Annotated in this window: 50 protein-coding genes and 2 pseudogenes (1 of these 52 only partly in view); 34 read left to right on the top strand and 18 right to left on the bottom strand. The window is 62.1% G+C overall.

Annotated features, from left to right (window positions below; translation table 11 throughout):
* Positions 1-360, bottom strand: partial view of a hypothetical protein gene (locus FQ755_RS05010; protein WP_144151525.1) — the 5' portion only. 111 nt of this gene lie to the left of the window's left edge; the window shows 360 of its 471 coding nt (coding positions 1-360); it begins with the start codon at positions 358-360; the stop codon falls past the left edge of the window.
* 423 nt (positions 361-783) lie between these two features.
* On the opposite strand from FQ755_RS05010, the gene FQ755_RS38615 reads away from it, so the two are divergent.
* The 6 genes from FQ755_RS38615 (at position 784) to FQ755_RS04980 (ending at position 6,636) form a co-directional block, all read left to right on the top strand.
* On the top strand, positions 784-1,014 hold the full coding sequence (locus FQ755_RS38615) for a prepilin-type N-terminal cleavage/methylation domain-containing protein (protein ID WP_144151523.1): 231 nt from the start codon (positions 784-786) through the stop codon (positions 1,012-1,014).
* A gap of 159 nt (positions 1,015-1,173) precedes the next feature.
* The gene (locus tag FQ755_RS05000) at positions 1,174-2,190 is read left to right on the top strand and encodes an ABC transporter substrate-binding protein (protein WP_144151562.1); all 1,017 of its coding nucleotides are present in this window, start codon (positions 1,174-1,176) and stop codon (positions 2,188-2,190) included.
* A 67-nt stretch (positions 2,191-2,257) separates the two neighbouring features.
* Entirely contained in the window at positions 2,258-3,760 is a 1,503-nt protein-coding gene (locus FQ755_RS04995; protein ID WP_144151521.1) for a sugar ABC transporter ATP-binding protein, read from the top strand.
* The gene (locus FQ755_RS04990; protein WP_144151519.1) at positions 3,757-4,725 is read left to right on the top strand and encodes an ABC transporter permease; all 969 of its coding nucleotides are present in this window, start codon (positions 3,757-3,759) and stop codon (positions 4,723-4,725) included. The genes FQ755_RS04995 and FQ755_RS04990 overlap by 4 nt, the downstream gene beginning before the upstream one ends.
* Positions 4,722-5,720, top strand: coding sequence for an ABC transporter permease (locus tag FQ755_RS04985; protein ID WP_144151517.1), 999 nt, complete (start codon positions 4,722-4,724; stop codon positions 5,718-5,720). Before FQ755_RS04990 ends, FQ755_RS04985 begins: the two co-directional genes overlap by 4 nt.
* Before the next feature lie 10 nt (positions 5,721-5,730).
* Entirely contained in the window at positions 5,731-6,636 is a 906-nt protein-coding gene (locus FQ755_RS04980) for an SMP-30/gluconolactonase/LRE family protein (protein ID WP_144151515.1), read from the top strand.
* Here the strand turns inward: FQ755_RS04980 and FQ755_RS04975 are convergent.
* Complete coding sequence (locus FQ755_RS04975; protein WP_144151513.1) at positions 6,606-7,595, bottom strand: LysR substrate-binding domain-containing protein; 990 nt, start codon at positions 7,593-7,595, stop codon at positions 6,606-6,608. The two genes, FQ755_RS04980 and FQ755_RS04975, sit on opposite strands and share 31 nt — an antisense overlap.
* 194 nt (positions 7,596-7,789) lie before the next feature.
* Here FQ755_RS04975 and FQ755_RS04970 point away from each other — a divergent pair, with 194 nt between their 5' ends.
* Positions 7,790-9,364, top strand: a complete 1,575-nt coding sequence (locus FQ755_RS04970) for a UxaA family hydrolase (protein WP_144151510.1) — start codon at positions 7,790-7,792, stop codon at positions 9,362-9,364.
* A gap of 172 nt (positions 9,365-9,536) precedes the next feature.
* Here the strand turns inward: FQ755_RS04970 and FQ755_RS04965 are convergent, their stop codons facing one another.
* Entirely contained in the window at positions 9,537-9,761 is a 225-nt protein-coding gene (locus FQ755_RS04965) for a hypothetical protein (RefSeq protein WP_144151508.1), read from the bottom strand.
* On the opposite strand from FQ755_RS04965, the gene FQ755_RS04960 reads away from it, so the two are divergent.
* The 3 genes from FQ755_RS04960 to FQ755_RS04950 all read left to right on the top strand — a co-directional run bounded on the left by FQ755_RS04960 (position 9,750) and on the right by FQ755_RS04950 (position 12,413).
* Positions 9,750-10,946: an amino acid aminotransferase gene (locus FQ755_RS04960; RefSeq protein ID WP_144151506.1), complete on the top strand. Its 1,197-nt coding sequence runs from the start codon at positions 9,750-9,752 to the stop codon at positions 10,944-10,946. The two genes, FQ755_RS04965 and FQ755_RS04960, sit on opposite strands and share 12 nt — an antisense overlap.
* 42 nt (positions 10,947-10,988) lie before the next feature.
* The gene (locus FQ755_RS04955; protein WP_144151504.1) at positions 10,989-11,963 is read left to right on the top strand and encodes a 2-dehydropantoate 2-reductase; all 975 of its coding nucleotides are present in this window, start codon (positions 10,989-10,991) and stop codon (positions 11,961-11,963) included.
* Positions 11,964-12,074: 111 nt separating this feature from the next.
* Complete coding sequence (locus tag FQ755_RS04950) at positions 12,075-12,413, top strand: DUF4148 domain-containing protein (RefSeq protein ID WP_144151502.1); 339 nt, start codon at positions 12,075-12,077, stop codon at positions 12,411-12,413.
* Positions 12,414-12,449: 36 nt separating this feature from the next.
* Here FQ755_RS04950 and tatB read toward each other — a convergent pair whose 3' ends face one another.
* Positions 12,450-13,049: a Sec-independent protein translocase protein TatB gene (tatB, locus tag FQ755_RS04945; protein WP_144151500.1), complete on the bottom strand. Its 600-nt coding sequence runs from the start codon at positions 13,047-13,049 to the stop codon at positions 12,450-12,452.
* 47 nt (positions 13,050-13,096) lie between these two features.
* Positions 13,097-13,282 carry a Sec-independent protein translocase subunit TatA gene (gene tatA, locus FQ755_RS04940; protein WP_144151498.1) on the bottom strand — a complete coding sequence of 62 codons (186 nt, stop codon included), beginning with the start codon at positions 13,280-13,282 and terminating at the stop codon, positions 13,097-13,099.
* 321 nt (positions 13,283-13,603) lie between these two features.
* Between tatA and FQ755_RS04935 the strand changes: the two genes are divergently transcribed.
* Positions 13,604-14,860, top strand: a complete 1,257-nt coding sequence (locus FQ755_RS04935; protein WP_144151496.1) for a cupin domain-containing protein — start codon at positions 13,604-13,606, stop codon at positions 14,858-14,860.
* A gap of 166 nt (positions 14,861-15,026) precedes the next feature.
* Complete coding sequence (locus tag FQ755_RS04930) at positions 15,027-16,331, top strand: Nramp family divalent metal transporter (protein ID WP_144151494.1); 1,305 nt, start codon at positions 15,027-15,029, stop codon at positions 16,329-16,331.
* Here FQ755_RS04930 and FQ755_RS04925 read toward each other — a convergent pair.
* Positions 16,218-17,357, bottom strand: coding sequence for a LysR substrate-binding domain-containing protein (locus FQ755_RS04925; RefSeq protein ID WP_144151492.1), 1,140 nt, complete (start codon positions 17,355-17,357; stop codon positions 16,218-16,220). The two genes, FQ755_RS04930 and FQ755_RS04925, sit on opposite strands and share 114 nt — an antisense overlap.
* Before the next feature lie 303 nt (positions 17,358-17,660).
* Here FQ755_RS04925 and FQ755_RS04920 point away from each other — a divergent pair, with 303 nt between their 5' ends.
* The 3 genes from FQ755_RS04920 to FQ755_RS04910 are packed head-to-tail and all read left to right on the top strand — an operon-like array spanning position 17,661 to position 22,319.
* The gene (locus FQ755_RS04920; protein ID WP_186308417.1) at positions 17,661-18,455 is read left to right on the top strand and encodes a substrate-binding periplasmic protein; all 795 of its coding nucleotides are present in this window, start codon (positions 17,661-17,663) and stop codon (positions 18,453-18,455) included.
* Positions 18,452-21,208 carry an EAL domain-containing protein gene (locus FQ755_RS04915; RefSeq protein ID WP_144151488.1) on the top strand — a complete coding sequence of 919 codons (2,757 nt, stop codon included), beginning with the start codon at positions 18,452-18,454 and terminating at the stop codon, positions 21,206-21,208. The genes FQ755_RS04920 and FQ755_RS04915 overlap by 4 nt, the downstream gene beginning before the upstream one ends.
* Before the next feature lie 40 nt (positions 21,209-21,248).
* The gene (locus tag FQ755_RS04910; RefSeq protein ID WP_144151486.1) at positions 21,249-22,319 is read left to right on the top strand and encodes an SDR family oxidoreductase; all 1,071 of its coding nucleotides are present in this window, start codon (positions 21,249-21,251) and stop codon (positions 22,317-22,319) included.
* 111 nt (positions 22,320-22,430) lie between these two features.
* Here the strand turns inward: FQ755_RS04910 and tssE are convergent, their stop codons facing one another.
* The 6 genes from tssE to tssK form a co-directional block, all read right to left on the bottom strand.
* Positions 22,431-22,853, bottom strand: coding sequence for a type VI secretion system baseplate subunit TssE (tssE, locus tag FQ755_RS04905; RefSeq protein ID WP_144151484.1), 423 nt, complete (start codon positions 22,851-22,853; stop codon positions 22,431-22,433).
* 28 nt (positions 22,854-22,881) lie between these two features.
* Positions 22,882-25,617 carry a type VI secretion system ATPase TssH gene (tssH, locus tag FQ755_RS04900; RefSeq protein WP_144151482.1) on the bottom strand — a complete coding sequence of 912 codons (2,736 nt, stop codon included), beginning with the start codon at positions 25,615-25,617 and terminating at the stop codon, positions 22,882-22,884.
* 148 nt (positions 25,618-25,765) lie between these two features.
* Complete coding sequence (locus FQ755_RS04895) at positions 25,766-26,251, bottom strand: Hcp family type VI secretion system effector (protein ID WP_144151480.1); 486 nt, start codon at positions 26,249-26,251, stop codon at positions 25,766-25,768.
* Positions 26,252-26,368: 117 nt separating this feature from the next.
* Entirely contained in the window at positions 26,369-28,072 is a 1,704-nt protein-coding gene (locus FQ755_RS04890) for an OmpA family protein (RefSeq protein ID WP_260858307.1), read from the bottom strand.
* On the bottom strand, positions 28,072-28,779 hold the full coding sequence (locus FQ755_RS04885) for a DotU family type IV/VI secretion system protein (protein WP_144151478.1): 708 nt from the start codon (positions 28,777-28,779) through the stop codon (positions 28,072-28,074). The genes FQ755_RS04890 and FQ755_RS04885 overlap by 1 nt, the downstream gene beginning before the upstream one ends.
* A 32-nt stretch (positions 28,780-28,811) precedes the next feature.
* A complete protein-coding gene (tssK, locus tag FQ755_RS04880) occupies positions 28,812-30,161 on the bottom strand; it encodes a type VI secretion system baseplate subunit TssK (protein WP_144151476.1) in 1,350 nt (449 codons plus the stop codon).
* Between the two features lie 572 nt (positions 30,162-30,733).
* Here tssK and tssB point away from each other — a divergent pair.
* The 5 genes and pseudogenes from tssB to tssJ all read left to right on the top strand — a co-directional run bounded on the left by tssB (position 30,734) and on the right by tssJ (position 35,214).
* Complete coding sequence (gene tssB, locus FQ755_RS04875) at positions 30,734-31,246, top strand: type VI secretion system contractile sheath small subunit (protein WP_144151474.1); 513 nt, start codon at positions 30,734-30,736, stop codon at positions 31,244-31,246.
* Between the two features lie 274 nt (positions 31,247-31,520).
* Positions 31,521-31,907 (top strand): annotated as a pseudogene (locus tag FQ755_RS38610) (DUF2345 domain-containing protein); the annotation flags it as partial.
* A gap of 8 nt (positions 31,908-31,915) precedes the next feature.
* Positions 31,916-33,547: a type VI secretion system baseplate subunit TssF gene (locus FQ755_RS37960; protein ID WP_260858306.1), complete on the top strand. Its 1,632-nt coding sequence runs from the start codon at positions 31,916-31,918 to the stop codon at positions 33,545-33,547.
* The gene (gene tssG, locus FQ755_RS04860; protein WP_144151470.1) at positions 33,511-34,659 is read left to right on the top strand and encodes a type VI secretion system baseplate subunit TssG; all 1,149 of its coding nucleotides are present in this window, start codon (positions 33,511-33,513) and stop codon (positions 34,657-34,659) included. Before FQ755_RS37960 ends, tssG begins: the two co-directional genes overlap by 37 nt.
* Positions 34,660-34,674: 15 nt before the next feature.
* Positions 34,675-35,214, top strand: coding sequence for a type VI secretion system lipoprotein TssJ (gene tssJ / locus FQ755_RS04855; protein WP_144151468.1), 540 nt, complete (start codon positions 34,675-34,677; stop codon positions 35,212-35,214).
* A 14-nt stretch (positions 35,215-35,228) separates the two neighbouring features.
* Here the strand turns inward: tssJ and ftrA are convergent, their stop codons facing one another.
* Complete coding sequence (ftrA, locus tag FQ755_RS04850; protein WP_144151467.1) at positions 35,229-36,254, bottom strand: transcriptional regulator FtrA; 1,026 nt, start codon at positions 36,252-36,254, stop codon at positions 35,229-35,231.
* 126 nt (positions 36,255-36,380) lie between these two features.
* Between ftrA and FQ755_RS04845 the strand changes: the two genes are divergently transcribed.
* Both FQ755_RS04845 and FQ755_RS04840 read left to right on the top strand, forming a co-directional pair.
* A complete protein-coding gene (locus tag FQ755_RS04845) occupies positions 36,381-36,794 on the top strand; it encodes a rhodanese-like domain-containing protein (protein WP_144151465.1) in 414 nt (137 codons plus the stop codon).
* A 193-nt stretch (positions 36,795-36,987) separates the two neighbouring features.
* On the top strand, positions 36,988-38,991 hold the full coding sequence (locus tag FQ755_RS04840) for an SMP-30/gluconolactonase/LRE family protein (protein WP_144151463.1): 2,004 nt from the start codon (positions 36,988-36,990) through the stop codon (positions 38,989-38,991).
* A gap of 69 nt (positions 38,992-39,060) precedes the next feature.
* Here the strand turns inward: FQ755_RS04840 and FQ755_RS04835 are convergent, their stop codons facing one another.
* Together FQ755_RS04835 and argG are read right to left on the bottom strand one after the other, a co-directional pair.
* Entirely contained in the window at positions 39,061-40,362 is a 1,302-nt protein-coding gene (locus FQ755_RS04835; protein ID WP_260858305.1) for a mechanosensitive ion channel family protein, read from the bottom strand.
* Between the two features lie 444 nt (positions 40,363-40,806).
* On the bottom strand, positions 40,807-42,141 hold the full coding sequence (argG, locus tag FQ755_RS04830) for an argininosuccinate synthase (protein WP_144151459.1): 1,335 nt from the start codon (positions 42,139-42,141) through the stop codon (positions 40,807-40,809).
* 363 nt (positions 42,142-42,504) lie between these two features.
* Between argG and FQ755_RS04825 the strand changes: the two genes are divergently transcribed.
* From FQ755_RS04825 to FQ755_RS04810, 4 genes are read left to right on the top strand one after another with little or no spacing between them, the layout of a single operon-like run.
* Positions 42,505-43,413, top strand: coding sequence for a TauD/TfdA dioxygenase family protein (locus FQ755_RS04825; RefSeq protein ID WP_409937125.1), 909 nt, complete (start codon positions 42,505-42,507; stop codon positions 43,411-43,413).
* Between the two features lie 47 nt (positions 43,414-43,460).
* On the top strand, positions 43,461-44,513 hold the full coding sequence (locus FQ755_RS04820) for an ABC transporter substrate-binding protein (RefSeq protein ID WP_144151457.1): 1,053 nt from the start codon (positions 43,461-43,463) through the stop codon (positions 44,511-44,513).
* Positions 44,514-44,572: 59 nt separating this feature from the next.
* Positions 44,573-45,424, top strand: a complete 852-nt coding sequence (locus FQ755_RS04815) for an ABC transporter ATP-binding protein (protein WP_144151455.1) — start codon at positions 44,573-44,575, stop codon at positions 45,422-45,424.
* The gene (locus FQ755_RS04810; protein ID WP_144151453.1) at positions 45,421-46,296 is read left to right on the top strand and encodes an ABC transporter permease; all 876 of its coding nucleotides are present in this window, start codon (positions 45,421-45,423) and stop codon (positions 46,294-46,296) included. Before FQ755_RS04815 ends, FQ755_RS04810 begins: the two co-directional genes overlap by 4 nt.
* Before the next feature lie 76 nt (positions 46,297-46,372).
* Here FQ755_RS04810 and FQ755_RS04805 read toward each other — a convergent pair whose 3' ends face one another.
* The 3 genes and pseudogenes from FQ755_RS04805 to FQ755_RS04795 all read right to left on the bottom strand — a co-directional run.
* The gene (locus FQ755_RS04805; RefSeq protein WP_144151451.1) at positions 46,373-47,554 is read right to left on the bottom strand and encodes a porin; all 1,182 of its coding nucleotides are present in this window, start codon (positions 47,552-47,554) and stop codon (positions 46,373-46,375) included.
* A 463-nt stretch (positions 47,555-48,017) separates the two neighbouring features.
* Positions 48,018-49,583 carry an adenosyl-hopene transferase HpnH gene (hpnH, locus tag FQ755_RS04800; protein ID WP_222105710.1) on the bottom strand — a complete coding sequence of 522 codons (1,566 nt, stop codon included), beginning with the start codon at positions 49,581-49,583 and terminating at the stop codon, positions 48,018-48,020.
* Positions 49,584-49,898: 315 nt separating this feature from the next.
* A pseudogene (locus FQ755_RS04795) lies at positions 49,899-50,075 on the bottom strand (IclR family transcriptional regulator); the annotation flags it as partial.
* On the opposite strand from FQ755_RS04795, the gene FQ755_RS37160 reads away from it, so the two are divergent.
* From FQ755_RS37160 to FQ755_RS04760, 8 genes are all read left to right on the top strand, one after another.
* A complete protein-coding gene (locus FQ755_RS37160) occupies positions 50,059-50,280 on the top strand; it encodes a hypothetical protein (RefSeq protein ID WP_186308419.1) in 222 nt (73 codons plus the stop codon). The pseudogene FQ755_RS04795 and the gene FQ755_RS37160 sit on opposite strands and share 17 nt — an antisense overlap.
* 41 nt (positions 50,281-50,321) lie before the next feature.
* The gene (locus FQ755_RS04790) at positions 50,322-50,654 is read left to right on the top strand and encodes an L-rhamnose mutarotase (RefSeq protein ID WP_144151448.1); all 333 of its coding nucleotides are present in this window, start codon (positions 50,322-50,324) and stop codon (positions 50,652-50,654) included.
* Positions 50,655-50,887: 233 nt separating this feature from the next.
* The gene (locus FQ755_RS04785) at positions 50,888-51,397 is read left to right on the top strand and encodes a lysozyme inhibitor LprI family protein (RefSeq protein ID WP_144151446.1); all 510 of its coding nucleotides are present in this window, start codon (positions 50,888-50,890) and stop codon (positions 51,395-51,397) included.
* A gap of 70 nt (positions 51,398-51,467) precedes the next feature.
* Positions 51,468-51,689, top strand: a complete 222-nt coding sequence (locus tag FQ755_RS04780) for a hypothetical protein (RefSeq protein WP_144151444.1) — start codon at positions 51,468-51,470, stop codon at positions 51,687-51,689.
* 276 nt (positions 51,690-51,965) lie between these two features.
* A complete protein-coding gene (locus FQ755_RS04775) occupies positions 51,966-53,126 on the top strand; it encodes a peptidyl-alpha-hydroxyglycine alpha-amidating lyase family protein (RefSeq protein WP_144151442.1) in 1,161 nt (386 codons plus the stop codon).
* Between the two features lie 134 nt (positions 53,127-53,260).
* On the top strand, positions 53,261-54,667 hold the full coding sequence (gene tcuA / locus FQ755_RS04770; protein WP_144151440.1) for an FAD-dependent tricarballylate dehydrogenase TcuA: 1,407 nt from the start codon (positions 53,261-53,263) through the stop codon (positions 54,665-54,667).
* A complete protein-coding gene (gene tcuB, locus FQ755_RS04765) occupies positions 54,654-55,847 on the top strand; it encodes a tricarballylate utilization 4Fe-4S protein TcuB (RefSeq protein ID WP_144151437.1) in 1,194 nt (397 codons plus the stop codon). The genes tcuA and tcuB overlap by 14 nt, the downstream gene beginning before the upstream one ends.
* Before the next feature lie 68 nt (positions 55,848-55,915).
* The gene (locus FQ755_RS04760) at positions 55,916-57,235 is read left to right on the top strand and encodes an MFS transporter (RefSeq protein WP_144151435.1); all 1,320 of its coding nucleotides are present in this window, start codon (positions 55,916-55,918) and stop codon (positions 57,233-57,235) included.
* Positions 57,236-57,435 lie beyond the last annotated feature (200 nt).

The following is a 57,435-nucleotide window of genomic DNA, read 5'->3' as shown; positions in this document are numbered from 1 at the left end:
CTTGTAAAAGGTTTCAAAACGATAGGCATCCTTTCCAAAATAGAAGGGGATAAATGCCTTGCCCGTCGAGTAACTGTGAGAATCGTTAGGCATACCGATCAAGTCCTGAACTTCCTTTTGCCCCATACCAATACGAATTTTCGCAAATTTGCTGTTCTTGGCAGGCACGCCGATAATTTCCCCGTCGATCTGGCCGGCACGGACCTTCTGGATGGGGCGGCCGTCGGCGGTTGAAGCCGACTGCTGGGTGTTTGCTGCCGTAGACGTGGAACCTTGCGGTTGGGATGAAGACTGCTGCAACGCCGAGCAGCCACACAGCGCGGCTGCAAGACCAATAGCGGCGATAATTTTCGTATTCATGAAGTTCCCGATTTTTATTATTGCAGTGTTTTGAAATATATTTTCTTGCCCAGTTTCGCGAGGTGCCGGTTGAGCGAGCGTCTGGATCGTGTTCGACCGTAGTCCGCCGGTGATTGATGCATAACCGGCGCATTACCAGCCCAGAAATAATATCGGATTAAAAAACGAAAACTTTAGGTCTGCGCCTGACTTTCTTTCGTCCGCCCGTGTCCGTGAAAGCCACGGCCGGCGGGATGCTCGCCGGGCGATCCCCCTGTTATCGGACGGCATGACAGACGCAGTGCTGATCCGTACCCGCGCGAGGCATTCTAAAATTTATTCGATTTGAGTTAATTGCGTATCCATTTCGCATAAATTGGGTCGTTCAATTCGGGCTGCCGTTTTTCCCGTCATGGGCTTGCCTCAAGCGTAGGGGTTCGATCAATGCGCCTTCGACAGCCCGTTACACCCCGTCGTACTAACGACACCAAAGGCTTCACCCTGATCGAAGTGCTGATCGCGCCGGCGATCATCGCCGTCGCGCTCGGTGCGGCGCCGGTGGCGGTCGGCGCGCTCGCCACCCGTACCGGTGACGCGCGGCGCATGAAGCAGGCCCGCCGCCCAGTATATCGACCGGCCCATCTCCGTTCAGGGTTTACGTTGCCGGACCGATAACCGCCCGGAATCGCTTGCGCGCAATACGCGATTGGATAAGGTGGCTCGGCGTACTAGACTTTCCGGGAGCGGACGGCGTCCGCGGGGTTCGCTTGCCCCGAGTACGCCAGATCTGACTCATTCAAAATACCAAAACGGAGACATCACGTGAGATCGAAAGTGGCCTGCGGCATTCTTGCCGCCGTGGTTGGCATTGGCTTTGGCGGCGGCGCCGCAGCCCAGGTAGCGACCGGCGACACCTCGTCGACCAAACTCGCGCTCTCCAACAATTACGCGGGCAATAGCTGGCGTCAGGCGATGCTCAAGAGCTGGTCGAATGTCGCCGACACCGCCGTCAAGAACAAGGTAGTGGCCGCCGCGCCCACCTTCACCACCGCGGAGAATCAGGCCACCGAGCAGGTTCAGCAGATGCAGAATCTGATCTTGCAGGGCTTCAAAGGCATCGCGGTGGATGCCGTCTCGCCGACCGCGCTCAACGGCGTCATCAAACAGGCCTGTGGCGCAGGGGTGACGGTGGTGTCGTTCGACGGCATCGCGTCCGAGCCCTGCGCGTATCGCATCACGGTCGATTTCCGCCAGCTCGGTTCGATGCAGGTCGATTATCTGGCGAAGCGTCTGAACGGCACCGGCAATCTGCTGGAGATCCGTGGCCTCGCGGGAGTATCCGTGGACGACGAAATTCATCAGGGCATCGTCGATGAGCTCAAGAAGTATCCGGGGCTCAAGGTCGTCGGCTCGGTGCATGGCGACTGGACCCAGACGGTGGCGCAAAAGCAGGTGGCCGGCATTCTGCCGACGCTGCCGAAAATCGACGGTGTGGTGGACCAGGGCGGCGATGGCTTTGGCGCCGCCAAGGCGTTCGCCGAGGCCGGCCGTCCGACGCCGATCATCATCCTCGGCAACCGTCAGGAAGAGCTGGCGTGGTGGGCCGATCAGCGCAAGAAAGGCAGCTACGAGACCCTCTCCGTGACGATTCCGCCCGGCTGCTCGACGTTCGCCTTCTGGGTGACGCAACAACTGCTGGCCGGCAAGAAGCTGCCGCACGACATCCAGATGCCGTTGCTCCAGGTGAAGGCGGATGAACTCGATACGGTGCTCGCCAAAACGCCGCCGGGCCAGCTCGCCAACAAGGAATACACGCGCGACGAAGTGCTCAAGGTAGTCGACTCGAAGTAAGGCGCTCGGTCTGCAGCATTGCGCAATCGCTTCGCCGCGGATCGCTGCGCGCACAACGAAGGGCTCTATGACGGTTGCATTCAATGAATCATCCGGCAGTGCGCCGGACGAGGTGTTGATCGGTCTTGCCGGCATCGGCAAGACGTTCGGTCAGGTCAAGGCGCTGAGCGGCATCGACTTTGCATTTCGCAAGGGCGAGTGTGTCGGTGTCGCGGGTCACAACGGCGCGGGCAAGTCGACCCTGATGGCGGTGCTGGCGGGCGTGTATGCGCCCGACCAGGGCACGCTCTCGGTGGCGGGCCAGCCGCTCAGCCATTACGACGCCAACGTCGCGCGCGAAGCGGGCGTGCGTTGCGTGTTTCAGGAGTTGTCGCTGTGCGCGAACCTGTCGGTCGCGGAGAACATGTGCATCCTGCATCCGCAACTCAAGGGACGCGGCTGGCGCAGAAAAGCGACCACGTTGATGATCAAGCAGCTCGATGCGATTTTCCCTGGCCACGGCCTGAAGGGACATGAACTCGTCGCGGACCTGACGCTCACGCAACGTCAGATGGTTGAAATCGCGCGCGCGTTCACGGTGGTCGTGGCGCCGGTGAAACTCGTGATTCTCGACGAGCCGACCTCCAGCCTCGACGCCCATACGGCCGGGCAGTTGCTGACGTTCATCCGCGCGGCGGCGGCCCGTGGCATTACCTGCATCCTGATCAGCCACATGCTGGGCGAGATCGAACGGGTGGCTAACCGCGTGCTGGTGATGCGCGACGGCATGGCCGCTGCTGTGTTGCCGCGTGACGCGTTGACTCAGGATGCAATCGTGCGCGCGATGGGACAGCACGTCGAAGTCGAGCGTCAATCGCACCAGGCCGGCCGGGCGCGGGGCAACGGCCACGCAGCGGATTTTACGTGGCAGGTTGGGCCGGCTGCCGCGAAACGCTCCACGATTGAGGCGACACGCGGCGAAATCGTCTGCTTTGCAGGCCTTGCCGGCCAGGGGCAGACCGAGGCATTGCTCGCCATCTATCGCGATGCCGTGAAACGCGGAGCGGCGACACGCGTGGCGTTCGTCGCTGGAGATCGCGCCGACGACGGCGTGTTCCCGCTCTGGTCCGTCAGCGAGAATCTCGCGATCCGCTCGCTCTATGGCGCAGCGAACGGTCTGCGCAAGCGCGGCCTGGTCGATGCCGAAGGCGTGCGCAAGCTGGTGCAGGACTGGCGCGCGAAGATCGGAATTCGCGGCGCCGCGACGCGTGCGGGCATCCTGTCGCTGTCGGGCGGCAATCAGCAAAAGGTGCTGTTTGCACGCGCGCTCGCCTCGGATGCCAACCTGATCCTGATGGACGATCCGACTCGCGGCGTCGATATCGGCACCAAGCGCGACATCTACGAGCTCGTGCGCGGCGAGGCGTCGAACGGCCGCACGTTCATCTGGTACACCACGGAAAACGACGAGCTCGCCTGGTGCGACCGCGCCTATGTGTTCCGTTCGGGCCGCGTCACGCGCATGCTGCACGCCGACGAATGCACTGAAGAGGCGCTGCTCGCCGCCAGTTTCGAGGAGCAAGCCGCATGACGCCTTCCGTCGCGACAGGACTCAAGGTCCACAACGCGCGCAATGTCCGCGTTCTCAGGGCGTCGCTGCCGGTGTTTTCGCTGGTGGTCATTCTGGTGCCCATCTTCATTCTGCAGCCGGCAACTTTCAGTTACTTTGGTTTGGGACTCCTGCTTAATCTCGCCGTGCCGATTGTGTTCGCCACGCTCGCGCAACTGGCCGTGATTACCGTGAACGATCTCGATCTGTCGATCGGCGCCTTCGTCAGCCTGACCGCCTGTATTGGCGCCACCTTGTGCGTGCGCGAACCGTGGCTCGGCGTGGTGGCGCTGGTCGGTTGCGTGCTGGCGTATGCGGCGATCGGCGCGCTGATCGAATTCCGGCAGATTCCTTCGATAGTGGTCACGCTCGGCCTGTCGTTCGTCTGGACCGGACTCGCCGTACTGCTGTTGCCGTCGCCGGGCGGCAGCAGCCCGACATGGCTCGGCAGCCTGATGACGTTTCAGACGCCGCTCATCGCCGCGCCAATTGTCTGGTCGATTGTGATTGCGGTGCTCGGGCATCTGTTGCTGATGCGTTCGTCGGCGGGCGTGCGGGTGAGGGCGGTGGGCGGCAACCCGCGGGCCATGAGCCGCTTCGGCTGGTCGATGGTGAAGAGCCGCGCGATCCTGTATGGCGTGGCGGGCATCTTTGGCGTGTGCTCGGGTCTGTCGTTGCTCGGCCTCACTACCTCGGCCGACCCCAACCTCGCATTGCGCTATACGTTGCTGTCGATTGCATCGGTGATCCTCGGCGGCGGCGAGTTTATCGGTGGACGGGTCTCCGTGTGGGGCGCCGTGCTCGGCGCCATTACGCTTACCGTGGCCGCATCGTTTCTCGCCTTTCTGAACGTGTCGCCCGACTGGCAAGTGGGCATGCAAGGCGCGATCCTGATTGCGGTGCTGTCTCTGCGGGTACTGTTGCAGCGTAGCGGAGGACGTCAATGAACCGGCCGTCCGAACTTCGCTCTGCCACTACGTCAGCTAGCGACGCACGGCCCACGCTCGGCGCGCGCCTCAGAACGTTGCGTGCGCCGTGGGCGTGGTCGTTCGTCGGGGCGATCGGCGTGGCCATTGTTATCGCGCTGGTGTTTGGGCTGTCGATTGCCGGCAATGTCGTGCTGACCGCGCTCGTATTCGGCGTATTCATGGTACTGGTCGGTCTCGGACAGATGCTCGTCATCACCTCGGGGCCGGGCAATATCGATCTTTCGGTGCCGTCCGTCATCGCGCTGGCCGGCATGATCGGCGTTCACGTGATGGACGCCTATGGGATTTTCAGCGGGTTTGTCGTGGCTATTGCGGCGGGTGCGGTTGCAGGTCTCGCCAACTATCTGCTGATTCGCGTGCTGCGCATTCCACCGATTATCGCGACCTTGTCGTCGAGTTTCATCATCCAGTCGGTCGCGATCACCCAGAGCCGCGGCATGAATGCACCGCCCGTCGCGCTCGAAACCTTTGCCAACGGACACTTGCTGGGCGTGCCGCATCTCGCGGTGATCGCGCTGGTTTTGTCGGTGGCGATTGCGGTGTTGCTGCATCTGACGGTATTCGGGCGCGGGCTGTCCGCGGTCGGTCAGAATCCGCGTGCGGCGTGGCTATCGGGCGTGGGGGTGGAGGCGACGCGCTGCAAGGTGTACATGCTGTGCGGCAGTATCGCCGCGCTGACCGGCGTACTGCTCGCGGCCGTGTCAGGCGGGGCGACGCTGGATATGGGTGTTGAATACATGCTGATCTCGATTGCGGTGGTGGTGATCGGCGGCACCCAGGTGACCGGCGGCCGCGCGACGGTCGTCGGCGTGTGGGGCGCGTCGATGTTCCTGTTTCTCACCAATGCCGTGCTCAATGCATTGGGTGCGGGCGCCGGCGTGCGCTCGATTGCTTATGGACTGCTGATTATTGTCGTCGTGGTGGCGGCGGGCGGCCGGTCGGCGCGTTATTAGGAAGGCGACAATGGATCCAAAGGACTTTGAAGTTCACGACACACGCTTTCGTGCCTTGCTGCAGCCCAACGCGGCACTCGAAAAGCTATACGGTGCCTGTTTATGGGCGGAAGGGCCGGTGTATTTTCCCGCCGGCGACTACCTCGTGTGGAGCGACATTCCGAATAGCCGCATGCTGCGCTGGGTGCCCGGCATGGGCGTGGGCACATTTCGCGCGAATTCGAATTTCTCCAACGGCAACACGCGTGACCGCGAAGGGCGGCTGGTTAGCTGCGAGCACGGCTCGCGCCGCGTGACGCGTACCGAACATGACGGCAGCATCACGGTGCTGGCTTCCGCGTATCAAGGCAAGCGGCTCAATTCGCCCAACGACGTGATCGTCAAGGCCGATGGCTCGGTCTGGTTCACGGACCCCGACTACGGCATTCTCAGCGACTACGAAGGCGGCCGCGCCGACAGCGAAATCGGCCGCTGCAATGTGTACCGCATCACGCCGGGCAGCGGCGAAGTGGTGCTGGCGGCGGATGACTTCGTCAAACCCAATGGACTGGCTTTTTCGCCGGACGAAAGCCACATCTATATCGCCGATTCGGCGGCTTCGCATATCGAGGGCGCGCCGCATCATATCCGCGTGTTCGATGTGGTGGACGGCAAGCTGCGCAATGGCCGCGTGTTCGTCGATATTCAGCAAGGCGTGCCCGACGGCATGCGCGTGGACGAATTCGGCAACGTCTGGACCAGCGCGCTCGACGGCGTGCATTGTTATGCGCCGGACGGCACGCTGCTTGGCAAGATCCTGTTGCCGGAAGTGGTGGCCAACCTGACCTTCGGCGGCTTGCAGCGCAATCGCCTGTTCATTGCCGCGAATACCTCGCTCTATTCGCTCTATGTGGCCGTGCGCGGCGCGGCGACGTGAAGCGGCGCATGATCGCCAAGCCGCTCGGCGCAGGCGCGCAGGATCGCAATGAACTCCTGGGCCGGCTGCGACGGCGTTTCATTCTTGCGCGTGACGATGCCGTAATTCGACATGGTGCGCCGGATCGGCACGGCGAGCCGCCCAAGCACACCGTTCTGGACATACTTCTCGACGGCGGCGCGCGGCTGGAGCGAGATCATGTCGGTGGCCTGCAGCAGTTCGAGCGTGGCAAAAATCGAAGGCGTCTCGACCATGCCGACTGGCGCAAGCAGGCCGGCGGCAGCGAAGGTTTCGTCGAACAGATGGCGGATCGCGGTGGCGGGCGGGTAGAGAATCCACGGCCAGGAGCCGAGATCGGCGATCTCGAGCGACGCCTGTTCGAGCAATGGATGATGCCGTCCGACCACCGCCCACACCGGCTCCGCCGAGAGATCCTCGACATTGAAGAGGGTTTCCTGACGCGCTTCCGTGAGACGGCCGATCATCACGTCGAGCTTTTTCTCTTCGAGCCAGAGCGCCAACTGGTCGCTGCTCTGGTCGCTCAGCCTGACGATGAGCCGCGGCCGCTGCTGCTGGATTTCCTTGATTGCGGCGGTGACGAGCTGCGCGGTGGATCCGGTAATGGCGCCGATCGCGAGGTGGCCGTAGCCGCCGTTTTTTTGCGCGGAGAATTCGCCGAGGAATTTGCCCAGATCGGCCACGGCCGCGCTGGCATAGCGTAAAGAGAGCACGCCGAGATCGGTCGGCCGCATTTCGCGCGGCAGACGCTCGAACAGCGGCGCGCCGAACATGCTTTCGATGTCGCTCAGTATCTTCGTCGCGGCGGGCTGGGTCATGTGCATCTGCTCGGCGGCAATCCGCAGATTGCGCGTGCGTCCGAGGATGTCGAGCAACTGCAGATGCTTGAAGCGCAGTCGGCTCAGCACATTCGGAGGGGGCGAGGCGGGCAGTCTGGACATAGGGTTTGCACCAAGTAGCTCATAACCGTTTGGAATCGATTGTACTGAAGGCGCGATTGGATGTTTAAACGTGGCGGCCCTAGAGTGGCGTGTCGCCGCGCGGACAGCGCGCTGCCGCTGGCGTTGTCGTTGTCGTTGCGGCTGCGTTTGCCGCGCTCTGTGGCGCAGGCGGCAGCACTATTGGAGAGAGCATCATGACGTTCGAAGCTGAAAAGACCGCGGCCGGATCCGCTGACAACACGGCAAGTGCCGAGCCGGTCGTGCGCCTGCATCCGCTGGATGACGTGGTGATCGCGCGGCATCAGCTTGTCGCAGGGGTACAGATTGGCGGCGGCGTGGTGGTACGGGGTCTGGTTCCCGCCGGTCATAAGGTCGCGGTGCGCGCCGTCGAATCGGCTGCTCCGGTGCGCCGCTATGGACAGATCATCGGCTTTGCCAGCCGGCCGATCGAGGTGGGCGAGCATGTCCACACGCATAATCTGTCGATGGGGCATTTCGACCGCGACTACGCCTATGGCGAGGATGCCAGGCCGCCTAGCCCGGGCAGCAAGACGGCGCGTTTCATGGGCATCGTGCGCGCGGACGGACGTGTCGCGACCCGCAATTACATCGGAATCCTGACTTCTGTGAATTGTTCGGCTACAGCCGCGCGGGCCATTGCCGACTATTTTCGCCGCGACATCCATCCCGAAGCGCTCGCCGCCTTTCCTAACGTAGACGGCGTGGTCGCCCTGACGCATGGCCAGGGCTGCGCGGTCGACGCCGAAGGCGAAGCTCTCGGCCTGATTCGCCGCACGCTCGGCGGTTATGCCCGGCATCCGAATTTCGCGGCCGTGCTGATCGTCGGGCTGGGTTGCGAGACCAACCAGATCGACGGCCTGTTGCGCAGCGAAAGCCTGACGCCGGGCGCGGCGCTCAAGACCATGACGATCCAGGCGACCGGCGGCACGGCGCGCACGGTGGCGGCCGGCATCGAAGCCGTCAAGGCGATGCTCGTCGAAGCGAACAAGGTGCAGCGCGAACCGGTGGACGCCAGCCATCTGGTGATCGGCCTGCAATGCGGCGGCTCGGACGGCTATTCGGGTATCACGGCGAATCCGGCGCTGGGCGCGGCGGTCGATCGTCTGGTGGCGCACGGCGGCACGGCGATCCTCTCCGAGACGCCGGAAGTGTACGGCGCCGAGCATCTGCTGACGCGCCGCGCCGTTTCGAAGGAAGTGGGCGAGAAACTCGTCGAGCGCATCCACTGGTGGGAAGATTACTGCGCGCGCATGAACGCCGATCTGAACAACAATCCCTCGGCGGGAAACAAGGCAGGAGGACTAACGACCATTCTGGAGAAGTCGTTGGGTGCGGTAGCGAAGGGTGGCACCACTAACCTCGTGGAGGTGTATCGCTATGCCGAACCGGTTCACGCGCATGGCCTCGTTTTCATGGACACGCCGGGTTACGATCCCGTCTCGGCAACCGGGCAGGTGGCGGGCGGCGCCAATCTCATCTGCTTCACGACGGGGCGCGGCTCCGCTTATGGCTGCGCGCCTTCGCCGTCACTGAAACTGGGCACCAACACCGCGTTGTGGCGGCGCCAGGAAGAGGACATCGACCTGAATTGCGGCACGATTCTCGACGGCGAGAAGAGCATCGACGAGTTGGGTCAGGAGATCTTCGAACTGATGCTCGCCACGGCGTCCGGCTCGATGTCGAAGAGCGAGCTTCATGGCTATGGGCAGAACGAATTCGTGCCGTGGCAGATCGGCGCGATCACGTAAGTAACAACCGGCGTATCACATCGCTATGCCGGACTGGACTCTTTCGCTTCGTATGGAGCGGCGGCGCGCTCGCGATAGATGAACAGCAACAGCACGACGCGTTCGTAGCCCGCTTGCAGCACGCCGGGCTGGTACAGGCCGGCAAAGCCGCCCGCGCCGAGGACCGTTCCGTCTACGTCGACGCCGCCGCGACGCCATAACTGATCTCTCCCGACGCCGCCGACAGCCAGTGCTGCACGTTCGCGGCATCGCGCGGATTCTCGGGCAGCGCGCCTTTCCTTTTGCCGGAACTGCCGCAGTCGCCGCACGGTCGGCGCGGTATCGGCGACAATAGCGCGGGTTTGAGAACGGCGACTGGCTCGCCGACCACGTACAGGAGATTCTGATGTTCGAGCATGTCCCCGCCTATCCGGGCGATCCGATTCTGAGTCTGAATGAAGACTTCCAGCTTGATCCGCGCGCGAACAAGGTCAATCTGAGCATTGGCATTTATTTCGATGCCGACGGCAAGCTGCCGATGATGGACGCGGTGCGCAAAGCGGAGGCCGCGTTACTGGAGATGCGCGCGCCGCGTCCGTACCTGCCCATGGCGGGTCTCGCCGACTATCGCGATGCTGCGCAGGCGCTGATATTCGGCGCGGGCTCCGAGGTCCGCAAGGCGAATCGTGTGGCGACCTTACAAACGGTGGGCGGCTCGGGCGCGCTGAAGGTGGGCGCGGACTTTCTGAAGCGCTATTTCCCCGCATCGCAGGTGTGGATCAGCGACCCGAGCTGGGAAAATCACCGGGTCGTGTTCGAGGGCGCGGGCCATACCGTCAACACCTATCCGTACTACGACGAGCAAACCGGCGGTCTGCGTTTCGACGAAATGCTGGCCGCAATCGATCGTTTGCCGGCCAAAAGCGTGGTGTTGCTGCACGCGTGTTGCCACAATCCGACGGGCGTCGATCTGAGCCTCGCGCAATGGGCCGCGTTGGCGCCGGTATTGCAGCGCCGCGAGTTGATCGCGTTCGTGGATATGGCCTATCAGGGCTTTGGCGCAGGGCTCACTGAAGATGCGGCCTGCGTCGGTTTGCTGGCCGAAGCCGGCGTTGCGTTGATCGTCGCCAGTTCGTTCTCGAAGAATTTCTCGCTCTATGGCGAGCGCTGCGGCACGCTGAGCGTCGTGTGTGTTTCCGCCGATGAAGCGGGGCGCGTGCAGGGCCAACTGATGTCGGTGATCCGCGCCAACTACAGCAATCCGCCCACGCATGGCGCGAAACTGGTGGCAGGCGTGCTGCGCGACCCCACATTGCAGCGGCAGTGGGAGGCTGAATTGAGCGTCATGCGTGAACGCATTCTTTCGATGCGTCACGCGATGCACGCGGGCCTGGCCGGCCGGGTCGACGAGGTGTTGAGAGCGCGCTATCTCGCCCAGCACGGCATGTTCACGTACACGGGTCTCACGGAACGTCAGGTGGAAACGCTGCGTAACGATCACGGCGTCTATCTGCTGCGCTCGGGGCGCATGTGCGTCGCCGGACTGAATGAGCACAATGTTTCGTATGTGGTGTCGGCGATCGCGGAAGTGGCCGGTGCGTGAGCGGCAACCCGGCGTGTGGACACCCGTTATAAGGATTCAGGCATGAAGATCTGCATTTATGGAGCCGGCGCCATCGGCGGCTGGATGGGCGTGAGGCTCGCGCAAACGGGCCACGAGATCAGCGTGGTCGCACGCGGTGCGACGCTCGCGGCGTTGCGCGAACATGGTCTGCAACTCGTGGAAAACGGCAAGACGGCTGCGGTACAGGTCGCCGCGAGCGAGAGCAGTGCGGACCTCGGGCCGCAGGATATCGTGATCGTCGCGGTGAAAGCGCCGGCCATGGCCGCGGTGGCGGCCGGCATCGCGCCGTTGCTGACGAAGGACACCGTCGTCGTCACGGCGATGAACGGCGTGCCGTGGTGGTTCTGCGATGGCCTGGGCGCCGCTTTCGCAGGCAAGCGCCTGACCTCGGTGGATCCGGACGGCGCAATTGCCGCGGCGATTCCGAGCGCGCAGACGATCGGCTGCGTGGTTCACGCGAGCTGCCTGCAGGATGCGCCGGGGGTGATCCGCCATCATCTCGGCAATGGACTCATCCTGGGCGAAGCCTGCGGGCAGCCCAGCGAGCGCCTGCAGACGCTGGTGGCGATGCTCGTGGCAGCCGGCTTCAACGCGTCCGCTTCACAGCAGATTCAGCGCGACGTCTGGTACAAGCTGTGGGGCAACATGACGATGAACCCGATCAGCGCCATCACGGGCGCCACCACCGACAAGATTCTCGGCGACGATCTGGTGCGCGGCTTCGTGACGAGCGCGATGCTCGAGGCCAAGGAGATCGGCGCGAAATTCGGCATTCCTATCGATCAGGCGCCGAGCGACCGGCATCAGGTGACACTCAAACTCGGCGCGATGAAAACCTCCATGCTGCAGGACGTGCTGGCGCGCAAGAGCGTGGAGCTAGACGCGCTGGTGGGCGCCGTGCGCGAACTGGGCCAGATCACCGAAGTGCCGACGCCGTTCATCGACGCGCTACTGGGTTTGAGCCGCCTGCATGCGCGCACCCTGGGTCTGTACTGATTCGATACGGCTACGCGAAAAGGGGCGAAGCGTCACCAATTCGGATACATTGTCGGTTCCCACGCTGTGCCTTCCTTGGGAATCAACGAAGCATTCGTATGGAGATAAATAATGACCTTTTCACCTTCCAGGAAAGTCGCTGTTTTGCTGGCTTCGGCGGCGCTCGTCGTCGGCTCAGTCGGCTCCGTCGGTTCAGCGTTCGCGCAAAGTGGCGGGGGCGGTTCGGCCAGCGGCGATGACGCCAATGCGGGCACCGCGGCGCCCGCTCCGGCCTCGTCAACCAAGGCTCAACGCAAGGCCGCCCGCAAGCAGGCGCGGGCGAAAAAGAATGCCGAACTGAAGAAGCTGGAAGATGCGGGTTATCACCCATCGCAGAACGACCCCAACTATCCGCAGGATCTGCAGAGCGCGGAGAAGAAGGCGGGAATCGGTCAGGGCGCGAGTCAGTAAATAGCCTGCAACCCGCTGCGCCTCGCCTTTAATATCTCAGGCGAGGCGGCCAAAATCCCGCCCGAGCGCCTTGCTCGCCGCGGTTGAAACAACCCGGCTGCGCTTGATCGCGCCACGCCGGCTAACCGCCGAGGCGCCGCGCCATTTCGGTCGCGCACGCTGCGCGGCGGACGCCGAACAGGCGAACGACACCCCCTCGTCCCGCATCTGCGCGGGAATGGATGCCACAGTCGCTGGCGCAAGCTGCGCATGTGCGGGACGAACCTTGAACAGGTCTGCTTGCAGATCGCCCGCGCCTTCATGAATGGAGGGCAGGTAGGCAGCAGGCAGTGCTTCCTGAAGCGTGGCCGCCGCCGCATCGACACCTGCCTTTAGCTCGCCCGCATGCTGGTTGACGGTACGCTCGACGGTGCTCTGCACGTCGGCGGCCGCCAGTTCGATACTGCTTTTCAGCTTGCGCAGTTCATCCATCTGGATCTGCAGGTCGACTTCCGACTGCACGCTGCTGAGGTAGCGTTGCGCACGTCCCAGCAGTGTGCCGGCCGTGCGGGCGACGCGCGGCAATCGTTCGGGGCCGAGCACGACCAGCGCGACCACGCCGATCACGGCCAGTTTGGAAACGTCGAAATCAAGCATGGCTGCTGGGTCTCCGGGTTGATGTGCTATCGCTCGGACGCACGGCGTTATTGTGGTTCGACGGCCTTCGAGCTGCTCTGCGCGGCCACCGGTTCCGCGTCCTGCATGCCTTCCTTGAATCCCTTGATCGCGCCGCCGAGATCCGAACCGAGGTTGCGGATTTTCTTCGTGCCGAAGACCAGCGAAACGATCGCCAGAACGATCAGCCAATGCGTAATGCTGAGGCTACCCATGATCACACTCCTTACTGATGGTTTGAACTCGCCCGATAACCTGACTCAGGGCGTGCGCAGATCGTAACGGCATTCGCGCCGTCGATGTATCAGAGCTGTTGATGGTTAGGCAAAGAAATCCTGATTGTTCATTTGCCGGTCACGTTCCTAATATTTGCGGCACGGAGAGGACGCTGTCCTGCTGCTGCAGTGAGCCATCCACCTTGAGCGGCGGCTCACTGCAGCAAAGGAAACAGCCGGTCCTCCCTATAGCCCGCGTCGCACAGGCGTCGACCCTGACTTGCGGGAATTGATCTAAAGAAATGCTTAGGAGAAGAAACAATGACTGATTTGACCCGTCGCAGTGTGCTGGCTGGGGCTGCTGCTGGTGCGGTGGCGCTCGGTGCATCGGCTGTCGCCAAGGCTGCTGAATTCGGTAACCCCGATAGCCCGCTGCAAGGCGCCATCAACTCGACACCCGCCGCGATCTCGGAGCCCGGTCCGCAGAATCCGCAACTGCGCGACGTCCTGCCGTCGTTCAACAACCCGCCGCCGACCGACGTGGGCGGCATGCCGATTCCCTGGGCCTCGTTCAACGAAGCACACAAGCGGATTCAGGCGGGCGGTTGGGCGCGTGAAGTGACGACCAAGGCGTTTCCGGTGTCGAAGGACATCGCCGGCGTGAACATGCGCCTCGGACCGGGCGGCGTGCGTGAGCTGCATTGGCACCAGCAGGCCGAGTGGGCCATCATGGTGAGCGGCGAAGTGCGTATCACGACCATCGACACCAAGGGCCGCGCTGAAGTGGCGGACGTGCAATCCGGCGACATCTGGTATTTCCCGCCCGGTCTGCCGCACTCGCTGCAGGGTCTCGGCGACAACGGCGGCGAATTCGTGCTGGCATTCGACAACGGCGCGGCCGGCGAATTCAACACGCTGATGGTGTCCGACTGGATCGCCCATACGCCGCCGGATATTCTGGCGCAGAACTTCGGCGTTCCGGCTGAGAAGTTTAAGGAAATCCCGCTCGAACAACTGTGGATTTACCAGGGCGCGAAGGCCGGCCCGCTGGCAGCCGATCAGGAGTACTGTGCATCGCCGGCTGGCCGTCCGGATCATCCGTTCATCTTCCGCATGGGCTCGATGGCGCCGACCATTTCCACGTCAGGCGGTGAAGTGCGTATCGTCGACAGCCGCAACTTCCCGATTTCGAAGACCGTGGCCGCGGCGCTCGTGACGGTCAAGCCGGGCGGTCTGCGTGAATTGCACTGGCACCCGGACAACGATGAATGGCAATACTTCATCAAGGGCACGGGCCGCATGACGGTGTTCAACACCGGACCGGCGGCGCAGACGGTGGACTTCAATCCGGGCGATGTGGGCTATGTGGAGAAGAACCTCGGCCACTACATCAAGAACACCGGTAAGGACGATCTGGTGTTCCTCGAGATTTTCAAGTCGGATCATTTCTCGGAAGTGACCTTGTCGCAGTGGCTCGCCAATGTGCCGCGTCAGTTGCTGAAGGAACACTTGCGCGTCGACGACGAAACCCTCGATGCGATCCACAACCTGAAGCAACGCCGCGACGTGCTGGCCTAAGCGTCACGCGTGCAGTAACCCGTAGTACCGGCGCCGTGCGTGCGCGGGTTCCATGCGAACCCGGGCCACGGCGCCCATCCGGATTCGATACTGTCCCGCCCGCGTGGCGCGGCAGAAGCAGTCAGTCCCTACCGACACCAAGCAGCACTGTGAAGAGGCGCTCATCATGTTGATGGCCATTAAACGAACCGCCGGCTACGCACTCTCCGGGGAAGCGACCGCCGACACGGTCACGGCGATGCGTGACACGCTCGACAACAACCGCCGCGGTTTGCGCGCGCTGCTGCCGTTCGCGGGGCCGGCTGTGATCGCCTCGGTGGGCTACATGGACCCGGGCAACTTCGCGACCAACATTCAGGCCGGTTCGACCTATGGTTACGAACTGCTGTGGGTGGTGCTGCTGTCGAGCCTCGTGGCGATGCTGTTTCAGGCGATGTCGGCCAAGGTCGGCATCGTCACCGGCCGTAGTCTCGCTGAATTATGCCGCGACGAGTTTCCGCGGCCGCTCGTGATCGGCATGTGGATCGGCTCGGAAATCGCCGCCATGGCCACCGATCTCGCCGAATTCATGGGCGCGGCGATGGGCATTTCGCTGCTGTTCCATCTGGCGATGGGTTGGGGCTTGCTGATTACGGGCGTCGTCACCGTCGGGATCCTGACGCTCGATAAAAAGGGCTTTCGTCCGCTCGAAATCGTGATCGCCGCGCTGATCACCGTGATCGGCCTGAGCTATCTGTGCGAGCTACTGATCGCGCCGCCCGACTGGCACGCCGCGCTGTTTCATACCTTCGTGCCGCATCTGCATGGCAACGACGCGCTGATGCTCGCCGTGGGGATCGTCGGCGCCACCATCATGCCGCATACGATTTATCTGCACTCCGGCCTGACGCAGAACCGCGCGCCGGCACGCAACGATTACCAGCGCCGCAAGCTGGTGCGCTTTTCCAATCGCGAAGTGATGATTGCGCTGGGTTTTGCCGGCCTCGTGAATCTGGCGATGGTGGCGATGTCCGCTTCAGTATTCAGCAAGAAGACCCCGGGCATCTCGGACATCGCGGTGGCCTATCACACCTTGACGCCGGTGCTGGGCGCCGGTGCCGGCGCGCTGTTCCTCGTTTCGCTGCTGGCCTCGGGCATCTCCAGTTCCGTGGTGGGCACGATGGCCGGCCAGAACATCATGCAGGGTTTTGTCGGCTTCAAGACGCCGGTGATGGTGCGACGCCTCATCACCATGGTGCCGGCGGTGATCGTCTGCATGACCTGCAATCCGATGAGCGCGATGATCGACAGCCAGATCGTGCTGAGCATCATCCTGCCGATTCCGCTCGTCGCGCTTGTCGTGCTGTCCTCGCGCCGCTCAGTGATGGGTGGATTTACGGCTGGCCGCAAGCTGATCGGCACGGCTGTCGTCGCCACCGGCGTGATTTTGGCCCTGAACGTGATGCTCATCTGGCAATCCATCGTCGCGTAACAGTGCGCGGGTGCGAAGCGCCACATCGAGATGGGCGCTCGGCGAGGCAATCATCGGTGTTTCTTGAGCGGCGCCTTCAGGAGGTTGAAGATCCATGCCCGTCTGCACCTTGTCGATTCCCGTGAAATGTTCGAGCCGCGGGCCGCCCTCAGTGAGAAGAAACTGCCGGAAGTCGAGGGCCGCCGGCGGCAGATGCCGGTCCGCACGATGGACCACGCACCAATGGCGTTTGAGGGGAAAACCCTGTACGTCGAGCACTTTGAGCAAGCCGGCGCGCACTTCGAACTGAACTGTCTGCGCCGCCATGAAGCTGATGCCCATGCCGGCCATGACCGACTGTTTGATCGCTTCCGCGCAACCGATCTCCATGAAGCGCGGCGCCGGATCGTGATTGGCGAAGGTGGCGTTGGCGGCGCTGCGCGTGTCGGTGCCGCTTTCCCGGACGATCAGGCACTCACGGGCAATCCGTTGATACGGGATGTTCCGTTCGCCGGTGAGCGGATGGGTCGGCGCGGCGACCAGCACAAAAGGATTCGGCGCAAAGGCCTCGGCCACGATGGCGGGGTCGTCCGGCGCATGAACCATGATGGCGAGATCGATCTGGTCGCTGCGCAGCAACGCGATCAACTGGTCGCGGCTGCGCACCGTCAGGTCCAGCTCGACGCCACTCTTGCCCTGCAGGAATGCACCAAGCAGGTGCGGAAAAAAATAACTGCCGGATGTCACGAGGCCGACCCGCAAATGCTCGGTGCCGCCTGCTTTCAGATTGTTGATTGAAAGTTCGGCAGCTTTCAGATCTGCAAGGATCACCATGCTGTGGCGCAGCATAAGCGTGCCGGCCTCCGTCAAGGCAATGCGCTTTCCCACCTGAGTAAACAGCGGCATGCCCGCGTGATCTTCCATCTGCTTGATTTGCATGGATACGGCGGGCTGAGTCAGATGCAGGTCCTCAGCCGCACGGGAAAAACTTAAATTTCGCGCAACGCTTTCGAAAATTTTTAGTTGGCGAATTGTTATGTTTCTCATCTAGCCGTCATTCCTTTGCGTAATACCGCTGCCGGGGATAAAGCGCGGTGTCGTCACAGTGTAACTTGTGTGACAAACTGTCGCACGCTCGTGCGTTATCAGGTCACTGACACAGCTTGCAAACGGTTTTTGCGGCCGCAAGGTTTGCGACGATGCGAACTCGTGGATGTTTATTTGTACTGGAGCGATAAATCGGTATCCTGTTGGCACCCGCGAACGACGGGGCGGGGAAATCAATAATCTGTGCCGTTTTGACAAAATCAAAGGCTTGTATCCTAGTCACCTTCGCATGATGGAGACGCTGTGATTCGACGTGGCCTCGGGGGTTTGCTAGTCAGTTTTTGTTGTCTTGGCAGCGCAATGGCCGCGGGTCCGACCTGCTCGCGCTCATTTACGCTGGCATTGCACGATCACGGTTTGCTGTATTCGGTCGATACCGACTCGGGTATCGACAAAGACATTGCCGACGAACTGATTCGCCGCAGCGGTTGCCAGATCAGGGTGAATTTGATGTCGCGTGCGCGAATCTGGAAGCTGATCGAATCCGGCGCACTCGATTTCAGTTTGTCCGGCATTGCCGACAATGAACGCAATCAATATGCGGATTTCGCCTGGTATTTCCGCGACAAATACTATCTGCTGGTGCGCAAGGACGCGGGCGTGCGTCAACCGGCCGATTTCGAACATAACAGCCAGTTTCAACTAGGCGTGATCCGCAGCTTCCGCTATAGCGAATCCGCCAACCAGCTGGTCGACACGCTGAGCGCCGAAAACCGCGTCACCCAGGCGGGCGGGCTGGACCCGCTGTACCAGGCGCTGCTTCTGCGACGTATCCAGGGGATGATCATCGAGCCCTTCGATTACCCCGCCATCGACGACAAAAAAATCCGCGACGTCACCACCATCGTCGCGTTCAACGACCCGTCCGTGCCACACGGACTCATCATGTCGAAGCGGGCATTGCCTGCGGCGGAGCGCGAAAAATGGCGCGCCCTGGTGAATGAAATGCGGGCCGACGGCACGGTGCAGCGAATCTTCGAGAAGTATTTCAAACCCGACCTCGCCGCCGCGATGGTCAACTTCCCGACGCCGCCGTGAACTGGGCGCGCCTTGTTCTGCTACCCATCGTCGTCCTGTCCGCTTCGCTGAGCGTGACGTGGATGCTGTGGGACCATGAGCGGCAAGCCGCCCGTCACGAACTGCAGGCGCAATTCGACTTTTCGCTCGGCGATGCGGTTAGCCGGATCGAGCAGCGCATGGGCACCTACGAACTCCTGCTGCGCGGCGTGCAAAGCATGTTCGCCGCGACCGGCGAGATGGACCGCAACCGCTTTCGCGACTACGTGGCCACACTCGATCTCGACGCCAATTTCTCGGGCATCCAGGCAGTCGGCATGGTGCCGTGGGTGCCGGCTGCACAAAAGGACCGGCATGTCGCTGCCATGCGCGGGCAAGGGGAGTCCAGCTACGCCATCGAGCCTGCCGGCGTGCGCGACGACTATGCGCCGATCATCCAGCGCGAGCCGTATATCGGCATCAACCGCGCGCCGCTCGGCTTCGATACCTGGACCGATCCGACGCGGCGTCATGCAATGGAGCAGGCGCGCGATTCCGGCATGGCCACCCTCTCCGGCAAGGTGCATCTGCGGGTGGATGCCACGGACAAGGCGCGCCCCGGCTTCATCCTGTACCTGCCGATCTATACCCGCGGACAGTCGCAGGACAGTGTCGCGCAGCGCCGCGCGCATCTGCTGGGCTGGGTCTACGCCTCGTTTCGCATGCACGACGTGATGGCCAGCCTGTATGGCGAACAGCCGCCCGGTCTGTCTATCGCGATCTACGACGGCGTCGAACAGTCGCCCGCCACCTTGCTGTACAAAACGCCGGGCGCGGCCGCGCGACATGCATCGGAGGACGTGGCGGAGCTTGCGGCCAACGAATATCTGGTCGTGGACGGTCACGACTGGACCCTGGCGATGAGTCCGCAGGACGACTTCAAAGCCCGTTTCGGCCGTAACGCGGCGTGGCTGATTGCCAGCATCGGCACGGGCCTGAGCCTGCTGCTGGCGTTTCTGACGTGGCTCATCATGACCGGGCGCGGCCGCGCGATGCGGCTTGCCTCGGCCATGACCCGCGAACTACGCGAGAACGAGGAGAAATTCCGCGCGATTGCTGACTGCACGGTCAACTGGGAAGTCTGGTGGGGGCAGGACGGCAAGCCGCGCTGGATCAATCCGTCCGTGCAGGAGTACATCGGCTATACGGTCGAGGAATGCATGGCGATGGCCGATTTCGCGGGCACCCTGATCCATCCAGACGACCAGCCGCGCGTCGCGCCCGAGTTCCAGAAAGGGATGCTGGGTGCGCGCGGCGATGAACTCGAGTTTCGCTGCATCCGCAAGGACGGCTCGTTGATCTGGCTATCCGTTTCGTGGGTGCCGATTAGCGATGCGAAGGGCGACTTCATCGGCTTTCGCACGAGCGGACACGACATCACCGAGCGCAAGATCGCGGAAGAGCGCATCAAGGAACTGGCCTTCTTCGACGCGCTGACGCATCTGCCGAACCGGACCTTGCTGCTGGATCGCCTCAAGCAGGCGATCACGGCGAGCGCGCGCAGCGAAGCCTGCGGCGCGTTGCTATTCATCGACCTCGATCACTTCAAGACCCTGAACGACACGTTGGGCCACGACAAGGGCGACATGCTGCTGCAACAGGTGGCGCAACGTCTGGCGGCGAGCGTCCTCGAGAGCGACACGGTGGCGCGCGTCGGCGGCGATGAATTCGTGGTGGTGCTCGGCAGCCTGCACGAAAACCACGAGGAAGCGGCGAATCAGACCGAGGCGCTGGGCGAAAAAATTCTCGCCGTCCTTGGGACTCCGTATCAACTTGGCGAGATCGAATACCGCAGTACCGCGAGCGTGGGCGCTACCGTATTCAGGGGGCATCAGGCGTCGATTGACGAACTGCTGAAGCAGGCCGACCTCGCGATGTACAAGTCCAAGGAAAAGGGCCGCAATGCCGTGTGTTTTTTCGACCCGGACATGCAGACGGTGGTGCTGGAACGGGCGGCGCTGGAGGCGGCCCTGCGCCAGGCCATCGACGAAAACCAGTTTCTGCTGCACTACCAGGCGCAGGTGGACGGTACCCGCGTGACGGGCGCCGAGGCGCTGGTGCGCTGGCAGCGTCCCGCGCGCGGCATCGTGCCGCCCGCGGACTTCATTCCGCTTGCCGAAGAGACCGGACTGATCCGGGCGTTGGGAAGCTGGGTCCTGGAAGCCGCCTGTCTGCAACTGGCGCAATGGGCATGCCGGCCAGAGATGGAACATCTCACGATCGCTGTCAATGTCAGCGTCCAGCAGTTTCGCGAACCCGATTTCGTGGACAACGTATTGGCCATCATCCGCCGGGCCGGCGCGCGGCCGGACCGCCTGAAGCTGGAGATCACGGAGAGCGTGCTGGTCGATAACGCGCAGGACGTCATCCAGAAGATGACGGCGCTGCGGGCGAACGGCGTCGTGTTCTCGCTGGACGATTTCGGTATCGGCTATTCGTCGTTGTCGTATCTGAAACGTCTGCCGCTGGATCAGTTGAAAATCGACCGTTCGTTTGTGCGCGACGTGCTGGTCGATCCAAACGACGCGGTAATCGCGAAGGCGATCGTGGCGCTTGCGCAGAGCCTCGGTCTGGGCGTGATCGCCGAAGGCGTGGAGACCGAGGCGCAGCGTGATTTCCTCGCGGCTGCAGGATGTCACGCTTATCAGGGATACTACTTCTGCCGGCCGCTGCCTATTGAAGGCTTCGAGGAGTTTTTGAGCCGGCTTGAGGCGGGGCTGTGTGTGGTTGAGTAAGCCCGTATCGACAGATATTCACTTAGTGACGATCCATCTCATGCAAAAGCAGGCACTTATTATTGGCGCAAGCGGTATTGTCGGCAGCAATCTGGCCGACCAGTTGTTGTCGACCGGGTGGAAGGTTGCCGGTCTCTCGCGCGGGCGCACGGCGTTGCCGCCGGGCGTCGAACCCATCACCGCCGATCTGGCTTCGGCGACTTCCGTGAGCGAGGCGCTGGCGGGGCAGTCGTTTAGCCATGTGTTCTTCACGGCGTGGTCGCGCCAAGCCACGGAAAAGGACAACATTCGCGTGAATGGCGGCATGGTGCGTCACGTGCTGGACGCGGTGGGGCCGTCGGGCACCGTGGAGCATGCGGCGCTGGTCACCGGGCTCAAGCATTATCTCGGACCGTTCGAAGCGTATGCAACCGGTGCCGTCCCCATCACGCCGTTTCGCGAGGAACAGGGCCGCCAGGCCGTGGACAATTTTTACTACGAACAGGAAGACCGTTTGTTCGAGGCGGCAAAGCAATATGGCTTTGGCTGGAGCGTGCACCGGCCGCATACGATCATTGGCTATGCAATCGGCAATGCAATGAACATGGGCGTCACGCTGGCCGTCTATGCGACGCTTTGCAGACAAACCGGCCAGCCGTTCGTGTTTCCGGGCTCTGCCGCGCAATGGAACGGCCTGACCGACATGACCGACGCGCGGCTGCTGGCGCGTCATCTGGAGTGGGCGGCGCTGTCCCCGAATGCGCGCAACGAGGATTTCAACGTCGTCAATGGCGACGTGTTTCGCTGGAAGTGGATGTGGTCGCAAATTGCCGGTTACTTCGGCATCGAGGCGGTGCCGTTCGACGGGGAGGTGCGTCCGCTAGAGCCGCGCATGCAGAACGCCGCGCAGGCGTGGAGCGGGATTGCGGCGCAGTTCGGCCTGAAGGAAGCGGATCTCGGTAAGCTGGCTTCGTGGTGGCATACGGACGCCGACCTTGGGCGTCCGATGGAGGTGATCACGGATATGACGAAGAGCCGGAAGGCGGGGTTTCTCGACTATCAGGGCACGGCGGAGGCGTTTTTCATGCTGTTTGATCGGCTCAGGAGGGAAGGGATTATTCCGCCGCGATGAGGGGCGGGCAATGCTGGAAGCTGGCGATGCGGTCGGACTGGCCGACTGCATGCCGGCGGCGGCTGCGGTGGGGCGAACGTCGGCGTTGAGTGGTTTGATGCTTCACGGGCCTCACCGTTCCCGGTCGATACGCTGCACGCGCATTCGACCCGGCGGCTCGAAGTATGTGCCGAAGCGGACCAGTCCCGCCTGCTTCAGATGGCACGTCATTTCATAGCTCACCAGAACGCCCGGATCGGAATTATGGATGTACTCGACCTCGACTGACCGGATGCGCGGCTCATAAACCAGCAATGTTGCCTCCATCTGCTGCCTGAGCAGATGGGCTGAAGCCGGCAGCGCCTTGTAGATGTTCGTGAGATCCGGCAGTCCGTAATCGGGCAGGTGCTTAAGCGCGCCCGCCCGCGTGTTGAGAATGTGACGGATGTTCTGCTGCACGCTCAGGATTTCGAGCGTTTTGTCGTCATAGGCGTCCAGCGGCTCGCCGCCGATCTGGCCTAACAGCTTGTCGTACAGCGAGGGTCCGACGGACATCGTTTATTCCTTCACGTACCGGCAGCAATCAGGTCGTCAGCTGTGGCGCTGTGGATGATTCCGTTTCGCGTCGATCGATAAAATCGATCACAAGACTTTCGTCCGCGGACATCGACAGTCGGATCTCAGCGGGTAGCAGACCCTTGGCCATCCGTGCCAGAAGCTCGCGCGACACAGCCGGAAGGATGCGCTGGTTAAGAAATGCATCGACATTGCGCGCACCGGATTCGCGTGCGAGGCAGAGCTGCGCGAGTGAACCCGTCAGCGCGTCATCGCAGGCAAGTACCACGTCGTAGAGGCTGCGCAGACGTTCTGCGATCTTCGCGACCTTTAACCGCACGATGGATGCGAGCGCCGCGGCGTCGAGCGGCCGGTAGACCAGCGTCCGGAACCGGGCCAGCAGCGCGGGCTGGAAATGAGCGACGAGGTGAGGATGAATCGCGTCGAGCAGTTCGGCTTGCGAGACGGCCGGGCTCTCTGCCGTGGCGTCGTCGATTTGCGCGCTGCCAAGATTGGACGTCATCAGGATCACGCAGTTGCGGAAGTCGATTTCGCGGCCTTCGCCATCGCGCATCGTGCCGCGGTCGAACACCTGATAGAACATGTCGAGCACGTCACGATGAGCTTTCTCCACTTCGTCCAGCAGCACAACGCTGTATGGACGCTGCCGCACCGCCTCGGTGAGAATCCCGCCGCGTCCATATCCGACATAACCGGGAGGCGAGCCCTTAAGCTGTGAAACCGTATGGGCTTCCTGATATTCCGACATATTGATAGTTGTCAGCGCGGCCTCGCCACCAAAGAGCAGATCGGCGAGGGCGAGGGCGGTTTCGGTCTTGCCTACGCCAGAGGGCCCTGCCAGCAGGAACACGCCCAGCGGCGAATGCTCGTTTTTCAGGCCCGCTTTGGCTGTGCGCAGGCTTTCGGCGAGTGCTGAAAGTGCGTCGTCCTGAGCGACCACGCGGGTGGCCAGCGTTTCTTCAAGCGTGAGCAGCCCCGCCAGTTCGTCCTCAAGCAGATTGCCGACCGGTACCCCCGTCCACTCGGCGACGACGCGGGCAATAGCCTGCGCGTCGACGTCCACGAAGACGAGCGGGGTCTTGCCCTGTGCATCCGTCACGGCTTTCCTGGCGATAACGAGTGCTTCGTTTCCGTGGCGCGATGCGTTCCGATCAGCACCGCGCTGCGCGAGCACTGCATTGACGAGTGCAAGTTCGTGTGCGTAGCGCTCCTGCAGCGCATCCCTCTGCGCGCGCGCCTGGGTAAGCGCGGCGTCCAGGGCGTCACGGCGAGTCTTGAGATTTTGCGCGCCGGCATCCTCGTCGGCGGTGAGGGCGCTGATTTCCAGTTCAAGCGCCGCGACGGCCGCCGTGGCTTGCTGGAGTTCAGCCGGTGGCGATTCCAACCCCATGCGCACGCGTGCCGCCGCCGTGTCGATCAGGTCGACCGCCTTGTCCGGGAGTTGGCGGGCCGGGATATAGCGGCGTGACAGTTTGACCGCCGCCGTAATGGCTTCATCGAGGATGTGCACGTTGTGATGCCTGGCGTAACGGCTCGCGAGGCCGCGCAGCATCAGGCATGCAGCCGGGTCGTCGGGCTCGTCGACTTTGATCACCTGGAAGCGCCGCTCGAGCGCCGCGTCGCGCTCAAAATATTCCTTGTATTCGGACCAGGTTGTGGCCGCGATCGTGCGCAACTCGCCGCGTGCGAGGGCCGGCTTCAAAAGATTGGCGGCATCCGCGCCGCCTGCAGAGTTGCCTGCACCAATGAGCGTGTGTGCCTCGTCGATGAAGAGTAGAACGGGTACTTCGGACTGCTGGACTTCATCGATCACGCTTTTCAGGCGCTGCTCGAATTCGCCCTTCACGCCGGCGCCCGCCTGCAACAGTCCCAGATCGAGCGTCAGGATGCGCACGTCGCGGATCACATTCGGCACGGCGCCGTCGGCCACCCGCAGCGCCAGTCCTTCGACGAGGGCGGTTTTGCCCACGCCGGGCTCGCCCACGAGGATCGGGTTGTTCTTGCGGCGCCGCGCGAGCACGTCGACCATTTGCTGGATTTCACGATCCCGGCCGAATACCGGATCGATTTCGCCGCGCTGTGCTTTTGCCGTCAGATCAATCGCAAAGCGGGCAAGCGCCTCGCCATCCGGTTGCTTCGAACGCGAGTGAGGGCGAGGTGTAGCAGATATGTCGGGATGCGGCCCGTCTTCGGCGCCGGCTGTCTGCGCTCGCGAACCGCTATCGTCCGCGTTGGTGCTGGCGGTTGCTGCATCATTTGCCTCGACCGAGTGCCGGTCGATTACGGAAGCAAGTCGCTGGATCTGCACGGCACTGAGCGACAGAAGCGGCCATGCGTCCCTGGCACGCAGACAATGCGGAGCGTCCACCAGCGCCTGTAGTACGTGAGCCGAACGAATCGACGGCGCGTCGAATGATCCATCGCCGGTGGCCGATGCATGCAGCCATGCGCCCTGCAGCACCTCGGCAAGCGTTCGCGCGAGAGCCGGCTTGCCGCGCAGATCGCGTGGCTGCCGCTCGATCGCAGCGAGCAACGCGTCCCACACCGCATCGATGTCGATTTCATAGTGACGAAGGATTGCCGGGATATCTCCATCGCCGCGCTCGAGCAGTTTCAGCAGCCAGTGTTCCGGCGTGATCTCGCCATGCAGGCGGGCATTGCAGAGGCTGGCTGCATCGGCGAGGGTGCTCGCGCAGTGGGAGTTGAGCTTGCGAAGCAGATGCGTGGAGTCGCGCAGCGTCATGATCGTCACAGAAAAGAGGAGCCCGAGGCCAGAGAGGCTTCGGGGAATGAATGAAAGCGCCAGCCGGTACAGAGCCGGCTGGCCAACGGAGGCTGACCTTGCCGCGATTCGGGACATCAGGAGGCTCGTGCCAGCCTCCCGGAGCCCTTTACGAGCGCTCGTTCCAGCTGTCGGCGTGGATGATGTTGCCGTCCTTGTACGACCAGGTGATCTTCTCGTAGCGCAGTTCGACGTCTTCGAGGTGGTTGTGCTTTTCAAACGCCGGATTCTTGATGTCGAGCATCTTCGGTTTGACCGCGACGACCTTCACGTTGTCGAGCTTCGTGTTGAAGTATTCCTTTTCCTTGCCTGCATCGTCGATCTTGTACCACTTGATTTCGATCGACTTCAGCGTCTGGCCGCTCGTCACCGCCTTGTACAGATAAGGTGACGACGCGTCGGTCTCCTTCGTGAAGGTGATCGGCGCATGCACGCGCGTGCCGGTCAGCTTGCCGGTATTCGAATCGGTCGGGATGTTGACGCTGTGTTGGAGCGCGACTACTTCGACGCTGCCTTCGCGGCCCTGGACCGTGACGGAGCCCTTGACATCGGCGCCACCGTCGTCTTTGATCCACATGTATGCCGGAATTGCCATCTTTTTTTCTCCTTCGTTTCGACTACAACAATCGTCCGGGGTCCATCCCCAGACCACAAATATCCCGGAGCGACGCTCCAGGCCTGAATGGCTTCGGGTGAGACGCTTGTGTCCTGCTCAGATACCCGCCGCAGAGGCTATGGCGCTTCCCCTTGTGCTGTCGGGTACCAGCGTGATTTCGACGCGACGGTTCTGCGCACGGCCCGCGTCCGTGTCGTTGTCGGCGATCGGGCGCGTATTGCCATAGCCCTGGATCGCAAACTGTGTGACGGGAATGCCCGACGCCTCGACCAGCCAGTCACGCACCGCGCCGGCGCGCGCCATCGACAGACTGAGGTTGCTGTCGGCGTCGCCGACGTTATCGGTATAGCCGGCGACCAGAATCCGCTTGTCCGGATGGGCCTTGATCATTTCGAGCGCCCCGACCATCATGCGGGTCGACCCCGCCTTCAGTTGCGCCTTGCCGCTGTCGAACAGCGACATGCTGTCGAGCGTGACCAGGGCCGGCGGCGGAGGCGGCGCCTGATACGAGGCGATCGCGGCATTGAGGGCAGGCGTGAGAGCCGCCGCCCGGTACATGCCGAACGACAGACGCATCGGCACACCGAGGCGTGCATAACGATCGATCTCGTCCCGGTCGGCGACAAGTGCCCGCAACGCGTCGCGACGCGCGGTGTCATGTGCCGCGGGAATCATCGAGAAGCGGCCGAGATCGCTACCGATGCGTGTGAGCACGGCCTGGTTGTTTTTGGCAGCGCCCCAGACTGCGAGCGCACCGGCACAGGCGACCAGCGCAATTGCGTGAGCGAGCGCCGCCAGACGTGGCGATATCCACCGCCGCCGTGGCATGGCTTCGATCACCGGTTGCGGCAATGGCCATGGCGCGGGCGACGCCAGCATCGGCGGCGGCGTGACCAGCGATCGCGCACGCACGTCCCGCGCCCACGGTGAGCGAGGGTCGCTCGCTGGGCCGCAATCGATCCAGCCGATGCCGGAGAGCGCCCACGGCGCGGCCGGCTGCGATCGGTCGAGAAGCGGGCTGCATACCACGCGCTGCGTCCACCCGATGACCGACGCGAGAGCCGCTGCACGCGCAGTGGGAACCGGATCGCCGCCAGCCCGCTGCGCCTGGGCCTCAGCCGCCCGCATCACTGCCTCGAATCGCTGGGGATCGGCCAGCCTGCTGGACGATGACACGCCGTACCATTGCGGATCCAGTCGTACTGAGGACGGTCCGGTAAGCCGCTGATAGATCGCGATGTACCCAGGCATCCTCGTGCCGAGCATGCGTGAGGTGTCGCTGGCCGCTTGCCGTGCAACGCGCAGCGCCTGCACGAGCGCGTCTTCACTGACGTGATTGGCGGGCGCCACCGACAGCACGATGCCATCGGGTGCGCGACCGTCGCGCCACTGCTTCACGGCAACGCCAAGGCGCGGCAAGTCGCGCGGATTGTTCACCCGCAGCCAGATCGCGCCGTCTCCGACATGAGCCAGCCGTTCTTCGGCACCGCCGCGATTGAATAATTGGGCGAGCGAGTCGCCGATGACCAGCACAAGCGGCATGCGGGTTCGCAGGCTCAGGGGCAGGTCGGCTGTCGTGCTGCCCAATGCGGCCAGCACGTGCGCGCTTTGCTCGCGGGCGCGGTTGCGTTGCAAGGTGCGAAGCGTAACGATGGCCAGTGCAGCCAGACTCAGGACCGAGCCGATCGTCCAGGCCAGCCCACGGCCGACCGGCAGGATCATGAACAGCACGGCAAGTGCAAGCGCGGTCGCCAGAACGACCATTGCGCGAAACGGATATCCCAGACGCAGATCTGACATCACGGTTTGGCGGCGGGAGCGGACGATACCAGGTGCGCAAGCTGCGCATCAAGCGCATGGCCCCAGATCAGGTAAACAAGCGCGGCAGCGATGCCGGCAAGCGCGGCGATTGCCCACGGCGAGAGACGATAAAGCCAGTCCGTGATGCGCAGTTCTGCCTGCTCGGCGATAAATGTTCGCGTGACGGCGGGCCGCAGTTTTTCCAGACGGGCATCAAGCGCGGCAATCAATGCGGCGAGCTTTGCTTCGTCCCGTGCATAACGCCCCGTGAAGCCAAGTCCGAGAACCGCGGCGTAACACTCGAGCAGATCAGCATGGGGTGATGTTTCTCGCATACGCTCCGCGAGGCGGTCAAAGACGTGGTCGCCCGCGTCCAGCTTGCCGAACCGCTCCACCTGCAACGGGTGCGCTGCCCAGCAGGCCCTGTCTTCGATCGACGGACAGCGTAGTACAGCCTCGTAAAGCAGGCCGCATTGGGCGTATTGCGCGTCCTCGCGCACGTCGGCCGGGAAACCGCGCTGCTCGAGTGCTGCGGAAAATGCTGCCATCAGGTCTACGCATTTCTGGCGCAACACCTTTGCGGAATCGGTGTTCCCGCTCTGGGTGAGCATGCTCACGAGCAGCGCCGTATCACGCAACAGGTCGCGGATACCGTGCTCTCTTCTATCTGGATCCGTTAGCCGGGCTGTTGCGGAATGCGCGTCCATCAACCGGACTTCTTTCAGTTGACTGATTGTTCTCATGAGCGCAACACCGCATAGAGTTCAAGCGACGGATTGGCGACGGTGGCCGGCAGGTAAATCTGGCAGGCACTCGCCGCCAGCATCCTGGCGTGCGCCGGATCGTTCGGGTCGAGCGCGAAATACAGGTTATCCAGACGCACCGGAATCGCGGCTGGCACGCGCTGCACTGCTTTAAGCGGGATGCCCGCCAGCGCCGAATTGACGATGTGCTCGACGTCGTCCGGCGCGCCGATCTTGCAGAGTCGCGGAAACTGCTCGACCAGTTCGTATGGTGCGACCGCCGCGTTGACGGACAGGTAGTAATCCGCACCGCTAACGAGCCGTTCGTCCAGAAACTGCCCGGTCCAGGTGGTCGGACTCTTGCGTGTGAGGTCGATCGAAACGACACGCGACGGAATGATGGCGTCGAGCAGGTCGCGGATAAGCGATTCGAGCCTGGCAAAGATTTCGTCGGCATGCGCATGCTGATAGGGTGGGATGTCCGTAAGCTGCGCCCCGGTGGAAAACGTCATCAGCACGCTGGCCAGTTGAGCGAGCGTCGAATAGAGGCGCTCGGGCGGCTGGCTCGGGTGTGTGGCGAAAAACCGCAACTGCGGCCAGTAGGTGTGAATGCTATGCAGCAGCCAGAAGAGCGATACATCTGCGACGCCATACTCCGCAACCGACTCGCGACGCTCGCTCTTGCGCGCGCCGAGGGTCGCGCTCCTGGCTTGCAGGATGTCGGCAAGACGCTTCGCACGCTCGACGTGCAACGGGTGTCCCGCTAACGTCAGACAGGGCGGGACATATCGGTGATCGACCTGGAAATGACCGCCTGTCCCGCGCACGAGCCGCGCGACCGCGCAGACGGTGTCGTCCGCGTGCGATTCGAAGTCGAACAGCAGCCGCACCGCGTGGCGTTCGGCCGCCATCTCCGCTTCGTCGGCGCCGTTGAGGTCGGTGACCTTGACGAATTCGCGATACGAGCGGCGCGGCCGCGCGAGCGTCGTCTCATCGAAGCGGCAGTTGTTGCCCGTGGCATTGATCAGTGGCAATGCGGCGACCACCACGATGCTTTGTATATCGGGCGCCAGGCCTTGCGTCAGATCTCGTGCCGGCGGCAACGCGTCGCTCACGGACGTGTCGAATAGCGTACCGTCAGGAAACCGAAGTTTCAGGCGCGTGAATTTGAGGCGTCCGTTGGCCAGCGCTTCCTCGTCCATCTCAACGCCGAGTGTGCCCCATGGCTCCGCTATCGCGACTGAGGCGAACTGCCGGTGCACGAAGTCCGTCCACCGTTCCTGCTGCTGGAACTGCTGCTGGTTGAGGATCAGGCCTTCCTGCCAGAGTGGTTTATCGATCCGCATGAGTGTCGTCTTCTTTGATTATCTTTAGACCGGATTGCGGATTCTATATTCGATGAATGGGAGAGGTATACCTGGATGAATAAATTTGGGAGTAGATGTTGCGTGGAAGCAAATAAAATTTTCTAAATGGAGTCAATAAAAAGTAATGCATCCATCGGCGCAGAATTTATCGAATCAATCTGACGATGGTTGAGATATTTCTGATCTATAAAGGCTGTATTTCCCTGTCAGATATGGGTTTATGGGCGACGTTGGTGAAGGGTTTGGGAAATAAAAACTGAGGGTTAATTCGAGACTGTCGATTGGCCTTAATTTCAAGATGTCCATTAAGAGATGATTTATGATAAGGCGGAGATTTGGTGATGTATCCCTTTGACTTATATGCCGGATTGAGTGTTTAATTCTGTCCTCGTCGTAAATCAATCGCATCAATGAGGACCGTGCCGTGGTGTGCCTGGGGCGTCGTTCGACGGCGGAATGCTCTTGCCGCCAGGGAGGACGCGGGAATGCCGCACTGCATGGAGCCGTGGTTTTGCGATACCCCGTGACCATCCTGTTATCAAGGACTACGAATGGATAGCTTCCAGAGAGAAATTCCCAAGTCGAGGGTTTCAATTACGCTCGACCTGCACACGGGCGGCGCCCAGAAGAAGGTCGAGCTGCCGCTCAAGCTGCTGGTTGCCGGAGACTTCAGCGCAGGCAAGGAAAACGCACCGCTGGCCGAGCGCAAGAAGACGAACATCGACAAGAACAATTTCGACGCCGTGCTCTCAGACCTCGCGCCCGAGCTGAAAGTCGCGGCAGCGAACACGCTCGCCGACGACGGCTCGGAGCTTCCGGTGTCGCTCAGTTTCCGCTCGATGAAGGACTTCGAGCCCGAACAGGTGGCGCGTCAGATTCCCGAACTGCAAGCCATGCTGGCCATGCGCAATCTGCTGCGCGATCTGAAGTCGAACCTGCTCGACAACGGCACATTCCGGCGCGAGTTCGAAAAGATCCTGAAAGACGGCGCGCTCTCGCAGCAACTGCGCGGCGAGCTTGCGCAGATTGCGACGGCGGCCACGCAGCCCGAAGGTCATGCGTAAGGCCAAAGCCGCCTTCACCGCGTCCCGGACATCTCTAGCGATAGGAAACCCCATGTCAAGCAACGAATCCCTGCAGGGCGGCACCACCGAGACCGTCGTGCTGGAAAATCAAAGCATCTACGAATCTCTGTGCAGCAAGATCAACCTGAAGCCGGTCAGTGTGGCGCGTCCGCTCGAAGCGTTTCGTGATAACGACCTGCTTTCCGAGTCATCCGCGGACGAGCGTCTGGCACGCGGCATGAGCGCGTTTCTCAAGCTGGTGGGCGAAGCCAGCAAGCGCATCACCATGGCCGCCGGCGACGCCCTATCGTTCTTTGCGTCAAAACTTGGGATCCGGATTTTTTCGGCGAAGGGGAAAGTACAAATTCAGGCGCAAGGCGATGCTCTGGAATTGATGGCGCTCGAGAATGTTGTGGTGAGTTCCTCTACGGGAGAGGTCATGATCACCGCGGCAAAAGGCATCACGCTGGGCGATGGTTCGGGTGCCTATATCAAGATCGCGAATGGACGTATTGAACTGGCGAGTCCGAGCGGTCCGATAGATATGAAGGGCAATCTGGAAGTGGACGGCCCCGCTGGAGGGAGCTTCACGTTTCCAAACTGGACCAGTACTCCCTTGAAGGATGTAAAGGACAACTTAGGTTTTAGTTTTTCTGAATAGGATATCCCATGGCAAACAGTTCGTCGCCGGCTACCCCGTTGCCGCCTCTGAAGCAGTTAACGTTCGCTTTTCCGTTTCGCAAGAAAGGACAGGGGAACGGAGGCGTCGCCGCGGACTTTACTGACGAGCACGAGATATATCAGCTTCTGAAACAGGAGTCGTCAGGCGCTTTCCTGGTAAGCGGCGGGGGGATGTGGCATGGAGGTATCCATGTGACGGAGGCGGGTGCTGGTCAATCGTTGGATATCAAGGGCGGGGTGCGCTGCATTGCCGATGGTGAAGTCGTCGCATGGCGCCTGAATCTCGCCTATCCGATCAGCCAGATTGCGGCACGTGAAGGACAACCCGCGATCAGTGCGTCATACAGCACAGGCTTTGTGCTGGTGAAGCACACGATGGAGTTTCCACGTGGCACGACGCTCACGTTCTTCACCCTCTACATGCATCTGCATGACTACGCCGGCTACGAAAGTGATCCGACACTGCCTTGGCCTGCGTACTGGGCAGCAAAGATTGAAGTGACGCAGGATGCCGCCGACAAACCCAAATCCGGCGCAAACAGCCAGCCTGTATCAGGCGACCAGACAGGGCTGAATGTCCGCGCTAGCAAACCTCACGGAGCCATTCTCGGAATTCTCCCGCGGGGTACGCAAGTGAGTCTTTCTAAACGCGACGGCGACTGGGGACAAATAGCTGACGATCCAGATGCACTGTATGCGCCGACCGTGGGTGGATATGTGCATCCCGGCGCCGCAAAGGGTGGATGGATCTTTCTGGGCAAAGAGCGCGGACACGACGGACCTGTCGCGAAAAACGTCATGCCGGATTCCTCCTTCGACCGTGTGAACGTTGTACCTGAGGGTAAGCGGGTCAAGGTCAAGGCGGGCGACGTGCTCGGTTATCTGGGGCGCTACGATTCCCTGCGCGATTCAAGCTCGACGCGGATGGTGCATATCGAGGTGTTCTGCGATGACAGCATCAAGCCGTTTATCGCGGCCGGACGTGCGTGGGTACGGCAAGGCGCGACGGGCATGCATGACACGTGGGTCATCCTCGGCGGCCACGCCTGGGAATCCGTGGAGGATTTGCCGGAGGAAAACCTGTCGCTGCGCGTGACCGGCACCAACGGCATGCTGCCGAGAAAGGGCCTGCGCGAAGCCAGCATCAATGAACTCTGCGAGAGCACGCCGAACGTGTCGGCCGTGCGCAATCTGGCCGCGCCGACGCTGCCGCTTTATCCACCCACCGGTGACCGCTTCCAGTGGCGGGTACTATCGCACCTCGCGCCGAACTTCCTGTCGATGATGGATGCGCAAGTGCTGCGCGGTGCTCTGGCGCTCTATGACTGGACCGGCGATGAACTGAACCGGCGCCGCCTCGCGGGCATCGTGCACGTATCCGAGGAACTGCTGGAGGAAGTATCGGGCGGCTCGGTCGAGCGCGGCGTGCTGATCGAGGTCACGCTCGACAGTCAGGCATTTGCGGGCGAGGGCGACGTGATGCTGTTCGGCGACCTGCTGCACCGCTTCTTCGCGCTGTATGCGGAAATCAATCTGTTCACCCGGCTTGCTGTCGTGAGCCTGCCGTCCCAGCAACGTACTGAATGGCCGCGCAGCAAGGCGCAGCGATCTCCGCTATGAAGGGACGCGACATCCCCGATCTGGAGCCGTTGGTCGCGTCGCTGCTCGCCCGCGCCCCGCTGATGAACTTCATGCAACTGTGTCAGTTGCTCGAAGTGCGCGTGCCCAACCATCCTGGCTTCGGCACGCGCGATACGCCCGCTCACGAGCCGGTGAGGTTTCGTCCGCGTCCTCGTGTCGGCTTTCCGGCTGGTGAAATCGCCTCCGTTGAGTTCGACGACGACATCACGTATGGAGCAAGCGCTCCGCCGACCGTGCGCACGACGTTCATGGGACTTTACGGTGTCGACGCGGCCATGCCGTCGCACCTGATCGACGACATCGTGCTGCGCACGGAAGGACACGAAGCGCTCGAAGCGTTTCTTGACCAGTTCAATCACAGACTGGTGACGCTGCTGTACCGCGCATGGAAGAAGTACCGCTATCCGGTTGGCTTCCGTGCGGGCGGCACCGACGCGCATTCGCGCCACCTGCTTGCGCTGGCGGGCTTCGGCTGGGGCGAAAAGCCCCAGCGAGCTGGGCTGCCCGATTCGCGCGTGCTCGCACTGCTGGGGTTGCTGATCCAGCGCACGCGCACGCCCGAGGGGCTTGCGGGCGTGGTCGCGCTGGCAGCGCCCGGTGTCGAGGTTCGCGTCGACGAATTTTTCCCGACCCTCAAGGGCGCGGGCAAGCCGCAACCGCTCACGTCCAAAGGTCCGGTTGATGACGGGCGGGGCGGCGGTGGCGGCACGAACAGACGCCGGGGCCTTGGCGGCGGCTACGTGCTGGGCACCCGCCTTACATACCGCAGCCGCGCCGCTCGCGTGACATTGCGGCCCGCTAGTGCGCAACAGGCTCACGACCTGCTGCCCGGCGCATGGCTGCATCGCGAGTTGATGGCGTTTATCCGCCTGTACGCGGGCACGAAGGCTGACATCTTCCTGCGCATGGAAGTGTCCTCGCGACTCGCGCCCTTGCCGAAAATCGGTGTTGTGATCGAAGGTCCGGCGCCGCGTCTCGCCTGGACCACTGTGCTGCCTTCGGCGCAAGAGCGCCTCATCACCATTCCGCTTGGTTCGTATAAAGCGTTTCCGACGCCGGCTCCTAACCCATTCCTCACGCCCTCTGCCTGATTCTGGAGTACCTGTATGCCCATTCGCCCGACCACGACATTTACGACTCTCCTGGCCGCCAGCGTGCTGCTTGGTGCATGCGGTGCATGGCAGACCGTGTCGGACTCGACTTCAGGCGCGTATCACGCTGTCTTCTATAAGCAGGTGAAGGTGCTTAACGTCGACCTGACCGCGCGTGCGTCGCTCAACCCCGACGACGCGCAGCGTCCGACCTCGGTCGCCGTGCGCGTATATCAGCTCAAGGATCGCAAGCTCTTCGACAAGGCCTCGTATGACGATCTGCTGAAGCACGATAAGACAATGCTCGCGCAGGATCTGCAGGCGAGCATCGCGACTGTCGTCAACCCGGGCGCGTCCGTTAGCGTGTCGCAGCCGATGCAATCCGATACGGAATACGTGGGCATTGTTGCGTTCTACCGCGATCCGGACTCGACGGGAACCTGGCGCCGTGTCGTGCCGAAGAAACAGCTCTCGGCGGACGCGCCGCTGAAACTGGAACTGGTGGACCGGGAGCTGATAGCGGCCGCGAATGCGGGTAAATCGCGGCCGGAATGATACGCTAAGGTTTCCTAACGGATATTTGAGCGGCCGCCTTTTCCGGCGACCGTTCCGCGCGTAGCCCCAGTTCCTTGACTCCCAAGCTGCCGCCCGAACTTCTCCCGATATGCACTGGGACTCGTAAGCGCGATACGCCGAAAGTGTCTGCGCATCGATTCCTCGGAGCCAAACCCCGCCAGCTCCGCCACGCGCGCAATAGGCATGGACCTTTTCACTTCGAGCAACTCGCGGGCGACCGCCACCCGTTCCCGCACGAGCCACTCGTAAGGCGCCATGCCGGTCGCATCGCGAAACTGCCGTTGCAGCGTGCGTGGGCTCATTGCGGCACGTTCCGCGAGCGAGCGCAGTGTGTGCGACAAGGCGGGGTGTTGACGCACCCAATCCATCAGCTTCGCCAGACGCCCGCCTTCATCCTGAGGCATGGGGCGCGGCACGAACTGCGCCTGGCCACCTTCACGGTGCGGCGGCACGACGAGTCTCTGGGCGACCCGGTTTGCGACGGCGCTGCCATGATCGCGCCGCACCAGATGGAGCAGCATATCCAGCCCCGCTGCCGATCCCGCTGACGTGATGATCTGCCCGTCGTCGATATACAGTGCGTCGGGCTGCACGCGCACCTGGGGATATCGTTGCTGCAATTTCGTCGCGTAACGCCAGTGGGTGGTGACGGTCTTGCTGTCAAGTACGCCCGCTGCCGCCAGCACGAACACGCCGGAACAGATCGAGCAAAGACGTGCGCCACGCCGGTGAGCCGCGCGGATTTTCTTCAGCACGGCTTCGGGCGGCGGTTCGTCCGCGTCGCGCCAACCGGGAACAATGATGGTGTCGGCGCGATCCAGAAGCCTTAGCGTGTACGGCGCGGAGATCGTGATGCCGCCCGCCGCGTGAAGCGGGCCGGCCTCGCTTGCGCAAACCGCAAACCTGTACCAGTCGATGCCGAGTTCCGGGCGGTCAAGCGCGAACACTTCGGTCACGCAGCCGAATTCAAAAGTGCAGAGCCGGTCATAGGCCAGCGCGACGACGAGATGTGGGTTCATGGCGCGATGTTACCGGATATTGACGATTGCGCCACTTATCCAACTGACGGATCGCGGCCAGAATGAAGCCTGATAAGTCAGTTTCAGGCCATGGCAATCATCACGTCACCTATCCGGAGATCCAACATGCCGACGCTCAACGCCGTCACCGCCATTCCCGCCGCCGATAGCGAAGCGGCGCTCGCCCATTTCCAGGCGTCGCTGCAATTCGAAACCGATTGCTCCGATGTCGCCAGCGCGCTGGCAAGCGGCACGCCGGGTTTTGTCCTGCTCGACGTGCGCAGTCCCGCGCTATTTGACGCGGGGCATGTGGCGGGCGCGCTGAATCTGCCGCACGGCAAGATCGTCGCGTCGAAGCTGGCGGAGTACCCGCTGGATACATTATTTGTCACCTATTGCGCGGGTCCGCACTGCAACGGCGCCGCGCGTGGTGCGTTGCGGCTGGCGCAACTGGGGCGCCCCGTCAAGCTGATGGCCGGTGGCATCACCGGCTGGCTCGACGAAGGTCTCGAGCTCGTTATCCCGTCACGACCCTGTTAAATAAGTATTCAATTCTCGCGGGGCCGCGCCGTTAACTTGCATGACATCCCACACCAATTCGACGCGTCGCGCTGCAGCCAGCGCGACACACTGATTCGATTCGTCAGGGGCCGGACTGCAAGTTTGCCAGGGTTGGCAACACCGCACTATGGACGCCTGCAACGCATGGCGTGCGATCGAAGAAATCTCTCTCATGTTTTTCAAAGGACTCTGCACCGCGTTCGTCGCGGTAATGTTGACCGCAACGGCGGCATCCGTTTGCGAAGCGCAAAACACCACCGACTGGCTGGCCAATACTTACGGCACCAACACGACACGCGCCGGCAACGTGGCCCGTTCGATGTGGGTCGCGCCGGAAGGCGTGATCTATACGTCGTCGATGTGGGATGAAAACGAAGGCGGCATTGCGATCTATCAGAACGGCCAGAACAGCGGCTCGATCGGCGCGCAAGGGGAATTCCAGGGCGGTGCGATCACCGGCAACGCCACGTCGGTGTTTGCCGCGCTGCAGTTCAACTCCACCTATGGCAGCGGTAAAGTTGGCCGCTATAACCGGACGAGCCACGCGCGCGATCTGCTGATCACCGTCAGCGCCACCACCACCCAACAGCTCGCGGATGTCGTCACCGGACTCGCGACCTCCGGCTCGCTGCTCTACGCCAGCGATTTCCCCGGTAACCGGGTGCGCGTGTTCTCAACCGCGGGTGTCTGGCAACACGATATCAGCGTGACGGCGCCGGGCGCGCTCGCGCTGGATGCGCAGGGCAACCTGTGGGTCGCGCAGCAAAGCGCGGGGACGGTCATCCAGTTCAGCCCGAGCGGCACGCGGCTCAACACCATCCAGTTGCCGGCCAAGGCGCAGCCGGCTTCGTTGTACTTCGACCCTTCGAGTGCGCAGTTGTGGATCGGCGACGAGGGGCCGGATATGAACATCAAGCTGTATAACGTATCCAGCACGCCTTCCCTGGCCGGGACGTTTGGCGTGCAGGGCGGTTATCTCGACACGACCGCCGGCATCAAGGGGCAGGTGGGCAGTCTGCGCTTCACGCGCGTTACCGGCATCGGCAAGGACTCCGCGGGCAACCTGTACGTCCTGAACAATCCGTGGGGCGGCACGTGGGATCTGGGTCGCAACGGCGGCACGGATCTTCACGCGTATGACAACACCGGCCGGCAGATCTGGCAGCTTCAGTCGGTCAACTTCGAGGGCAATGCGGCGCCGGATCCCGCCACGGACGGAGCGATGTTCTATAGCGGCATGAACATCTACTCGGGCACTTCGGGCGGCACGTTCGTGGCCAACACGGTCGATCCGATCACGTATCCATCCGATCCGCGCATCAATCCCGCCGATCACGAACGCGGCGAACATTTCGCCCAACTCGCGAGCGTGAACGGACACCGGATGCTCGTTGCCGAAGGCCAGAACACCGATACGTTCTACTTTTTCCACTTCAACGCGGCGAGCGGCTACATTGCGATTCCCGACAGCACGCTGCCGGGTACGGCTTTCAACACGACGGCGCCAGTCCGCAATGGTTTTTGCCTCGATAGCAAGGGCGATATCTGGGCGGGGCTCGATAAAACCAACGTCATCACCCACTATCCGCTGACCGGTTTCGATGCGAACGGCAAGCCGCTCTGGGGCGCGCCGGTCACCATGCCGATTCCGGCCACGATCACGCAACTGACGCGCATCATCTACCTGCCCGAGAGCGATACGATGATTCTCACGCAGGGCTTGAGCGGCAGCACGGACTGGACCGCGGTCGGACAGCGCATCGAGGTGTATCACGGCTGGCTCGCCGGTAACCGGAGCACGCCGAACCCGGTGATCAACCTGACGAGCGCGAACGCCAAATCCATTGCGGCTGCCGGCAATGATCTGTTTGTGGGCTACGTGCAGACCACGCCGAATATCGATGCCTTCAACCTCACGACAGGCAAGCTCGATACCACGCTGATCGATAGCAATCCGAATACGGTCAACGTGGGCAACGATGTGGATTCGATGTACGGACTGCGCGCGTATCTGCGTTCCACCGGCGACTATCTCGTGACCAAGGACGACTATAACGACGCGAGCATCGTGGCGTTTCGCTGGACGCCGGCGGCAGCATCGACGGCTGCGGCGAGTACAGCGAGTACGGTGAATGCAGCGAAGAGCGCGGCCGTTTCGCCGTTTAGCGCCAGGTAAGACGGCGCCGATGTGCCGGTGTCGCCGCTAGTGCGGCGACACGGCTCTTATCGATTCGGATACCGAAATTTAAAACGTCAGCGAGTGGAGTTTTCGCACCTGTTCCAGCAGCCATTGAAAAGCCGATTGTTCAGCAGCGGGGGACTTCTGCACCTCGGTGGACAGCTTGCCTAATGTTGCCTGCTGGCGCGACAACATCCGGCACATGCGTGTCGCGACTTCGGGGTTTTTCTTGAGGATCGGCGTAAGGTCGTCTTTTTGCAACTGATACACGGTGCTCCTCGTGAGGGCGGTAATCTGCACTTTCGCCGGCAGGCCGGCGAGCAGACCTGCTTCGCCCACTGCGTCACCTGGACCGAGACGCGTGACTTCGATGTGGCCGTAGCTCTCTTCAGCGGTCACGGACAGCACGCCGGACTCGACGATGCTCAAGGTGTTCGAGGTGGCATCCGCGGTGACCAGCACCTGGTCGCGCTCCAGTTCCTGTCGCGTCAGATGGGCGGCCAGGTCGCGGATTTCGCTGTCTTCAAGGGCAACGAAGAGGTCGACGCAGCGCAGAAGCCGCTCCTTCGAGCCGATCGACTGGCGCGCCGGGCCCGCGCCACCGAGCGGATACAGGTCGATGCCCGCCGCGGCGAGATGTCGATAGCAGAGGTCGTAGAGTTCGTTGGAGACGGGCAGCTTTTTTGCCATATCGTCGACATAGGCCGTGATTTCATATTGAATCGAATTGACGCTGGCGGTTTTGACCTGGGCGTAGGGCGCGGGTGTCGGCAGAACGCCGCGGATGGCGGCGAGCGCATTGTCGAGCGCCCCGAGCACGGACCGGGGCCGTGCTTCGGGCGATATCTCCAGCACGACGCTCACGCCATGTAAAGCCGGTGGCCGGTTATTGTTCGAGATCTTGGCCTTGGCGGCGACGGCATTCGGCACGATGACCACGTTGCCTTGTCCCGTCAAAAGATTGGTGGCGCGCCAGTTCATCTCCAGCACTTTGCCTTCGACGCCGTCGATGGAAACCCAATCGCCCACCTGATACGGCTCGGTCGTGTTGATGACAATGCCCGCAAAGACGTCGCTCAAGGTGCTCTGGATGGCGAGGCCGAGAATGATGGCCAATGCGCCCGACGTCGCGACGACGCCCCGGATCGGCAGATCCAGTACGAACGCCAGCGCGGCGACCACTGCGGCGAGAAAAATGACCGCGCCGAACACGTCCTGGAAGAGACGCTGTTTGCGCCAGCGCCGTGGCAGCAGCAGGGAGTCGAGCGCGAGCGACAGCAGACGCGCCCCATTGAGCCACCAGACGATTTCGAGAGCCTGTTCCGCGACATGCTGAGCGGAGGATGGCGTGGCGGGCGCGGGCGACATGGGGCTAAGGCCCGTGTTGAAGAGGAGTGCGGTCAACAGGGCGAAGAAAAGCAGCCGAATGCATAGCCGGATGCTTTCATTCTTTGGGAACTCGAATCGCCAAAGTAACACGTCGACCATGACAAGTGCATACCCCGCCAGCAATGGATGATTCATCGCTTTTGCCCTTTTGTGAGGTGAGTGAGGTGAGTGAGGTGACCGAAGCTACATGTTGAGTTGACGAAAAGCGGATCGTTACGTGAGCGTGAATGAAAACTCCATTCTGTCCGAAACGGGAATGGCGCGCTCATATTGCGCAGAACGACCGCAGGCCGAGCCTAGGGACTGACGCGAGGAGGGGATGTGAGGAAAGGAAGTGAAGCGGGGAGTGAAGCAGGAGGGAGGTCAGGCGGCAATCCAGCCGGATGAAGAGCGCTCCTCACCCGGCCGCAAAACTTCTACAGCTTACTTGCTGTCGTCCTTCAACTGCGGCAGCGCCAGCGCTTCGCCGGGAGCCAGCAGACCCGTTTCCGAGTAGATCAGCAACTTGGCGCGCGTATCCGTGATATCCAGATTGCGCATCGTCAACTGACCGATACGGTCGCGCGGCGAGAAGGTCGACTGCACCTTTTCCATCGAAAGCCGTTCCGGCTGATACGTCAGGTTCGGCGACTTCGTGCTGAGGATCGAGTAGTCGTTGCCGCGGCGCAGTTCGACCGTGACTTCGCCGGTGATCGCGCGCGCCACCCAGCGCTGCGCCGATTCGCGCAGCATGATGGCTTGCGGATCGAACCAGCGGCCTTGATACAGCAGACGTCCGAGACGACGGCCGTTTTCGCGGTACTGTTCGATGGTGTCTTCGTTATGGATACCGGTGACGAGACGCTCGTAGGCGATATACAGCAGCGCGAGCCCCGGCGCTTCATAGATGCCGCGGCTCTTCGCTTCGATGATGCGGTTCTCGATCTGATCGCTCATGCCGAGGCCGTGACGGCCGCCGATGCGGTTGGCTTCCAGCAGCAATTCGACCGCGTCCGTGAACTTCACGCCGTTCAGCGCAACCGGCTGGCCTTCTTCGAAGCGGATCGTGACTTCTTCCTTCGCGACCGCCACGTCATCGCGCCAGAAAGCGACGCCCATGATCGGGTTGACGATCTTGATGCCGCTTTCGAGACTTTCGAGGTCCTTTGCTTCGTGCGTGGCGCCGAGCAGGTTCGAGTCGGTGGAATAGGCTTTTTCCGCCGACATCTTGTATTCGAAGCCCGACTGGCGCATGAACTCCGACATTTCCGCGCGGCCGCCCAGTTCGTCGATGAACGCCTGATCGAGCCACGGCTTGTAGATCTTCAGTTCCGGATTGACGAGCAGGCCGTAGCGGTAAAAGCGCTCGATGTCGTTGCCCTTGTAGGTGCTGCCGTCGCCCCAGATGTTGACGCCGTCTTCCTTCATGGCGGCCACCAGCATCGTGCCGGTGACGGCGCGGCCGATCGGCGTGGTGTTGAAGTAGGTCACGCCGGCGGTCGAAATGTGGAACGCGCCCGATTGCAGGGCGGCAATGCCCTCGGCAACCAGCTGGGCCCGGCAATCTATGAGTCGCGCGCCTTCCGCGCCGTACTGGATCGCACGACGCGGAATGGAATCGTAGTCGTCTTCGTCGGGCTGGCCGAGGTTGGCCGTGTAGGCGTAGGGGACGGCGCCTTTGATCCGCATCCAGTGCAGAGCGGCACTCGTGTCGAGCCCGCCGGAGAAGGCGATGCCGACTTTCTGGCCGGACGGAAGACTTTCAAGGATTGTGCTCATGAGAAAAGCCGTTAAATCGAGGGGTGAAGGGATTTCGCGCAACTGACAAGTATCGGCTGTGCTCGCTTGCAAGGCAAGTCTGGGAGCCGCCGCAGTGCCCGTTTTAGCCGTTTTGAGGGCGAAAAACCGCGCAATTGAAGCGGTTTTGGCGGCAACTCGTAATATAACTGAAAGTATTTGCCGCCCGGCGGAATCGAACTCGCCATCATCCGGCTGTATCCGGTGCAACAGCGGGTTTATCACTACAGCAGATAAGCGTATGGGATTTGCTTCGTTGTCCTCGCGCGCGCGAGCCGGTAGATTGGCCCAATCGCGCCGAGTCTGGCGCTCCCGCTACGACTGAACGAAGAGTTTCGTGTGACGATTGCTTCCGACTCCGCTGTTTCCGCCCAGGCCGCTCCTATCCGCACGGCCGCCCCCCAACGCATTGAAATTCGTGCCTTCGACGGCCCAGTGGGCGCCGAAGTGCTGGGGCTCGATCTGACCCAGCCGCTTGGCGCCGAGGACTTCGCGCGCATCCACCGCGCGCACCTCGATCACCACGTGCTGGTGTTTCGCGACCAACGCATCACGCCCGATCAGCAGATTGCCTTCAGCCGCCGCTTCGGGCCGCTCCAGATCCACGTGCTGCATCAGTTCCAGTTGCCGGGTTATCCGGAAGTGCTGGTGGTGTCGAATATCGTCGAAAACGGCCAACCCATCGGCCTCGGCGACGCCGGTCATTTTTGGCATTCGGACCTCTCGTACAAGGAAAAGCCGAGCCTCGGCTCATTGCTGCACGCGCAGGAGTTGCCGGCTGAAGGCGGCGACACGTTGTTCGCCAACATGCATCTCGCGTGGGACACGCTGCCGGCGCATCTGCGCGAAGCCGTGGAAGGGCGCTTCGCGGAGCACACCTATCTGGCGAAATACGCGGAATTGCAGAAACGCAGCCCGTGGCGGCCGAATCTGTCCGCCGAGCAGATCGCCCAGGTGAAGCCGGTCCAGCAGCCGATGGTGCGCACGCATCCGGAAACCGGCCGCAAGGCGCTTTTCGTCAGCGAGCATTTCACGACGCGCGTGATCGGCCTTCCCGAGGATGAGAGCAAGCAGTTGCTCGAAGAGCTTTTCGCACATAGCGTGCGTCCCGAGCATCTGTACCGGCATGTCTGGGCCGAGCACGACATGGTGTTCTGGGACAACCGTTCGCTGATGCATCTCGCAGCCGGCACACCCGACCATCTGCGCCGCAAGATGTATCGGACCACGATTGAAGGCGACGTGCCGTTCTGACGGCAAACACGCCCGCCAGGATTTCCCACACGCTGACCGGAGTATCGATGCTGGCCACTTTTCGCCCGACGGCTGTTCGGTCGTTGTTCGCACGCCGTTGCGCGGTTGCGGCGCTCGCCGCCCTGATCGGCGCGACGGGTTTCGGCGTTGCGGCGCCGGCGCGGGCGGAGGGGCAGATTCGCATTGCCGACCAGTTCGGCGTGGTCTATCTGTTGCTCGACGTCGCACGCGACCAGCAGTTCATCGAGAAGGAAGGGCACAAGCAAGGGCTCGATATCAAGGTGGATTGGGTGCGGGTCTCGGGCGGCGCCGCCGTCAACGACGCGCTGCTGTCCGGTGCCGTGGATGTCGCCGCGGCCGGCGTCGGTCCCTTGCTGACCATCTGGGACCGCACGCGTGGCAGGCAGAACGTGAAGGGCGTGGCCTCGCTCGGCAATCTGCCTTACTACCTGGTGTCGAATAATCCGAACGTCAGGACGATTGCCGACTTCACCGACAAAGACCGCATTGCGGTACCTGCGGTCAACGTCTCGGTGCAATCGCGCGTGTTGCAACTGGCTGCCGCGAAACGCTGGGGCGACAAGGATTACAACCGCCTCGACAAGTACACCCAGGCGATTCCGCATCCCGACGCGACCGCCGCGATTATCGCCGGCGGCACGGAGATTACCGGGCACTTCGCCAATCCGCCATTTCAGGAGCAGGAACTGGCGGGCAATCCGAAGGCGCATATCGTGCTGAATTCCTACGACGTGCTGGGCGGCCCGAGTTCGGCCACGGTGCTCTACGCCACCGAAAAATTCCGCGACGCCAATCCGCGCACGTATCGCGCCTTTGTCGACGCACTGGCCGACGCGGCGCGCTTCGTGACGCAGAATCCCGAGGCGGCCGCCGACATCTACATCCGCGTCAACCAGTCGAAAATCGACCGGAACCTGTTGCTGAAAGTCATCAGGAATCCTGAAGTACAGTTCAAGATCGCGCCGCAGAATACTTTCGTGCTGGCGCAATTCATGTATCGGGTCGGCGCGATCAAAAACGAGCCGAAGTCGTGGAAGGGCTACTTCTTCGACGACCCTGCGACCGCTGCGGGAAGCTGAGCGCTGTCGTCTATACCGGCCGGCCGCTTTGGCGCGGCCAACTAACCTGGACCGATCAGATGGTAGCCAACCCCAAGATTCTGTTCCCCGCCGCCGCTGGCCCGGCAGACTCGGCGGCGCGGGCCGCACATCCGCACACCAGCGAGAAATTGCTGGAGGTGGACCGCGTCAACCTCGAATACCGTACCGGCGAGCGCATCGTTCGCGCGACCCACCAGGTGAGTTTCGACGTCTACGGCGGCGACCGTTTCGTGCTGCTCGGCCCGTCGGGTTGCGGCAAGTCGACCTTGCTCAAGGCGGTGGGCGGCTTTATCGAACCCACTTCCGGCAGCATCTCGCTCGACGGTCAAACGGTGCGGGGTCCCGGTCCCGACCGTATCGTGGTGTTCCAGGAATTCGACCAGTTGCCGCCGTGGAAGACGGTCTTGCAAAACGTGGCGTTTCCGCTGCGCGTGGCGAAAAAGCTCTCGCGCGCCGAAGCCAACGAACGCGCATTGCATTATCTCGACAAGGTAGGGCTCGGTGCGTTTGCGAAAGCGTATCCGCATACCTTGTCCGGCGGCATGAAGCAGCGCGTGGCGATTGCCCGCGCGCTCGCCATGCAGCCGCGCGTGTTGCTGATGGACGAACCGTTCGCCGCACTCGACGCCCTGACCCGCCGCAAGATGCAGGAAGAACTGCTGCGGTTGTGGGAGGAAGTGAATTTCACCTTGCTGTTCGTGACGCATTCGATCGAGGAAGCCTTGATCGTCGGCAATCGCATTCTGCTGTTGTCGCCGCATCCGGGCCGTGTGCGCGCTGAACTCAACAGCCATCAATATACGCAGGACAGCACCGGCCAAAGCGATTTTCAGCGCACCGCCGAGCGCATCCATCACCTGCTGTTCGACGAGACGGAGTCCGTGCAATGAGTACACCCGCCAATCTGCTGCCGCCAGTTCGGCAGGAGTACGAACGTCCCTTGGAGCCGCCTGGCGATATCGAGCTCGAAGTGCCGTTGCCGCCGGCGAAACGGATCTTCGCGCAGACGTGGTTTCGCAAGACGCTCATCGCGCTCGTGCTGGTGATCATATGGGAAGCCGCCGCGCGCGCGGTCAACAACGATCTGCTTCTGCCCACTTTCAGCGCCACTTTAAGCGCGTTCGTCCAGGGGATCCTGTCCGGCGAGTTACTGCAAAAGACGGCGGTGTCGATGTCGGTGCTGCTGCGCGGTTATGCGCTCGGCGTGGCGTGCGCGTTCGTGCTGACTTCGCTGGCGGTGTCGAGCCGGATCGGCCGCGATCTGCTCACCATGTTGACCGCCATGTTCAATCCGTTACCGTCTATCGCGCTGCTGCCGCTCGCGTTGCTGTGGTTCGGTCTCGGCACGGGCAGTTTGTTGTTCGTGCTGGTGCATGCGGTCTTGTGGCCGCTCTCGCTTAATACTTACTCGGGATTTCAGGCCGTGCCGGCGACGCTGCGCATGACGGGACGCAACTATGGTCTGACGGGCTTGCGGCATGTCCTGCTGATTCTGGTGCCGGCCGCGTTGCCGTCGATACTCGCGGGCTTGCGGGTCGGCTGGGCATTCGCATGGCGCACGCTGATTGCCGCCGAACTCGTGTTCGGCGCCAGTTCCGGCAGCGGCGGTTTGGGCTGGTATATCTTCGAGAATCGCAACGAGCTTTATACCGACCGCGTCTTCGCCGGTCTTGCTGCGGTCATTGTGATCGGTCTGCTGATCGAGCATCTGGTGTTCGATACGCTCGAGCGCGTGACGGTGCGTCGCTGGGGCGTGCAGTGAAATGATGCGTCACGGCGGCAGCATCGGGCGCCGTGACGTCAGCCTTTAAAACCGCGCAGAACTGCGCGGTATCCAGTCAGAAGCGGTGACGGAAGCCGGCGACGAACAGCAACTGCCGATTGTTCGACGACTGCGTGACGTTGAACATCGAGGCGTTGAACGCCGGATTGCCGCGACCGCCGCTCACGGTTTGATAGAGGCTTTCCAGATAGACGTCGGTACGGCGGCTGAACTGATAATCCGCCTGCGCGATAGCCTCGTGCCACTTCGGCGAGAGACTGCTGGTTGCCGAATCGAAGCGGCCATCGGTATAGGTGTACGACGCGGAGAGGCTCAGCGCACGCGTCACGAAGTACTGACCGTTGACTTCGAAGTTGTTGAAGCGCAGCAGGCTGCCCACCAGCGGCGCGAGATTGCCGCCCTGGTAGACGCTGGTGACGTCGGTCGTGGACGAATGCGTCCAGACCAGCCCGATCGACGCGGGACCGAAATCATACTTTCCGCCCAGGCCCCAGATCTGCTGACTGCCGCCAGTGATGACCGCATCGCTGTCGCCGTTGGTGACGGCGCCGCTCGGGTTGACATTGGCAGCACCGACCGAGCGGTTGATCTGCAGGAAGCTGGCTGCAAGCGACACCGGACCGTTCGCATACTTGGCGCCGGCGCTATAGGCGCGGTCGTTCGAGAATTGCCCGGCCTCATTCGAGAAGCCGTACATCGTGCCCGCCGTCAGCCCGCGATACGTCTGGCTTTCATAGCGAACCGAATTCTGGATGCTTTGATGGCGGATCATGTCGTCGTTGTCGAACGGGTGATCCGCAAGATTGCCGGCCCAGCCTAGGCCTTCCGCGCTCATCGCCGAGAGATACTGCGACATGAAGCTGTACTGACGGCCGAGCGTGATGCTGCCGTAAGTCTTCGAACTCAAGCCGACAAACGCCTGGCGTCCGAACAGGTCGCCCGAGTTGCTGAGCTTGCCGTTGGCGCTCGAAAAACCGTCTTCCAAGGTGAAGATGGCCGACAGGCCGCCGCCCAGATCTTCGGAGCCGCGCAGGCCCCAGCGTGTGCCGCTAATGCCGCCGCTGTCCATTTCCACGCCGCTGTGTCCCGGTGCGCCGGCTTTGCCCGGATTGGTGGTCTGGTTGTTCGCATAGATCACCGCCGTGTCGATGATGCCGTACAGCGTGACACTGCTTTGTGCGTAACTGCTTGCGGTCCAGCAGAGCGAAATAGCCGCAGCCAGTAGGGTTTTTCTCATGTCGATGATGTTTCTGGTTTTGTCGTGCGTATGGGGGAGCGACAGTCGCTGTGTCCGTGCAGAGCAACAAGCGAGATATACCGTCGGATACAGCGAGGGCGGAAACCGGCCGGGACGAATCGCAACGCGATTCCTGTCGAGGCGCAATCTTAGCGGCAGCGTGAGAGCGGGAACCCGTACAGTCGCAGGGTTTCGGAAGGAGTACAGTTACAGATTGATGACTTGTCCGCACGTATTCATGCAGGCGCTGTATCCATCCATAACTAACGGACTGAACTTGCCGTTTGATTTACACGGACAGGGCGCGAGCGCGCAGCGGTGCGAAGAATGAAGAATGAGATGAGTCGAGCGCGATGAAACGGCGCAATGGCAGGGCCGAAAAAAAAGCCCTGACGGGCCTTGGGTTCGATGAAGTTTGAGAGGCCGGGGCTCCGCGCGAGCCCCGGCCGATCACCCGGCAAACTTAGTCGCCGAGGTATTCCGGTTCGATCTGGATGTTCTGCTCGCCGGCAGCTTTCTTTTCCCAGTACCGCTTGACCCAGTTTTCGAAGGTCTTGCCGGCCGCCGTATCCTTGCCGGTGAAGGCAATGCCGCCGATCTCCGGATACGGAATCACTTCCTTGGTCTGCTTGCCGGTCGGAATGATCCGCACGAAGCAATCCTTGAAGGCCGCGCCGTACTGGCGGTCGTACAGGTAGCCCGCGATGGTCGAGCCGTCCTTGCGGGTGATCGTGACGTCGCCGCGGTAATCGAAGGCCTTTTCCATGGCTTCGCGCACTTCGGCTTCCGAATTCAGCTCCGGCGCCCAGCCTTCGAGCTGCTCGTGCTCGGTGCCGGCCGCCGTTTCCATCTGGTCCGGATTGACCGGGGCAGCCGCAGGTTGCGCGAGCGCAACCGCGGCTACGTCAGCGGCGGCATCCGCCTTGGCCTTCGGCGCCGTCGGGACGAACACCATCGGCACTTCGTGCGAGGTCTTCTTCCAGCCGTCGAGAATCTGATTTGCTTCGGGATCCTTATAGCTGTCGAACAGCATCGCCTTGACGGTCTGGAACAGGCCCTTGAACGAACCGAACGTGTAATTCACGCCGCTCGCTTCATAGCCCGAGTGCACCATGCAGTTGGCGCATTTCGGATTGCCGCTTTCCGTGCCGTATTCGGACCACTTGACGCTTTCCATCAGCTCGTCGAAGCTGTCCGCGTAGCCGTCCTGCAGCAGGTAGCACGGCTTTTGCCAACCGAAGATGCTGTAGGTGGGCATGCCCCACGGCGTGCAGGTAAGCTGTTTCTTGCCCATCAGGAATTCCATGAAGATGGGCGACGCGTTAAAGCGCCAGCTCTTCTTCCGGTTCGAGAGGATGGCGCGGAACAGCTTCTTCGAGCGCGCGCGGCCGAGGAAGTGCTTCTGGTCCGGCGCCTTGTCGTATGTGTAACCCGGCGAGACCATCATGCTTTCGACGCCGACTTCCATCATTTCGTCGAAGTGCAGACGCACGCTGTTCGGATCGGCGCCGTCGAACAGCGTCGTATTGGTGGTGACGCGGAAACCGGCGGCGACTGCCGCACGCACGCCTTCCATGGCGATGTCGTAGCCGCCTTCACGGCACACGGCGAAATCGTGATGCTCGCGCTGGCCGTCGACGTGCACCGAGAACGACAAATACTTGCTCGGCTTGAAGAGGTGCAGGTTCTTGGCGAGCAGCAACGCGTTCGTGCACATATAAACGTATTTCTTGCGCGCGACGAGACCCGCGACGATCTCCGGCATCTGCGGATGCAGGAGCGGCTCGCCGCCCGGAATCGCGACCATCGGCGTGCCGCATTCCTCGACGGCCTTGAAGCACTGCTCCGGCGTGAGTTGCGATTTCAGGACGTGCGCGGGGTACTGGATCTTCCCGCAGCCCGCGCACGCCAGGTTGCAACGCATCAGCGGTTCGAGCATGAGAACGAGCGGATAGCGGGTGCGCCGCATCAGCTTCTGCTTCAGGACATAAGTGGCGACCGTCCAGGCCTGCGAAATTGGCACTCCCATACTGGCAATGCTCCTCAATAACTGTGTTGCGCCGCGAGCGGAGCCCGCAACTGTGTTCAATAGATCGTTTCGCGCCCGTATCGGACGCGATCGTGTACTAAATAGGGCTAATCACGTCCGCTGGACCGGTAATGGCCGATCTGGCGCTGGACGGGGTGGGGAGCCCGCATTTTCAAAATAGTGTAATGATCGCACAAACCGGACTTTCCGGTCGGGCTGGCGGTGCGGCAGGACCTACCGGAGGGCCGGTTTGCCGTTTGACTGCGGCTTATTTGCCACGCCGTCGCCACGTAGTTCCCGCCTGGTTGCCGCGACTTGCCCGGCCTGCTTGGCGAGCCGCGTCATCAGCGGCAGCGCGGTCGGGACCAGCGAACGCACCGGTTGATGCCGGTACGCCAGTTGAAACAGCCGCAACGAGAGAACGTAGCGGTCGCCCGTAGCCAGCAGATAGCCGCGCGCTTCCAGCGTCACCACCATGCGGAAAATTTCCGCGGGTACGTCCCGGTTGTGCGCGGCTGTACCCAATTCGAGCTGGCTCGAGTACATTCCTCAACTGGACTCGCTGACCGGCGCCTCGATTGTGGGGGAGCACGGTTATGCGACGCCGCTGGCGTCGCCGGGCATCGGCGTCGACCGGGACGCGATTCGCGCGCAACAGCGGCTGCAGATCGAAGTCGACACGCCTGTGAACGCGTGAGTCCGGGCCGCCGGCCACCCGTTACCGTTCTGGAGTGTTGCATGCATTATTGTCTTGCCCTTGATCTGCGCGACGATCCTGCGGTACTGGCCGAATACGACCGTTATCACCGTGAAGTCTGGCCCGAGGTACTGGCGCATCTGCGCGCTTCAGGCATTCATGACATGACGATCTGGCGGCGTGAAAACCGGCTCGTCATGCTGATCGACGCGCCCGAGGATTTCAGGCCGGAGCAACTGGCTATCGGCGCAGGCACGCCTGCGCGAGTCAAGGAATGGGAGACGCTGATGTCCTATTTTCAGCAGCCCTTGCCGCATTCGACCAAAATCGAATGGACGCCTCTCGCGCAGGTATTCCGCTTGAATTCCGCTTGATCGAGGCATAAGCCGCAGCCAGGTCCAGGCCCGGACCGGAAATCTTTCGTAAGCACTCTCGCTCATCGGCCTTTTTTTCGCGGCTAGATTCCGCGCGAGCAAATTATTCTGTTCGCGTGCGAATCTCATCTGCCGGTGCATGCCCCGTCTGTACCCTGTCTGTGTCTCGTGTATGCCCTGATTCGATGAGAGCGTTCGCCACTATCCGCGTACCTCTTTCTACAGGGTGAGTCATGTCCAAATCGAACACCGCATCTCTATTCATTGCCCGTTTGCTGGCGAGACCGTCGGCGAGCCTGTCGATCTGCATTCTGGCGGTGTGCGCGACGTTTGCGGGCGCCGCGTCGGCAGCCAGTTTTCATTGCACGAGTAAATCTTCGGTCTCCGAAAAGATTGTCTGCAATGACCCGCAACTCTCCAGCCTCGACGATCGGCTTGCGACGGCGTATCAGCGCGCGCGGGACGCGAGTATCGATCCGACGTCGGTGGAATCCGCGCGAATCCAGCAATGGCTGTGGCGCCAGCATAACTGCACCGATACGGCCTGCGTACAGAACTGGTACGAGCGGCGCATCGCCGAACTGGATGCCGATTACGACGAGGCGAAGCACGCCCGGCACGATGCGTTCGAAGCGGCACTGGTGGAGCAGAAGCTGGCGCCGTCAGCCGCGGACGCCGTGCGACAGATGAAGAGCGATTCACTGGTCGCGGCCGGCCCGCTCACGAACCCGGCCACGAAGTAAGCGATATGAGCGGGGACCGGCATCACGGTCTCCGCGCAACGGCGCAAACAGAATTGAGGCATAGCAGCATATGCGCCATGGACCTTCGATCAGGCTGGTCGTTTCGATAGACGACGGCCCTGCGGATAGCGTGGGCGGTATCGTCGAGCTTGGTGGACGGAAAGTTGGTGTCTGGTACTACGACGCGGTCGCGAGCCTCGTCGTGACACGCACTTTCCGCAACAAAATAGTGACCGGCAGCGTCGCCGAAGTGGTCTCCCAACTGAAGCGGCTCGCTATCATCCGTTATTGATAGCGAGCCGCGTCCGGTTCGCGGGGCCGCTGCATTCTTGCGGCCGCTTTAGCGCACACCTCTTGCTGACATTCCTGCCATCTTCATGATGGTTTCTGGCCTTTCGTCTCAGGGATTGCCCGCATTCGCACATGCAGAAGCCATGAGCGGGCCTGTCTGAAGCACATGCCTCATAACATGCACTATAGTGAGAGCGGCACATAGGAGACATGCCGTGCCGGGCAAGGCTAACGAAAGATCCCTGCAAGGTCCACGAATAACAAGGAGGTGAAGTCGATGAACGTCCCTCATTCGGAATCCTGTCCATGCTGCGGCGATCCGCAGCAGCGTTCCGTTACCCGGCGCCGTTTCCTTGCCCTTGCGGGCGAGGGCGCCGCGGCACTCGCCTTGATGCCGCGTTTCGGCTATGCCGAGACGGAAACCGGCACGGTGCCAGCCATCGCCTACGACTCCATACCCGACCCGGTGCGTTTGCCCAACGACGTTTATCTGGGCGAATGCTCAGGCGTCGCGCTTAATTCGAAAGGCCACATTTTCGTGCTGTCGCGCGGCAATACGAGCGGACCGGCTTATGGCGCGGCAGCGGCACAGTTGCTTGAATTCGCACCGAATGGCCGGTTCATTCGCGAAATCGGCCGCAACCTGTATGCGTGGTCGTTCGCGCATTCGGTCAAGGTGGATGTTCACGACAACATCTGGGTGACCGACAAGGGCTCGGACATGGTGATCAAGTTCACCCCCGAGGGACGTGTCGCGATGGTGTTCGGCCGCAAACAGGAAGCCGCGGATGAAGACACCGCGCCGCTCAAACATCCGAATCCACCGTTGCCCGCCGAGCCGGGCCGCTTCCGTCAGGTGACGGACGTGGCGTGGGACGTAGCCGGCAACACCTACATCAGCGACGGCTATATCAACTCGCGCGTCGCCAAGGTCGACAAGGACGGCAACTGGCTCAAGTCGTGGGGCGAGCGGGGTACCGGTCCCGGCCAGTTCCATACGCCGCATAGCATCGCACTCGACGCCAACGGCAGCGTGTATGTGGCCGATCGCAGCAACCGGCGCATTCAGGTGTTCGACGGCGAAGGCAATTTCCAGCGCCAGTTCACGATCGACGTACCCGTGCCGCCAGGCGCGCGCCCGGCAATCGGCTACGCACCGGATGAAGCCGCCATCGCCGCCGGAACGTTCGCGCCAGGCTCGCCGTGGGCAATCTGCATTTCGCCGGGTCCCAACCAGGTTCTCTATAGTTCGGATGCGTTTCCAGGACGCATTTACAAGCTGTCGCTCGACGGCAAGGTGCTCGGCGTGCTCGGCGAATCCGGCAAGCAACCGAAGCAGTTTGGCTGGATTCATCAGATGGCTTGCCCGTCGGAGAACGTGCTGTTCGTTGCGGAGTTGCTGAACTGGCGAGTGCAGAAGCTGGTATTGCACGCCTGAGTGGCTCAGGCGTCGTCCGGCCTTCACGAATCGCGAACCCGTCTTGCCCGGTCTCTGCTGGCGGCTGAATACCTAAGCTCCTACACTCGCTGGTATGGCAAGCCGGTTGCGTGTGGGAGCGGAGCGAGACAGATATGGTGGACGTACTGGTCATCGGTGGAGGCAATGCCGCGCTATGTGCCGCGTTGATGGCGCGCGAGGCGGGCGCCTCGGTGCTGCTGCTCGAAGCGGCACCGCGCGAATGGCGTGGCGGCAATTCGCAGCACACGCGCAATCTGCGCTGCATGCACGACGCGCCGCAGGACGTGCTGATCGACGCCTATCCGGAAGAGGAATACTGGCAAGACCTGCTTAAGGTCACCGGCGGCCTCACGAATGAAACGCTCGCACGTCTGGCGATTCGTGAATCGTCGACCTGCCGCGACTGGATGCGCCGTCACGGTGTGCATTTCCAGCCGCCGCTGTCGGGCGCGCTGCATGTGGCACGCACCAACGCGTTTTTCATGGGCGGCGGCAAGGCGCTCGTCAATGCCTACTTTCGTAGTGCCGAAGCACTCGGCGTGCAGATACGCTATAACGCCCCCGTGGATGCAATCGAGTTGGATGGTGAGCGCTTCGTCGCGGCGCGCATCGGCAGCGAACGGATCGAGGCGCGTAGTTGCGTGCTGGCCGCGGGTGGTTTCGAATCGAACCGCGAGTGGCTGCGCGAGGCCTGGGGGCAGGTGAACGGCGAATGGGTCGCGGAAAACTTCCTGATTCGCGGCACGCGCTTCAACATGGGCGTACTGCTGAAGTTCATGATCGAGGCCGGCGCCGATTCGATCGGCGATCCTGCGCAATCGCATTGCGTCGCGATTGACGCCCGTGCACCGCTATACGACGGCGGTATCTGCACCCGAGTGGATTGCGTGTCGCTCGGCATCGTCGTCAATCGCCATGCCGAGCGCTTTTACGACGAAGGCGAGGATTTCTGGCCGAAGCGCTACGCAATCTGGGGCAGGCTGGTGGCGTACCAGCCGGGGCAGATCGGTTATTCGATCATCGACTCGAAAGCGATTGGCCGTTTCATGCCGCCGGTATTTCCCGGCACCCGGGCAGGCGCGCTCGGCGAACTGGCGCGCGCCGTCGGGCTCGATGAAGCCGCCTTCGTGCGTGCCGTCGAAGCCTATAACGCCGCTTGCCGCGTCGGCACCTTCAATCACGCCGTACTCGACGATTGCCACACGGAAGGCCTGACGCCGCCCAAAACGCACTGGGCGCAACCCATCGACAAGCCGCCCTTTTACGCGTTCGCACTGCGTCCGGGTATCACGTTCACGTATCTCGGTCTGAAGGTCAACGAACAGGCGGCGGTGCATTTCGGCGGCAAGCCTAGTCCTAATCTTTACGTGGCCGGTGAAATGATGGCAGGCAATGTGCTCGGCAAAGGGTATACGGCCGGTGTCGGCATGGCCATCGGCACGGCGTTCGGCCGCATCGCGGGAACCCAGGCGGCCAAAGCCGCGTTTGAATCGAAGGAAGGCCGTCATGCAGTCGCTTGAGGCGCTCACCCGGGAGGCGAGCGCGCTTGCCTCGAACCCCATGAACGAAGGCCCGATTGGGTTTGCGATGACCCCCGCCGAGGGCGAGGTGAGCCGCATCATGCAGGTCTGCAATGCCTGCCGCTATTGCGAAGGGTTCTGCGCCGTATTTCCAGCCATGACGCGCCGCCTCGAATTTGGCCGCGCCGACGTGCATTTCCTCGCCAACCTCTGCCACAACTGCGGCGCGTGCCTACATGCGTGCCAGTACGCGCCGCCCCATGAGTTCGCGGTGAATGTGCCAAAGGCGATGGCCGAAGTGCGCCTGCAAACCTATGTGGACTACGCGTGGCCCGCTAGTTTCGGCTCGCTTTACAAGCGCAATGGGTTGACGCTGGCGCTCGCTTTGGCAGGCGGACTCGCGCTATTCCTGATCCTGGCGCTGATGCTGCAAGGCTCGCTGTTCCCGTCAGCGGTGTCGTCGCACGGGCATGACGGCAATTTTTACGCGGTCTTCCCGCACAGCGTATTGGCGCTGTTATTTGGTGTGGTGTTCGTGCTGGCGCTGTTCGCACTCGGCGTCGGCGTGCGGCGCTTCTGGCGCAACGAGGAGCCCGGCACACTCTCGGGCGCGGCAATCGGCGAGGCCGTGCATGACGTGCTGACTCTGCGCTATCTCGGCGGCGGCCACGGCAAAGGCTGCAACGACGCGGACGATGCTTTCTCGCTGGCGCGGCGCCGCTTCCATCATCTGACCTTCTACGGCTTCATGTTGTGCTTCGCGGCAACCTGTATCGCCACGCTTTATCACTATGCCTTCAGACTGGAGGCGCCCTACGCGTTCACGAGCCTGCCGGTGCTGCTCGGCACGCTGGGCGGCATCGGCCTGCTGGCTGGACCCGCAGGACTCCTGTGGTTGAACCTCAAACGCGATCCGCAGCACGGCGACGTCGCGCAACGGCCCATGGACCGCGGCTTCATTGCGCTGCTCCTGCTGACGAGTGTGAGCGGCCTCGCACTGTTGGCTTTGCGCGACTCGTCGATGATGAGCCTGCTGCTCGCCATTCATCTTGGCATCGTGATGGCGCTGTTCCTGACCTTGCCGTATGGCAAGTTTGCCCACGGCATTTTTCGCACGGCAGCATTGCTCAAATGGTCAGTCGAAAAGCGCCGCCCTGGCGCTCTGCTGGTCGACGACTAATATGTGAAAGACAGGCGACGCATCATCCATAATGAAAAGGGCGGTATTTAAGCGATTCAGGAGACGACATGCAATCCGATCAACCGACCCAGCCGCTTGCCGGTACCGCTGCGCGCCTCTCGAAGTTCGGCGCCGTGCTGCGCGTGACGAGCGGCAACTTTCTCGAACAGTTCGACTTCTTCCTGTTCGGTTTCTACGCCACCTACATCGCCAAAACGTTCTTCCCGGCTGCCAGCGAGTTTGCCTCGCTGATGCAGACCTTCGCCGTGTTCGGCGCCGGCTTCCTGATGCGGCCGTTGGGCGCGATCGTCCTCGGCGCGTATATCGACAAGGTGGGGCGCCGCCGTGGCCTGATTGTCACGCTGGCCATCATGGCGAGCGGCACGATCCTGATTGCCTGCGTGCCGGGCTATGCGTCGATCGGTCTGCTGGCGCCGGCGCTGGTTTTGATCGGGCGCTTGCTACAGGGCTTCTCGGCCGGTGCGGAACTCGGCGGCGTGTCGGTTTATCTGGCTGAAATGGCGACGCCGGGCAAGAAGGGCTTTTACACCGCCTGGCAATCGGCGAGTCAGCAGGTGGCCATCGTGGTAGCGGCGGCGCTGGGTTACGCGCTGAATCTATTGCTGACGTCCGCGCAAATCGGCGCGTGGGGCTGGCGTCTGCCGTTTCTGATCGGCTGCATGATCGTGCCGTTTTTGTACGTGCTGCGCCGCTCGCTGCAGGAAACCGCGGAATTTCAGGCGCGGCGTCATCATCCGGCCACGGCCGAGGTGTTTCGCTCGATGCTGACGAACTGGAAGACCGTGGTGGCCGGCATGATGATGGTTGCGATGACAACCACCACGTTCTATCTGATCACCGTCTACACGCCGACCTTCGGCCGTGCTGTGCTGCACCTGAGCACCTCGGACGCGCTCGTCGTCACGTTGCTCGTAGGCGTGTCGAACTTCATCTGGCTGCCGATCGGCGGCGCGATTTCGGATCGTATCGGGCGTCGTCCGCTACTGTTGTTCGTTTCTGCGCTGGCTATCGTCACCGCGTATCCGGCGCTGGAATGGCTCGCGCACGCGCCGAGTTTCCTGCGCATGCTGACCGTGCTGCTGTATTTCTCGTTCTTCTTCGGCGCCTACAACGGCGCAATGGTCGCGGCGCTGACGGAGGTGATGCCGGTGGAAGTGCGGGTGGCGGGTTTCTCGTTGGCGTTCAGTCTGGCAACTGCCTTGTTCGGCGGTTTTACCCCGGCCGTGTCGACGTTTCTGATCGAAATGACCGGCGACAAGGCCGCGCCCGCGTACTGGCTGATCTTCGCGGCGTTGTGCGGATTCTTTGCGACGCTGGTGCTGTACCGGCGCGGCGGCGCGGCGGAATTGCAGGCCAGGCTCGGATGATCAAAACGTCCTTACGACGCGCGAATTGAATCGCCGCTGGCCCGGCACATCAAGTCGAACCCCTGCGGATTTACGACATTTTTATTCGCATCGCGCTATACATCTGGCGAACCTTGAAAAACAGGTGACGACATCGTTGCTCGTGCAACGGTGTTGTGTGCGGTGTCGTGTGATGACATTAAAAATGAGGTTCGTCGTGA

Source organism: Paraburkholderia sp. BCC1885 (assembly GCF_900996235.1).
Taxonomy (GTDB): Bacteria; Pseudomonadota; Gammaproteobacteria; order Burkholderiales; family Burkholderiaceae; genus Paraburkholderia.
Note: the sequence above shows the minus strand (reverse complement) of the source record. Positions and strands in the feature narration are given on the sequence as shown.

Bases quoted from the DNA above. Each gene is read 5' to 3' on its own strand.
- FQ755_RS04815 (WP_144151455.1), top strand. From the start codon at position 44,573: ATGGTAGCCAACCCCAAGATTCTGTTCCCCGCCGCCGCTGGCCCGGCA.
- tssK (WP_144151476.1), bottom strand. From the start codon at position 30,161: ATGCGGATCGATAAACCACTCTGGCAGGAAGGCCTGATCCTCAACCAG.
- FQ755_RS04775 (WP_144151442.1), top strand. From the start codon at position 51,966: ATGAACGTCCCTCATTCGGAATCCTGTCCATGCTGCGGCGATCCGCAG.
- tssH (WP_144151482.1), bottom strand. From the start codon at position 25,617: ATGACGCTGCGCGACTCCACGCATCTGCTTCGCAAGCTCAACTCCCAC.
- FQ755_RS04995 (WP_144151521.1), top strand. From the start codon at position 2,258: ATGACGGTTGCATTCAATGAATCATCCGGCAGTGCGCCGGACGAGGTG.
- FQ755_RS37160 (WP_186308419.1), top strand. From the start codon at position 50,059: ATGCGGAAAATTTCCGCGGGTACGTCCCGGTTGTGCGCGGCTGTACCC.
- FQ755_RS04925 (WP_144151492.1), bottom strand. From the start codon at position 17,357: ATGAGAAACATAACAATTCGCCAACTAAAAATTTTCGAAAGCGTTGCG.
- FQ755_RS04950 (WP_144151502.1), top strand. From the start codon at position 12,075: ATGACCTTTTCACCTTCCAGGAAAGTCGCTGTTTTGCTGGCTTCGGCG.
- tcuA (WP_144151440.1), top strand. From the start codon at position 53,261: ATGGTGGACGTACTGGTCATCGGTGGAGGCAATGCCGCGCTATGTGCC.
- FQ755_RS04965 (WP_144151508.1), bottom strand. From the start codon at position 9,761: ATGCTCGAACATCAGAATCTCCTGTACGTGGTCGGCGAGCCAGTCGCC.
- FQ755_RS37960 (WP_260858306.1), top strand. From the start codon at position 31,916: ATGGCAAACAGTTCGTCGCCGGCTACCCCGTTGCCGCCTCTGAAGCAG.
- FQ755_RS04985 (WP_144151517.1), top strand. From the start codon at position 4,722: ATGAACCGGCCGTCCGAACTTCGCTCTGCCACTACGTCAGCTAGCGAC.
- tatB (WP_144151500.1), bottom strand. From the start codon at position 13,049: ATGCTTGATTTCGACGTTTCCAAACTGGCCGTGATCGGCGTGGTCGCG.
- FQ755_RS04955 (WP_144151504.1), top strand. From the start codon at position 10,989: ATGAAGATCTGCATTTATGGAGCCGGCGCCATCGGCGGCTGGATGGGC.
- tcuB (WP_144151437.1), top strand. From the start codon at position 54,654: ATGCAGTCGCTTGAGGCGCTCACCCGGGAGGCGAGCGCGCTTGCCTCG.
- FQ755_RS04805 (WP_144151451.1), bottom strand. From the start codon at position 47,554: ATGAGAAAAACCCTACTGGCTGCGGCTATTTCGCTCTGCTGGACCGCA.
- FQ755_RS04910 (WP_144151486.1), top strand. From the start codon at position 21,249: ATGCAAAAGCAGGCACTTATTATTGGCGCAAGCGGTATTGTCGGCAGC.
- tssG (WP_144151470.1), top strand. From the start codon at position 33,511: ATGGCCGCGCAGCAAGGCGCAGCGATCTCCGCTATGAAGGGACGCGAC.
- tssE (WP_144151484.1), bottom strand. From the start codon at position 22,853: ATGTCCGTCGGACCCTCGCTGTACGACAAGCTGTTAGGCCAGATCGGC.
- FQ755_RS04990 (WP_144151519.1), top strand. From the start codon at position 3,757: ATGACGCCTTCCGTCGCGACAGGACTCAAGGTCCACAACGCGCGCAAT.
- FQ755_RS04835 (WP_260858305.1), bottom strand. From the start codon at position 40,362: ATGTCGCCCGCGCCCGCCACGCCATCCTCCGCTCAGCATGTCGCGGAA.
- FQ755_RS04790 (WP_144151448.1), top strand. From the start codon at position 50,322: ATGCATTATTGTCTTGCCCTTGATCTGCGCGACGATCCTGCGGTACTG.
- FQ755_RS04975 (WP_144151513.1), bottom strand. From the start codon at position 7,595: ATGTCCAGACTGCCCGCCTCGCCCCCTCCGAATGTGCTGAGCCGACTG.
- FQ755_RS04890 (WP_260858307.1), bottom strand. From the start codon at position 28,072: ATGTCAGATCTGCGTCTGGGATATCCGTTTCGCGCAATGGTCGTTCTG.
- FQ755_RS38615 (WP_144151523.1), top strand. From the start codon at position 784: ATGCGCCTTCGACAGCCCGTTACACCCCGTCGTACTAACGACACCAAA.
- FQ755_RS04980 (WP_144151515.1), top strand. From the start codon at position 5,731: ATGGATCCAAAGGACTTTGAAGTTCACGACACACGCTTTCGTGCCTTG.
- tatA (WP_144151498.1), bottom strand. From the start codon at position 13,282: ATGGGTAGCCTCAGCATTACGCATTGGCTGATCGTTCTGGCGATCGTT.
- FQ755_RS04960 (WP_144151506.1), top strand. From the start codon at position 9,750: ATGTTCGAGCATGTCCCCGCCTATCCGGGCGATCCGATTCTGAGTCTG.
- FQ755_RS04895 (WP_144151480.1), bottom strand. From the start codon at position 26,251: ATGGCAATTCCGGCATACATGTGGATCAAAGACGACGGTGGCGCCGAT.
- FQ755_RS04760 (WP_144151435.1), top strand. From the start codon at position 55,916: ATGCAATCCGATCAACCGACCCAGCCGCTTGCCGGTACCGCTGCGCGC.
- FQ755_RS04970 (WP_144151510.1), top strand. From the start codon at position 7,790: ATGACGTTCGAAGCTGAAAAGACCGCGGCCGGATCCGCTGACAACACG.
- FQ755_RS04820 (WP_144151457.1), top strand. From the start codon at position 43,461: ATGCTGGCCACTTTTCGCCCGACGGCTGTTCGGTCGTTGTTCGCACGC.
- tssJ (WP_144151468.1), top strand. From the start codon at position 34,675: ATGCCCATTCGCCCGACCACGACATTTACGACTCTCCTGGCCGCCAGC.
- hpnH (WP_222105710.1), bottom strand. From the start codon at position 49,583: ATGGGAGTGCCAATTTCGCAGGCCTGGACGGTCGCCACTTATGTCCTG.
- FQ755_RS04845 (WP_144151465.1), top strand. From the start codon at position 36,381: ATGCCGACGCTCAACGCCGTCACCGCCATTCCCGCCGCCGATAGCGAA.
- FQ755_RS04840 (WP_144151463.1), top strand. From the start codon at position 36,988: ATGTTTTTCAAAGGACTCTGCACCGCGTTCGTCGCGGTAATGTTGACC.
- FQ755_RS04885 (WP_144151478.1), bottom strand. From the start codon at position 28,779: ATGGACGCGCATTCCGCAACAGCCCGGCTAACGGATCCAGATAGAAGA.
- FQ755_RS04930 (WP_144151494.1), top strand. From the start codon at position 15,027: ATGTTGATGGCCATTAAACGAACCGCCGGCTACGCACTCTCCGGGGAA.
- FQ755_RS04785 (WP_144151446.1), top strand. From the start codon at position 50,888: ATGTCCAAATCGAACACCGCATCTCTATTCATTGCCCGTTTGCTGGCG.
- FQ755_RS04810 (WP_144151453.1), top strand. From the start codon at position 45,421: ATGAGTACACCCGCCAATCTGCTGCCGCCAGTTCGGCAGGAGTACGAA.
- FQ755_RS04935 (WP_144151496.1), top strand. From the start codon at position 13,604: ATGACTGATTTGACCCGTCGCAGTGTGCTGGCTGGGGCTGCTGCTGGT.
- tssB (WP_144151474.1), top strand. From the start codon at position 30,734: ATGGATAGCTTCCAGAGAGAAATTCCCAAGTCGAGGGTTTCAATTACG.
- argG (WP_144151459.1), bottom strand. From the start codon at position 42,141: ATGAGCACAATCCTTGAAAGTCTTCCGTCCGGCCAGAAAGTCGGCATC.
- ftrA (WP_144151467.1), bottom strand. From the start codon at position 36,254: ATGAACCCACATCTCGTCGTCGCGCTGGCCTATGACCGGCTCTGCACT.
- FQ755_RS04780 (WP_144151444.1), top strand. From the start codon at position 51,468: ATGCGCCATGGACCTTCGATCAGGCTGGTCGTTTCGATAGACGACGGC.